At 67.8% G+C, this 57,319-nt stretch carries 55 protein-coding genes, 1 tRNA gene and 2 pseudogenes (1 of these 58 only partly in view); 37 read left to right on the top strand and 21 right to left on the bottom strand.

Annotated features, from left to right (window positions below; translation table 11 throughout):
• Both QM774_RS06645 and QM774_RS06640 read right to left on the bottom strand, forming a co-directional pair.
• Positions 1-654, bottom strand: partial view of a methyltransferase family protein gene (locus QM774_RS06645; protein ID WP_414975124.1) — the 5' portion only. It extends 633 nt beyond the left edge of the window; 654 of the gene's 1,287 nt are visible here — the first part of the coding sequence; its start codon is at positions 652-654; its stop codon lies beyond the left edge, outside the window.
• Positions 654-1,649 (bottom strand): hypothetical protein, encoded by a 996-nt coding sequence (locus tag QM774_RS06640; protein ID WP_414975123.1) that lies wholly within the window; start codon positions 1,647-1,649, stop codon positions 654-656. Before QM774_RS06640 ends, QM774_RS06645 begins: the two co-directional genes overlap by 1 nt.
• 163 nt (positions 1,650-1,812) lie before the next feature.
• On the opposite strand from QM774_RS06640, the gene QM774_RS06635 reads away from it, so the two are divergent.
• Positions 1,813-2,238, top strand: coding sequence for a hypothetical protein (locus QM774_RS06635; protein ID WP_414975122.1), 426 nt, complete (start codon positions 1,813-1,815; stop codon positions 2,236-2,238).
• Between the two features lie 72 nt (positions 2,239-2,310).
• Complete coding sequence (lepA, locus tag QM774_RS06630; RefSeq protein ID WP_414975121.1) at positions 2,311-4,188, top strand: translation elongation factor 4; 1,878 nt, start codon at positions 2,311-2,313, stop codon at positions 4,186-4,188.
• A gap of 3 nt (positions 4,189-4,191) precedes the next feature.
• Here lepA and QM774_RS06625 read toward each other — a convergent pair whose 3' ends face one another.
• Positions 4,192-5,103 (bottom strand): hypothetical protein, encoded by a 912-nt coding sequence (locus QM774_RS06625; protein ID WP_414975120.1) that lies wholly within the window; start codon positions 5,101-5,103, stop codon positions 4,192-4,194.
• Positions 5,060-5,620, bottom strand: coding sequence for a toll/interleukin-1 receptor domain-containing protein (locus tag QM774_RS06620; protein WP_414975119.1), 561 nt, complete (start codon positions 5,618-5,620; stop codon positions 5,060-5,062). The genes QM774_RS06625 and QM774_RS06620 overlap by 44 nt, the downstream gene beginning before the upstream one ends.
• Positions 5,621-5,759: 139 nt before the next feature.
• Here QM774_RS06620 and QM774_RS06615 point away from each other — a divergent pair, with 139 nt between their 5' ends.
• The 6 genes from QM774_RS06615 (at position 5,760) to QM774_RS06590 (ending at position 12,040) form a co-directional block, all read left to right on the top strand.
• On the top strand, positions 5,760-7,850 hold the full coding sequence (locus tag QM774_RS06615; RefSeq protein ID WP_414975118.1) for a M3 family metallopeptidase: 2,091 nt from the start codon (positions 5,760-5,762) through the stop codon (positions 7,848-7,850).
• A 43-nt stretch (positions 7,851-7,893) separates the two neighbouring features.
• Positions 7,894-8,094 (top strand): hypothetical protein, encoded by a 201-nt coding sequence (locus QM774_RS06610; RefSeq protein WP_414975117.1) that lies wholly within the window; start codon positions 7,894-7,896, stop codon positions 8,092-8,094.
• A gap of 168 nt (positions 8,095-8,262) precedes the next feature.
• Positions 8,263-9,330 carry a sulfate ABC transporter substrate-binding protein gene (locus QM774_RS06605; RefSeq protein ID WP_414975116.1) on the top strand — a complete coding sequence of 356 codons (1,068 nt, stop codon included), beginning with the start codon at positions 8,263-8,265 and terminating at the stop codon, positions 9,328-9,330.
• On the top strand, positions 9,327-10,166 hold the full coding sequence (gene cysT, locus QM774_RS06600; protein WP_414975115.1) for a sulfate ABC transporter permease subunit CysT: 840 nt from the start codon (positions 9,327-9,329) through the stop codon (positions 10,164-10,166). Before QM774_RS06605 ends, cysT begins: the two co-directional genes overlap by 4 nt.
• On the top strand, positions 10,163-11,041 hold the full coding sequence (gene cysW, locus QM774_RS06595; RefSeq protein WP_414975114.1) for a sulfate ABC transporter permease subunit CysW: 879 nt from the start codon (positions 10,163-10,165) through the stop codon (positions 11,039-11,041). The genes cysT and cysW overlap by 4 nt, the downstream gene beginning before the upstream one ends.
• Positions 11,042-11,044: 3 nt before the next feature.
• Positions 11,045-12,040: a sulfate/molybdate ABC transporter ATP-binding protein gene (locus QM774_RS06590; protein WP_414975113.1), complete on the top strand. Its 996-nt coding sequence runs from the start codon at positions 11,045-11,047 to the stop codon at positions 12,038-12,040.
• Positions 12,041-12,070: 30 nt separating this feature from the next.
• Here the strand turns inward: QM774_RS06590 and QM774_RS06585 are convergent, their stop codons facing one another.
• On the bottom strand, positions 12,071-12,286 hold the full coding sequence (locus QM774_RS06585; protein WP_414975112.1) for a hypothetical protein: 216 nt from the start codon (positions 12,284-12,286) through the stop codon (positions 12,071-12,073).
• Here QM774_RS06585 and QM774_RS06580 point away from each other — a divergent pair.
• From QM774_RS06580 to QM774_RS06570, 3 genes and pseudogenes are all read left to right on the top strand, one after another.
• A pseudogene (locus QM774_RS06580) lies at positions 12,281-13,105 on the top strand (isopenicillin N synthase family dioxygenase); the annotation flags it as partial. The gene QM774_RS06585 and the pseudogene QM774_RS06580 overlap by 6 nt on opposite strands.
• Before the next feature lie 44 nt (positions 13,106-13,149).
• Positions 13,150-14,145, top strand: coding sequence for an isopenicillin N synthase family dioxygenase (locus QM774_RS06575; RefSeq protein ID WP_414975111.1), 996 nt, complete (start codon positions 13,150-13,152; stop codon positions 14,143-14,145).
• Between the two features lie 27 nt (positions 14,146-14,172).
• Entirely contained in the window at positions 14,173-14,832 is a 660-nt protein-coding gene (locus QM774_RS06570; protein ID WP_414975110.1) for a GntR family transcriptional regulator, read from the top strand.
• On the opposite strand, the gene QM774_RS06565 is transcribed toward QM774_RS06570, so the two are convergent.
• The 6 genes from QM774_RS06565 to QM774_RS06540 all read right to left on the bottom strand — a co-directional run bounded on the left by QM774_RS06565 (position 14,823) and on the right by QM774_RS06540 (position 21,035).
• Positions 14,823-15,413 carry a hypothetical protein gene (locus QM774_RS06565; protein WP_414975109.1) on the bottom strand — a complete coding sequence of 197 codons (591 nt, stop codon included), beginning with the start codon at positions 15,411-15,413 and terminating at the stop codon, positions 14,823-14,825. The genes QM774_RS06570 and QM774_RS06565 overlap by 10 nt on opposite strands.
• Before the next feature lie 100 nt (positions 15,414-15,513).
• Positions 15,514-16,272, bottom strand: a complete 759-nt coding sequence (locus QM774_RS06560) for a sirohydrochlorin chelatase (RefSeq protein WP_414975108.1) — start codon at positions 16,270-16,272, stop codon at positions 15,514-15,516.
• Positions 16,272-17,582 (bottom strand): sulfate adenylyltransferase subunit 1, encoded by a 1,311-nt coding sequence (locus tag QM774_RS06555; RefSeq protein ID WP_414975107.1) that lies wholly within the window; start codon positions 17,580-17,582, stop codon positions 16,272-16,274. The genes QM774_RS06560 and QM774_RS06555 overlap by 1 nt, the downstream gene beginning before the upstream one ends.
• Positions 17,582-18,559, bottom strand: coding sequence for a sulfate adenylyltransferase subunit CysD (gene cysD, locus QM774_RS06550; RefSeq protein ID WP_414975106.1), 978 nt, complete (start codon positions 18,557-18,559; stop codon positions 17,582-17,584). Before cysD ends, QM774_RS06555 begins: the two co-directional genes overlap by 1 nt.
• Positions 18,538-19,269 (bottom strand): phosphoadenylyl-sulfate reductase, encoded by a 732-nt coding sequence (locus tag QM774_RS06545; RefSeq protein ID WP_414975105.1) that lies wholly within the window; start codon positions 19,267-19,269, stop codon positions 18,538-18,540. The genes cysD and QM774_RS06545 overlap by 22 nt, the downstream gene beginning before the upstream one ends.
• Positions 19,266-21,035: a nitrite/sulfite reductase gene (locus QM774_RS06540; RefSeq protein WP_414975104.1), complete on the bottom strand. Its 1,770-nt coding sequence runs from the start codon at positions 21,033-21,035 to the stop codon at positions 19,266-19,268. The genes QM774_RS06545 and QM774_RS06540 overlap by 4 nt, the downstream gene beginning before the upstream one ends.
• 334 nt (positions 21,036-21,369) lie before the next feature.
• Here QM774_RS06540 and hemW point away from each other — a divergent pair, with 334 nt between their 5' ends.
• Positions 21,370-22,596 (top strand): radical SAM family heme chaperone HemW, encoded by a 1,227-nt coding sequence (gene hemW / locus QM774_RS06535; RefSeq protein ID WP_414975103.1) that lies wholly within the window; start codon positions 21,370-21,372, stop codon positions 22,594-22,596.
• A gap of 16 nt (positions 22,597-22,612) precedes the next feature.
• Here hemW and QM774_RS06530 read toward each other — a convergent pair whose 3' ends face one another.
• Positions 22,613-23,119, bottom strand: a complete 507-nt coding sequence (locus QM774_RS06530) for a type II toxin-antitoxin system VapB family antitoxin (protein WP_414975102.1) — start codon at positions 23,117-23,119, stop codon at positions 22,613-22,615.
• Positions 23,120-23,213: 94 nt separating this feature from the next.
• Between QM774_RS06530 and hrcA the strand changes: the two genes are divergently transcribed.
• The 10 genes from hrcA to QM774_RS06480 all read left to right on the top strand — a co-directional run bounded on the left by hrcA (position 23,214) and on the right by QM774_RS06480 (position 33,713).
• Entirely contained in the window at positions 23,214-24,248 is a 1,035-nt protein-coding gene (gene hrcA, locus QM774_RS06525) for a heat-inducible transcriptional repressor HrcA (protein ID WP_414975101.1), read from the top strand.
• Between the two features lie 26 nt (positions 24,249-24,274).
• Positions 24,275-25,420: a molecular chaperone DnaJ gene (gene dnaJ / locus QM774_RS06520; protein WP_414975100.1), complete on the top strand. Its 1,146-nt coding sequence runs from the start codon at positions 24,275-24,277 to the stop codon at positions 25,418-25,420.
• Positions 25,417-26,169 carry a 16S rRNA (uracil(1498)-N(3))-methyltransferase gene (locus QM774_RS06515; RefSeq protein WP_414975099.1) on the top strand — a complete coding sequence of 251 codons (753 nt, stop codon included), beginning with the start codon at positions 25,417-25,419 and terminating at the stop codon, positions 26,167-26,169. Before dnaJ ends, QM774_RS06515 begins: the two co-directional genes overlap by 4 nt.
• Positions 26,157-26,939: an alpha/beta hydrolase family protein gene (locus tag QM774_RS06510; RefSeq protein ID WP_414975098.1), complete on the top strand. Its 783-nt coding sequence runs from the start codon at positions 26,157-26,159 to the stop codon at positions 26,937-26,939. Before QM774_RS06515 ends, QM774_RS06510 begins: the two co-directional genes overlap by 13 nt.
• Before the next feature lie 145 nt (positions 26,940-27,084).
• Entirely contained in the window at positions 27,085-29,229 is a 2,145-nt protein-coding gene (locus QM774_RS06505; RefSeq protein ID WP_414975097.1) for a PhoH family protein, read from the top strand.
• Positions 29,226-29,825, top strand: a complete 600-nt coding sequence (ybeY, locus tag QM774_RS06500; RefSeq protein ID WP_414975096.1) for an rRNA maturation RNase YbeY — start codon at positions 29,226-29,228, stop codon at positions 29,823-29,825. Before QM774_RS06505 ends, ybeY begins: the two co-directional genes overlap by 4 nt.
• Positions 29,826-29,828: 3 nt before the next feature.
• Complete coding sequence (locus QM774_RS06495; protein WP_414975095.1) at positions 29,829-31,184, top strand: hemolysin family protein; 1,356 nt, start codon at positions 29,829-29,831, stop codon at positions 31,182-31,184.
• Positions 31,177-32,094, top strand: a complete 918-nt coding sequence (era, locus tag QM774_RS06490) for a GTPase Era (protein ID WP_414975094.1) — start codon at positions 31,177-31,179, stop codon at positions 32,092-32,094. The genes QM774_RS06495 and era overlap by 8 nt, the downstream gene beginning before the upstream one ends.
• 75 nt (positions 32,095-32,169) lie before the next feature.
• Positions 32,170-32,919, top strand: a complete 750-nt coding sequence (recO, locus tag QM774_RS06485) for a DNA repair protein RecO (protein WP_414975093.1) — start codon at positions 32,170-32,172, stop codon at positions 32,917-32,919.
• Positions 32,919-33,713 (top strand): isoprenyl transferase, encoded by a 795-nt coding sequence (locus tag QM774_RS06480; RefSeq protein WP_414975092.1) that lies wholly within the window; start codon positions 32,919-32,921, stop codon positions 33,711-33,713. The genes recO and QM774_RS06480 overlap by 1 nt, the downstream gene beginning before the upstream one ends.
• A gap of 3 nt (positions 33,714-33,716) precedes the next feature.
• Here the strand turns inward: QM774_RS06480 and QM774_RS06475 are convergent, their stop codons facing one another.
• The gene (locus QM774_RS06475; RefSeq protein WP_414975091.1) at positions 33,717-34,154 is read right to left on the bottom strand and encodes a GNAT family N-acetyltransferase; all 438 of its coding nucleotides are present in this window, start codon (positions 34,152-34,154) and stop codon (positions 33,717-33,719) included.
• Positions 34,155-34,290: 136 nt separating this feature from the next.
• Between QM774_RS06475 and QM774_RS06470 the strand changes: the two genes are divergently transcribed.
• Entirely contained in the window at positions 34,291-35,175 is an 885-nt protein-coding gene (locus QM774_RS06470; RefSeq protein ID WP_414975090.1) for a hypothetical protein, read from the top strand.
• Positions 35,176-35,194: 19 nt separating this feature from the next.
• Here the strand turns inward: QM774_RS06470 and QM774_RS06465 are convergent, their stop codons facing one another.
• Positions 35,195-35,548, bottom strand: a complete 354-nt coding sequence (locus QM774_RS06465) for a hypothetical protein (protein ID WP_414975089.1) — start codon at positions 35,546-35,548, stop codon at positions 35,195-35,197.
• Positions 35,545-35,955, bottom strand: coding sequence for a Fur family transcriptional regulator (locus QM774_RS06460; RefSeq protein ID WP_414976608.1), 411 nt, complete (start codon positions 35,953-35,955; stop codon positions 35,545-35,547). Before QM774_RS06460 ends, QM774_RS06465 begins: the two co-directional genes overlap by 4 nt.
• 20 nt (positions 35,956-35,975) lie before the next feature.
• Here QM774_RS06460 and QM774_RS06455 point away from each other — a divergent pair, with 20 nt between their 5' ends.
• The 8 genes from QM774_RS06455 (at position 35,976) to QM774_RS06420 (ending at position 43,188) form a co-directional block, all read left to right on the top strand.
• A complete protein-coding gene (locus QM774_RS06455) occupies positions 35,976-36,101 on the top strand; it encodes a hypothetical protein (RefSeq protein WP_414976671.1) in 126 nt (41 codons plus the stop codon).
• A gap of 375 nt (positions 36,102-36,476) precedes the next feature.
• Positions 36,477-37,856 carry a glycine--tRNA ligase gene (locus QM774_RS06450; RefSeq protein WP_414975088.1) on the top strand — a complete coding sequence of 460 codons (1,380 nt, stop codon included), beginning with the start codon at positions 36,477-36,479 and terminating at the stop codon, positions 37,854-37,856.
• Positions 37,857-38,014: 158 nt separating this feature from the next.
• Positions 38,015-38,509 (top strand): cold-shock protein, encoded by a 495-nt coding sequence (locus QM774_RS06445; RefSeq protein WP_414975087.1) that lies wholly within the window; start codon positions 38,015-38,017, stop codon positions 38,507-38,509.
• A 7-nt stretch (positions 38,510-38,516) separates the two neighbouring features.
• Positions 38,517-39,797: a deoxyguanosinetriphosphate triphosphohydrolase gene (locus tag QM774_RS06440; RefSeq protein WP_414975086.1), complete on the top strand. Its 1,281-nt coding sequence runs from the start codon at positions 38,517-38,519 to the stop codon at positions 39,795-39,797.
• A 63-nt stretch (positions 39,798-39,860) separates the two neighbouring features.
• A complete protein-coding gene (locus QM774_RS06435) occupies positions 39,861-41,543 on the top strand; it encodes an AIPR family protein (protein ID WP_414975085.1) in 1,683 nt (560 codons plus the stop codon).
• A gap of 217 nt (positions 41,544-41,760) precedes the next feature.
• Entirely contained in the window at positions 41,761-42,117 is a 357-nt protein-coding gene (locus QM774_RS06430) for a hypothetical protein (RefSeq protein ID WP_414975084.1), read from the top strand.
• A complete protein-coding gene (locus tag QM774_RS06425) occupies positions 42,114-42,455 on the top strand; it encodes a gamma-glutamylcyclotransferase family protein (protein ID WP_414975083.1) in 342 nt (113 codons plus the stop codon). Before QM774_RS06430 ends, QM774_RS06425 begins: the two co-directional genes overlap by 4 nt.
• 10 nt (positions 42,456-42,465) lie before the next feature.
• The gene (locus QM774_RS06420; RefSeq protein ID WP_414975082.1) at positions 42,466-43,188 is read left to right on the top strand and encodes a hypothetical protein; all 723 of its coding nucleotides are present in this window, start codon (positions 42,466-42,468) and stop codon (positions 43,186-43,188) included.
• Here QM774_RS06420 and QM774_RS06415 read toward each other — a convergent pair.
• Positions 43,185-44,510, bottom strand: coding sequence for an MFS transporter (locus QM774_RS06415; protein ID WP_414975081.1), 1,326 nt, complete (start codon positions 44,508-44,510; stop codon positions 43,185-43,187). The genes QM774_RS06420 and QM774_RS06415 overlap by 4 nt on opposite strands.
• A 74-nt stretch (positions 44,511-44,584) precedes the next feature.
• On the opposite strand from QM774_RS06415, the gene QM774_RS06410 reads away from it, so the two are divergent.
• Positions 44,585-45,637 carry an AfsR/SARP family transcriptional regulator gene (locus QM774_RS06410; RefSeq protein WP_414975080.1) on the top strand — a complete coding sequence of 351 codons (1,053 nt, stop codon included), beginning with the start codon at positions 44,585-44,587 and terminating at the stop codon, positions 45,635-45,637.
• Positions 45,634-47,805 (top strand): ATP-binding protein, encoded by a 2,172-nt coding sequence (locus tag QM774_RS06405; RefSeq protein ID WP_414975079.1) that lies wholly within the window; start codon positions 45,634-45,636, stop codon positions 47,803-47,805. Before QM774_RS06410 ends, QM774_RS06405 begins: the two co-directional genes overlap by 4 nt.
• On the opposite strand, the gene QM774_RS06400 is transcribed toward QM774_RS06405, so the two are convergent.
• From QM774_RS06400 to hpxO, 4 genes and pseudogenes are all read right to left on the bottom strand, one after another.
• Positions 47,784-48,632 carry an ABC transporter permease gene (locus QM774_RS06400; RefSeq protein WP_414975078.1) on the bottom strand — a complete coding sequence of 283 codons (849 nt, stop codon included), beginning with the start codon at positions 48,630-48,632 and terminating at the stop codon, positions 47,784-47,786. The two genes, QM774_RS06405 and QM774_RS06400, sit on opposite strands and share 22 nt — an antisense overlap.
• 2 nt (positions 48,633-48,634) lie before the next feature.
• A pseudogene (locus tag QM774_RS06395) lies at positions 48,635-49,650 on the bottom strand (ATP-binding cassette domain-containing protein).
• 64 nt (positions 49,651-49,714) lie between these two features.
• Positions 49,715-50,167 (bottom strand): DUF4262 domain-containing protein, encoded by a 453-nt coding sequence (locus QM774_RS06390; RefSeq protein ID WP_414975077.1) that lies wholly within the window; start codon positions 50,165-50,167, stop codon positions 49,715-49,717.
• Positions 50,168-50,276: 109 nt separating this feature from the next.
• Entirely contained in the window at positions 50,277-51,467 is a 1,191-nt protein-coding gene (hpxO, locus tag QM774_RS06385) for an FAD-dependent urate hydroxylase HpxO (RefSeq protein ID WP_414975076.1), read from the bottom strand.
• A 133-nt stretch (positions 51,468-51,600) separates the two neighbouring features.
• On the opposite strand from hpxO, the gene dnaG reads away from it, so the two are divergent.
• The 4 genes from dnaG (at position 51,601) to QM774_RS06365 (ending at position 56,718) form a co-directional block, all read left to right on the top strand.
• Positions 51,601-53,514: a DNA primase gene (gene dnaG, locus QM774_RS06380; protein WP_414975075.1), complete on the top strand. Its 1,914-nt coding sequence runs from the start codon at positions 51,601-51,603 to the stop codon at positions 53,512-53,514.
• 76 nt (positions 53,515-53,590) lie between these two features.
• The gene (locus tag QM774_RS06375) at positions 53,591-55,561 is read left to right on the top strand and encodes an OPT family oligopeptide transporter (RefSeq protein ID WP_414975074.1); all 1,971 of its coding nucleotides are present in this window, start codon (positions 53,591-53,593) and stop codon (positions 55,559-55,561) included.
• Between the two features lie 40 nt (positions 55,562-55,601).
• Positions 55,602-55,675: transfer RNA gene (locus tag QM774_RS06370), tRNA-Ile, on the top strand.
• A gap of 152 nt (positions 55,676-55,827) precedes the next feature.
• Positions 55,828-56,718, top strand: coding sequence for a VOC family protein (locus QM774_RS06365; RefSeq protein WP_414975073.1), 891 nt, complete (start codon positions 55,828-55,830; stop codon positions 56,716-56,718).
• Between the two features lie 106 nt (positions 56,719-56,824).
• On the opposite strand, the gene QM774_RS06360 is transcribed toward QM774_RS06365, so the two are convergent.
• Positions 56,825-57,313, bottom strand: a complete 489-nt coding sequence (locus QM774_RS06360) for an FBP domain-containing protein (protein WP_414975072.1) — start codon at positions 57,311-57,313, stop codon at positions 56,825-56,827.
• Between the last annotated feature and the right edge of the window lie 6 nt (positions 57,314-57,319).

The following is a 57,319-nucleotide window of genomic DNA, read 5'->3' as shown; positions in this document are numbered from 1 at the left end:
TTCGATCACCGCGGCCAATGCGATGAGGGCGACGACGCCGCCGACCTGGATCGCGATCACGTCGAGTACCCCGGACACGTGGACGTCGTGTCCGGCCGTCCACGACGGTCCGTGCGCGGCGGCCGTGAACGCGATCACCGGAATCGCACCGAACAGCACGCCGGTGAACAGCACCACCTGCAACACCACCCGTATCCACAGGTGACGTCGTCGCACGGTCAGTACGGCCAGCACGATTCCGGGCAGCAGGCAGGTCATGGCGGCGACGAGCTCACCCCACCACCAGTCGCCGGCCAGATCGACCATCGGCCGCAGCCGCGTCATGCCGTAGACGTCGCACAGCAGCAGGCCGGTCACCGTGTAGCCGACCGGCACCCACCGCTCGGCGAGCACCGGAATCAGCGACCACAGCACCGCCCACGCGAGCAGGAGATCGACCGGGACACCGCACACGGCGGGAACGTCGCCCCCGAACGACCACCATCCGGCGTGCAGGGCCAACGCGTTGACCGCCGTCAGGCCGACGAGGTTCCACAACAGTGCGAGAGTGGCCGCGCTGCGGCGGCGGGTGTCGGGCACTGCCACCCACAGGCCGCCGGCGACCAGCACCGGCACCAGCACGACCAGCGGCCGCCACGCCTCGACGTCAGGCATCAGCTCGCGTGGTCGTGGGTCATGATTCCGGTGCGCGTATCGATCGAGCCGATCAGATAGTCGGCGGCGCGCGTGGTGACGACCCGCTCGATCGGGCCGAAGTACCACGACGGTGACAGCAGACGTGTGTAGTGCAACTGCCAGCGCACGCGGGTGCGGCCGGCGTCGACCGGAGACCAGTCGACGTCGATCCGGTCCCAGCGCAGCCACGTCGCCAGCGGTGTCCGGTCGCCGGCGGGGGTGAACGTGACCGAGTCCGCGGTGCGGCCGGTGACCGTCAACGTCAGGTCCGTCGGCCCGGTACCCCAGTGGTGCTGTGCGGTCGGGCCGTGCCGGTGGTGGGCGCCGGAGAACTCGATGGTGCGAGTGGAACCGACGTCCAGGCCGCCGGTGTCGGACATCGGGTCCGGGAAGCCGAGCGCGAGGATGCCGCCGGGCTTACCGAAGTCGAGGGGTCGTGCCAGTGCGTCGGCCATCTGCGTGGACGGCAGGTCGACGACGCGGGTGGCGGTCGACGTCGCTCCGCCCGGCACCGTCAGCGCCGGAATCGTGCCCTCGAGCGCCAGCACCACCAGGATCGCGGGAGCCACCAGCATCTGCGCGCCCGGCGGGCCCTTCCGGTCATCGTCCCGCACGACGTCGACGGTCTTGGCGGCGGCGAACACGATCAGATAGAAGATCGGGGCCGTGAGCAGGACGCAGATCGCGCCCTCGCCGAGCACCGGGACGGACAGGAGAAGCAGCAGCGTCGTCACCCGCAGCGCCACCCCGGTCGCTTTGCGCGGCGGAGCGGTCAGGGACAGGATCGCGGCGAGCACCAGCGGGATGCCGACGTACAGGGCCGCCGACTGACCCAGGCCCTCGTGTTTGAGGACTTTGTAGAGCACGAAACCGGCACCGAATGCGGCGATCGCGCCCACGAGCATCCACTGCCGTGACGACGGCCGGTAGCCGGCCGGCGACCGATCGGGGCCGTGGTCCTCGGGGGTGCTCATGCGACGACTCTAACGACGACGGTCCTGGTGAGAGTGTTCATGCCGATTCGACGGCCGGGCACACCGGGATGTTCCCGGTCGGGCGGATCGAGATACCGCGGAACATCGGGCGGTGCTTGCCCCGTCAGACCTTCGATGACCCCGACACCCGAGGAGACCAGCGATGACGACCGTCGAGCACGAGGCCCCCACCGCCGAACTTCCCGCGCACCCGCGGCCGGTGCCACGTGACGTTCCCCGCTACCGGCCCGGCGCCGCTGCGATGCTCGCCGGTCTGGCGGTCCTGTTCGCGGCGATGGCCTGGTTCGCGGTCGTCCTCGCGCAGACGTCCAGCACGTCGGGGGTGGTTCGTGCCACCGGCGATTTCGAGTCGCCGTCCGTGGTGGGCTACATCGTCGGCGATCACGGGTATTCGGTCCCGTCGAACGGCGTCGTCAAGAACGGTGATCGGGTGAGGGTCTTCTACGACACCGCGCACCCGGAGAAGGGGTCGACCGGTGTCGACATCTTTCTGCTGCCCGGCTGCCTGTTCGCCGCCGCGGCGTGCAGTGTGCTGTACGGAACGTGGTGCGCGACAGTGAGGCCGTGAGCCGCGAGTCGAGTGTTGAGGGTCATCCGTGACAAACTGGACGAAGACCTGCGGCCGGTCCACCGTGCCGCCATGCAAGGAGCAGTAGAGATTTCTTCGTTCGCCGACACGACGTTCACCGACCCCGAGCGCATCCGCAACTTCTGCATCATCGCGCACATCGACCACGGGAAGTCGACGCTCGCCGACCGGATGCTGCAGCTGACCGGTGTGGTCGCCGAGCGCGACATGCGCGCCCAGTACCTGGACCGGATGGACATCGAACGCGAACGCGGCATCACCATCAAGGCGCAGAACGTGCGTCTGCCGTGGAAGTCGGACGGCCCCGACGGCCCGGACACCGACTACGTCATGCATCTGATCGACACCCCCGGCCACGTCGACTTCACCTACGAGGTGTCGCGCGCGCTGGAGGCCTGTGAGGGGGCGGTGCTGCTGGTGGACGCCGCGCAGGGCATCGAGGCGCAGACCCTCGCCAACCTGTATCTGGCGATGGAGAACGACCTGGAGATCATCCCGGTCCTCAACAAGATCGATCTGCCGGCCGCCGACCCCGACCGGTACGCCGCCGAGATCGCGCACATCGTGGGCTGCGAACCCGACGACATCCTGCGTGTGTCCGGCAAGACCGGTGCGGGTGTCCCGGAACTGCTCGACCGGGTGGTGCAGAAGGTGCCGGCCCCGGTCGGCGACCCCGACGCCCCGGCCCGCGCCATGATCTTCGACTCCGTCTACGACACCTACCGCGGCGTCGTCACCTACGTCCGCGTGGTCGACGGCAAGATCGTGCCGCGCGAGAAGATCGCGATGATGTCGACCGGTGCCACCCACGAACTGCTCGAGGTCGGCATCGTCTCGCCGGAACCGAAGGCCAGCAAAGGCCTGGGCGTCGGCGAGGTCGGCTACCTGATCACCGGTGTCAAGGACGTGCGCCAGTCGAAGGTCGGCGACACGGTCACCTCCGCCAAGAACGGTGCCACGCAGGCCCTCACCGGCTACCGCGAACCGCGCCCCATGGTCTATTCGGGCATGTATCCGGTCGACGGCTCCGACTACCCGGTGCTGCGTGAAGCGCTGGAGAAGCTGCAGCTCAACGACGCCGCCCTCACCTTCGAACCGGAGACGTCGGTGGCCCTCGGCTTCGGTTTCCGGTGTGGCTTCCTCGGTCTGCTGCACATGGAGATCACCCGCGAACGCCTCGAGCGCGAGTTCGATCTGAACCTGATCTCGACCGCCCCGAACGTCGTCTACCGGGTGATCATGGACGACGGCACCGAACACGTCGTCACCAATCCGTCGGACTGGCCCGAGGGCAAGACCAAGCACATCTTCGAGCCGATCGTGAAGACGACGATCATCGCGCCGAGCGAGTTCGTCGGCGCCATCATGGAGCTCTGCCAGTCGCGTCGCGGTGAGCTCGGCGGCATGGACTACCTGTCCGAGACTCGCGTCGAACTGCGCTACACGATGCCGATGGCCGAGATCATCTTCGACTTCTTCGACGCCCTCAAGTCCCGCACCCGCGGATACGCCTCCCTCGACTACGAGGAGGCCGGCGAGGCGGAGGCCGATCTGGTGAAGGTCGACATCCTGCTGCAGGGTGAGGCCGTCGACGCGTTCAGCGCCATCGTGCACCGGGAGAGCGCCTATGCCTACGGCAACAAGATGGCGATCAAGCTCAAGGAACTGATTCCGCGCCAGCAGTTCGAGGTGCCCATCCAGGCGGCCATCGGCTCCAAGGTGATCGCCCGCGAGAACATCCGCGCCATCCGCAAGGACGTGCTCGCCAAGTGCTACGGCGGCGACATCAGCCGTAAGCGCAAGCTGCTCGAGAAGCAGAAGGAAGGCAAGAAGCGGATGAAGACGATCGGCCGCGTCGACGTCCCGCAGGAAGCCTTCGTGGCGGCGCTGTCCACCGACGCGGTGGGCGACAAGCCGAAGGGCAAGTAGCCGCTAGCGGCGGTGCTGGCCGGGAGGACCCGGCGGCACCGGCATCCGCTGCGGACCGGACGTCACCGGCGTCGACGCGGTGCTCACAGCGCGACGGGCCGCGGTGGCCTCGCGGCGCAGCAGATCGGCCTGAGCGGTGTCGGTCTGCTCGTTGGCACGAGATTCCGCCGAGTCGGCGAACGCGTTCAGGAAGCCGGTGGCCGCGGTGACGTCTGCGACGCGCGCCGGATCCATCGGCGCCTCCTGCCGGAGACGCAGCCGCAGGTTCAGTGCGTCGGTCAGCATTCGTCGGGATGCGGCGGGATCGTCGGCCTGGGTGAGGTTCGCGATCCGCACCAGGCACGACGACAGACTGCGTCGCGCCACCGGATCGTTCGACTTCACCAGCGTCTGCCACAGGGTGAGTGCGCGGCGATGCAGCATGAGCGCATCGGCGGGCGCCTCGCCGGTGATGAGCGCACCCAGCTTGTCCGAGCTGTTCGCGAGTCGGAACTGCAGCTGCGGATCGCCTTGATTCTCCAACGTCAGTTCGGTGAGGAGGGCGACCAGCTCACGCCGCATTGACACCTTGGCTCGATGGTCGGGGGTCAGGTCGGCCATGCCGGCCAGCGAGTCGGCCATGCCGACCCGGATCCCGATGTCCGGGTCCTCGGACGCCAGGGCACGGAATCCGTTGAGCGACTCACTGCACAGGGCGAAGGCCTGCGGCGGATCCTGCTGCGCCATGCCCAGGCCCCGGTTCAGCAGATCCCAGTTGCGCTGGATGTTGCGGTGCAGCAGTGCCTTGCCCATCGAGGCGCGCAGCTTGCCCAGGCCCTCGCTGGATCGTGCCGCGATGTCGGCGGCCAGTGAACTCGAGGTGGCGGCGAGTTCACGGAAGTTCGCGCCGGCCGCCGAGGGACGCGGCTGCGGCATCACCTGCATGATCCGCTGGCCGCCGTCGTTGGACGAGATGCTGCTGGGTGAGTGCCACCACGTCTTCGGGTGACGTCATCGGTGACATCTGGATGGTGGTGAGCAGGTAGCTCCACTCGGCGGTGATGTCCTTCTCGGTCTTCACCCCACCGGTGGAGAAGGGCAGCAGGATCTTGTTCTTGCTGTCGGCCAGCGTCGCCTCGCGCAAGCAGTGCTTGGAGGCGACCGCGTCGGGGGACAGCAGCACCACCATCACCTCGCACTCGTCGATCGCGCGCATGATCTCGTGCTGGTACTGCCCGCCGACGCCGATCGCGTGCGGGGAGTAGAAGCAGCCGATACCGGCCTGATTGAACGCGGCATACAGCGAATCGGCTTTGCGGCGGTCGGCCGACGAATGACTCAGAAACACCCGGATGACGGGCGGTCCGGGCGGCGGACCTCCGGGCACGCCGGCCGGGGCACCCGCCGGCACGCCGTTCACCGGGCCCGACGGCGCCCCGGCAGGGGGCTTCATCGGTGCTCCGGCAGGGGTGTCCATGGGCACCGAACTTACCCGACAAAGACGGCGGCGTCCGAAAGAGTCGGCAGGTCGTCGGTCATTCGGGTGACAGCGTCCTCGAGCGCCCGACGGGGTCGTGGCAGAGTGGACGGCGATGGCTGCTCACGATACGAATCCCGTTCTCGCCGACTCCGGACTGCCCTACGGGCTGCCGGACTTCACGACGATCACCGACGACGACTTCCTGCCCGCCTACGACGTCGCCCTGCCGGCTCACCTGGCGGAGATCGAGGCGATCGCGAACAACCCGGACGCGCCGACCTTCGAGAACACGATCGCGGCACTCGAAGCGTCCGGGCGTCTGCTGGCCCGAGCCAACGGGGTGTTCTTCAACCTCGAAGGCGCCGACAGCAACGAACGCCGCAAACAGATCGCCTCAGAACTGGCGGTGCGCCTCACCGAGTACGCCAACACCGTCACCATGAATCCGGCGCTGTTCACGCGGATCGCCGACCTGTACGAGCGCCGGAACGAACTCGGTCTCACCGAACCCCAGTGCCGGCTCACCGAACGCAAGTACCGCGACGCGGTGCGGGCCGGCGCCGCCCTCGACGCGGCCGGTCAGGCCGAGATGCGGGAGATCTCCTCCCGCCTGGCCACCTTGACCACCGACTTCGGCCAGTACCTGCTCGACGACACCAACGACTCCGCGGTGCACGTCGTCGACGTCGCCGACCTGGCGGGCCTGTCCGACGGTGAGATCGCCGCGGCACGACGACTCGCCGGCGAACGGGGTGTCGACGGATATCTGATCGCACTGGAACTGCCGACCAGCCAGTCGACCGTCGCGACCCTCGCCGACCCCGCCGCACGCGCAGCGGTCTTCGATGCGTCCATCGTCCGCTGCGCCCGCGGCAACGACCACGACACCCGGGCGATGATCCTCGAGATCGTCGCCCTCCGGGCCCGCCGCGCCCGGCTCCTGGGGTATGCGAATCACGCCGAATACGTGATCGCCGAGGAGACCGCACCCGATCCGGAAGCCGTCGACCGGCTCCTGCGCGACCTGGCCGGCGCCGCGTCGACCGCCCTGACGGCCGAGCTCGAGACGCTGACCGAGGTCTACGGCGCACCGCTGACCCCGTCGGACGTCACCTACGCGCTCGCCGAATCCGAACGCCGGTCGACCGGCTCGGGGAGCGGAAAGGTCGACAGCGGAGAGGTCGACAGCGGAGCGGTCGACATCAGCGAGTTCACCGAATACTGCGAACTCGACCGGGTTCTCGACGACGGGATCTTCGCGGCCGCCCACGCGCTCTACGGCCTCACCTTCACCGAACGTCACGACCTGCCGCGCTACCACCCGGACGTGCGAATCTGGGAGGTCTTTCTCCCTTCGACAGGCTCAGGGAGCGTGGAGGGGATCGGACTGTTCCTCGGAGACTTCTACGCCCGGCCGTCCAAGCGGGGCGGCGCGTGGATGAACACGATCGTCGACCAGTCGCGACAGCTCGGCACCGCGCCGGTGGTCGTCAACGTCGAGAATCTCACCAAGCCGGAAGAGGGGCAGCCGTGCCTGCTGTCCCTCGACCAACTCGAGACCGCGTTCCACGAGTTCGGCCACGCCATCCACGGACTGCTCTCGAACGTCGACTACGTGTCCCAGTCCGGCACCTCGGTGCCCCGCGACTTCGTGGAGTTCCCCTCCCAGGTCAACGAGATGTGGACACTGCACCCGGACGTCGTGAGCCGCTACGCCCGGCACTGGAAGACGGGCGAACCGGCCCCGCAGGCGCTGCTCGACGCCGTCCGCGCCGCCGGCGGCACCGAATCGGCGCACAGCACCTACGAGTACCTGGCGGCGGCCGCCCTCGACCTCGCCTGGCATCGGCTCGGCCCCGACGAGATTCCCGCCGACGTTCTCGCTTTCGAGGCCGAGGCGCTCGCGGCAGCCGGACTGGACCATCCGCTGGTACCGCCGCGCTACCGCAGCACCTACTTCAACCACGTCTTCGGCGGCGGCTACTCGTCGGCCTACTACTCGTACATCTGGTCGGAGATCCTCGACGCCGAGACCGAACAGTGGTTCCTTCAGGCCGGCGGCCTGGACCCGGAGCGCGGGCAGGCGTTCGCCGATGCGGTGCTCTCTCGCGGCGACAGCGTGGACCCGGTCGCCGCCCACGCACGTATGCTCGGACGTGCAGCCGAGATCGGTCCTCTGCTCACTCGCCGGGGTCTGGTTTGAATCAGGCTGAATTCAATCCGATCGCGAACGCGAGGAGGTGGCGATGAACGGGTTCCTGTCGTGGTGGGACTCCGTGGAGGAGTGGCTCACCGGCCTGCCGTTCATCCCGCAGCTCCTGGTCACCCTCGTCGTGGTGATCCCGCTCGCGACCGGCATCGCCTGGCTGGTGAACTTCCTGGTGGTGTGGGTTTTCTCGTTGCTGCGCCGACCCGAGGTCGACGACGATCACGGAGTGGGGATCTAACGCATGTTCCGGTCGAAGGTCACGTGGGCGCTCATCGCCCTGCTGGTTCTGGTCATCGTCGCCTGGCTGATCACCCGCTAGCACACCCGACGGGGCGGACCAAGCAGCCCCATCGCCCCCGGCGTTCACGCATTGAGCGGCGCGCCGCCGCGTTGTTAGCGTTCTTCCGTGCCCTCGAACCCGACTCCGCGTGCCGTCCGCAGCCTCCTCGCCCTGTGCGTGGCCGCGCTGCTGACCGCTGTGCTCGCCGCCTGCGGCGGCGGGTCCACCGACGTGCCCGGAGGCCAGGACATCTCCTCGGGTTCGCGGCGCATCAACCTGATCGCCTACGCGACGCCCAAACCCGGATTCGACCTCGTCATCCCCGGCTTCCGCTCCACCCCCGACGGCCACGACATCGGCTTCTCCCAGTCCTACGGTGCGTCCGGGGACCAGTCCCGCAAGGTGGCCCGAGGGCTGCCCACCGATGTGGTGAACCTGTCGGTCGCACCCGACATCACCCGCCTGGTCAAAGCCGGCGTGGTCGACGAGAACTGGGAAGACGAGTTCCCCAACAAGTCGGTCGCCTTCGGTTCGGTGGTGGCCCTCGTTGTCCGCGAGGGCAACCCCAAGAACATCCACACCTGGGACGATCTGCTGCGCCCCGGCATCAGCGTCGTCACGCCGAACCCGGGCAGCTCCGGCTCGGCCAAATGGAACCTTCTCGCGCCGTACGCCGCCGCCAGCAACGGTGGACAGAACCCGCAGGCCGGCCTCGACTACGTCCGCAGCCTGGTGCGCGACCACGTGCGGATCCTCCCGAAATCCGGGCGTGAAGCCACCACCGCCTTCGAGCAGGGCCAGGGCGACGTGCTGGTCACCTACGAGAACGAGGCGCTCATGCTCAAGCGGCACAACGACACCGCGCCCGCCAGCCAGCGCGTCGACTACGTGATCCCCGCCCAGACCTTCCGGATCGACAATCCGATCGCGGTCGTGAACACCACGCACGACCGGGCCGCCGCCGACTCCTTCGTGAAGTACCAGTTCACTCCGGACGCGCAGCGCCTGTGGGCGAAGGCCGGATTCCGCCCGGTCGACCCGGCGATCGCCGCCGAGACCGCCGCCGACTTCCCGGGACGGATCGACCGGCTGTGGACGGTCGACGACCTCGGCGGCTGGAAGAAGATCGACAAGGACCTGTTCGGCAAGTCCGGCGCCGTCACCGAGATCTACGACGAGGAGGCCGGCAAATGACCACCGCAGAGCATGCCGCCGTCGACGACGTGACCGGCCGCCGCTGGCGCACCGACAACCCGCTGACCATCGGTGTCGCCGGTCTGTGGCTCACCGTCATCGTGCTGCTGCCGCTGGCCGCGATCGTCGCGGGGTCGTTCGACGACGGCTGGAGCGGCTTCTGGGATGCGATCACCAGTGAAGGCGCCCGCGAGGCCCTCGGCATCACCGTTCTGATCTCGCTGGTCGTCGCGGTCATCAACGTCGTCTTCGGCACCCTGATCGCCTGGGTGCTGGTCCGCGACGACTTCTGGGGCAAGGGCTTCGTCAACGCCATCATCGACCTGCCGTTCGCGCTGCCGACCATCGTGGCGTCCCTGGTGCTTCTGTCGCTGTACGGACCGAACAGTCCGATCGGCATCCATCTGGCCGCCACCCAGCCCGGTGTCCTGGTGGCGTTGACGTTCGTCACCCTCCCGTTCGTGGTGCGGCAGGTGCAGCCGGTCCTGATGGAACTGGACCGCGACGTCGAAGAGGCGGCCGCCGTGCTCGGCGCCAACAACTCGACCATCTTCCGGCGCATCGTGCTGCCCGCCCTGATCCCGGCGATCCTGACCGGCGCCGGCCTGGCGTTCACCCGTGCCATCGGTGAGTTCGGCTCGGTGGTGCTGATCGGCGGCAACATCCCGGGCAAGACGCAGGTCGCCTCCCAGTACATCCAGCAGCAGATCGAGGTCGACGAACCCGTCGCCGCCGGCGCCGTCTCGGTGGTGCTGCTCCTGATCGCCTTCGTGGTGCTCCTCGTCCTGCGCATCGCCGGCCGCCGCCAGGCGCGACGTGAGGAGGCCTCGGCATGATCCTGTCCCGTTTCACCCGGCTCGGGTTGCGCGGCATCGCGCTGGCCTACCTGTTCGTGTTGCTGCTGGTGCCGGTCGGTCTCATCTTCTGGCGGTCGTTCCGGCCCGGCTTCGGTCAGTTCTGGGAATGGATCACCACCCCGGCGGCCATCTCGGCCCTGCAGCTCTCGCTGCTGATCGTGGTGATCGTGGTGCCGCTCAACGTGATCTTCGGCATCCTGATCGCCCTCGCACTGGCGCGCGGCAAGTTCCGCGGCAAGGGCCTGATCCAGGCCGTCGTCGACCTGCCGTTCGCCGTGTCACCGGTCGTCGCCGGTGTCGCCCTGATCGCCCTGTGGGGCGCGGGCGGCTGGTTCGGCGGCGTCGAATCCCTCGGATTCCGGGTGATCTTCGGACTACCGGGCATGGTGCTGGCGACCCTGTTCGTCACCCTGCCGTTCGTGGTCCGCGAGGTGGAGCCGGTGCTGCACGAGATCGGCACCGAGCAGGAGGAGGCCGCGGCCACCCTCGGCGCCAACGCGTGGCAGACCTTCTGGCGGATCACCCTGCCCGCCATCCGGTGGGGTCTCACCTACGGTGTGGTGCTGACCATCGCCCGCGCGCTCGGCGAGTACGGCGCGGTCACCATGGTGTCGTCGAACATGCCCGGCGTCTCGCAGACGCTGACACTGCTGGTCGGCTCCCGGTACACCGACGACTACAACGAGTACGGCGCCTACGCCGCCGCGACCCTGCTCATGCTGGTGGCGATCGTGGTGCTGGTCGTCATGACGATCATCGAACGCCGTGCCCGCGACCGTGTCGTGAGCGCGTCGGCCGCCTACACCCCGCTCAGCGACGACGCCACCGGCGCAGACAGCTCCGAGGAGGAGTAGCCCATGTCCATCTCAGTCATCGGAGCCAACAAGCGGTACGGCGACTTCGCCGCCCTCGACGACGTCTCGATCGACATCCCCGAAGGATCGCTGACCTCGCTCCTCGGTCCCTCCGGGTCGGGCAAGTCGACGCTCCTGCGTGCGATCGCCGGCCTGGACACCCTGGACTCGGGCACCGTCAAGATCAACGACCGCGACGTCACCAAACAGTCGCCGCAGCAGCGCGACATCGGCTTCGTGTTCCAGCACTACGCGGCGTTCAAACACATGACGGTGCGCGACAACATCGCCTTCGGCCTCAAGATCCGCAAGCGGCCCCAGGCCGAGATCGACAAGAAGGTCGACGAACTGCTGGAGATCGTCGGACTCGAGGTGTTCCAGAAGCGGTACCCCTCGCAGCTGTCCGGCGGACAGCGTCAGCGCATGGCACTGGCCCGCGCGCTGGCCGTCGACCCGCAGGTGCTGCTGCTCGACGAACCGTTCGGCGCCCTCGACGCCAAGGTGCGCGACGATCTGCGGCGCTGGCTGCGCAAGCTGCACGAGGAGGTCCACGTGACCACCGTGCTCGTGACCCACGACCAGCAGGAGGCGCTGGACGTCAGCGACCGGATCGCCGTCCTGAACAAGGGCCGGATCGAACAGATCGGCACCCCCGATGACCTGTACGACCGGCCGGCGAACGTCTTCGTCGCCTCGTTCCTCGGTTCGGTGTCGCGCCTCAACGGTGAACTCGTCCGCCCGCACGACATCCGGCTGGGCCGGACCCCGGAGATGACGTTCCCGACCGAGGACACCGACTTGGACACCGGGGTCGTCCGCTCGACCGTGGACCGCGTGGTCAACCTGGGTTTCGAGACCCGTGTCGAACTGACCGCGGCCACCACGGGCGAGTCGTTCCTGGCGCAGATCACCCGCGGTGACGCCAACGCCCTGAACCTGAAGCCGGGTGAGACCGTCTACGCCCGCGCCACCCGCGTCCCGCAGCTGTCGGGGGAGTGACGGCGCAGCGCTGAGCCGGACGGGGACCGCTCAGGCCAGCACCGCCAGGGCGTCCGTCAGCGCGGCGACCTCGATCCGGGTGCTGCAGCCGTCCGAGACCACCACCTCGCCGTCCACCAGCACGGTGTCGACGATCTTCGGGGTTCCGGTGGTCAGCAGCGACGCCGACGGATCGGTGACCGGCAGACACGCGAAGTCGCGGTCGAAGCGCAGCACCGTCAGATCGGCTCGTCGTCCGACCGACACCTCGCCCGGCCCGGTGAGAACCGCGGCTACGCCCCGCCCAAGTCCGAATCCCTCAGCATGAGTCTCGGCGTCGCCAACGCCAACCAGATGAACGACTTCTACGAGTCCTTCACCATCGGCACCGAGAAGTCCACCTACCCCGACGTGGACGTTCCCGCCACGAGCTACCCGGACAACACCTGGCCGGACGCGGCACCGGGATTCCAGCCGGCCGTGCAGGTCTACTGGAACGAGGTGACCGCTCTGTCGCGGGTCCTGCTGCGCGCCTGCGCGGAGGCACTCGGGCTGGCGCCGGACTACTTCGAAACACTCACCGACCACTCCATCGACGCGATGAAGCTGAACAACTACGCCCTGCCGCCCGGCGCGATCGACCTCGACGGCGAGCTCACCGGCATGGGCGCGCACACCGACTTCGGCATCATCACGCTGCTGTGGGCCGACCAGGTGGCCGGACTCGAAGTCCTCGGATCCGACGGCGTCTGGCATCCGGTCATGCCCGCCGACGGGGCACTGCTCATCAACCTCGGTGACGCGTTCGCCCGCTGGACCAGCGACCGCTGGAAGTCCACGCTCCACCGCGTCAACCCGCCCGTCGTCGACGGCCAGATCGAGCGGCGGCGTTCGGCCGCCTTCTTCTTCGACGGCAACTATGACGCGGTGATCGAACCGCTGCCCGGCACGCTCGACGACGGCGCCGAACCGTATCCGCCCATCACCATCGGCGAACACCTCGACGCCAAGATCGCCGGCATGAAGACCGGTGTGGCGCCGACCGGCGCCGACCGGGAAGCCGCCCGCGTCCTCAACGCCGGCTGACCACCACCGAACCCACCACCATCCGCACTCTCAAGGAGCCACTCATGTCCGCAGACACCTACTCGATGGAAGAACTCAATCGCGAATCCCAGATGGGCGACTACGGCGTCGAGACCGACCGGTCCGTGCCGCGCATCGACCTGACCGACCGCGAGAACCGGCGGGAGGAGATCACCGAGGAGTTGTGGAACGCCGCCACCGAGATCGGCTTCTTCCAGCTGGTCAACCACGGGATCCCGCAGGAGTCCGTCGACGCCGCGTTCCGCCGTGCGAAGGACTTCTTCGACCTGCCGGCCGAATCGAAGCAGGCGCTGCCGCTCGACAAGCCGAACAACGTCGGCTGGGAGTACTCGAGCCAGGTCCGGCCGTCGGTGGGCACCCCCGACCAGAAGGAGTCGTACCAGATCACCCGGCCCCACATGGACGGACTGTGGCCGTCGGACGACGAGCTGCCCGGATTCCGGGAGCAGATGCTCGGCTTCGAGGCCCAGTGCTGGGATGTCGCGATGTGGGTGCTGTCCTGCTTCGCCGACCGGCTCGGATTCGATCGCGACTTCTTCGCGCGGGCCCACGATCCGAGTGCCCCCGACTATCAGTCCACGCTGCGCCTCATCCACTACTACGGTCTGCCGGCGGACGAGCCCGCCGATCCGGGCATGTGGCGGGCCGGCGCCCACACCGACTTCGACTGTCTGACCCTGCTGTTCCAGCGCACCGGTCAGGGCGGGCTCCAGGTCTGCCCGGGCATGCAGGCCCAGGCGCAGGAGTGGACGTCGGTGGAGCCCGCGGACGACGTGATCACCTGCAACATCGGCGACATGCTGATGCGTTGGAGCGATGACGAGCTGTCGTCGAACTTCCACCGTGTCCGGATGCCGCAGCCCGGCGAGTACACCGGTCCGCGGTATTCGATCCCGTTCTTCGCGCAGGCCAACCGCGACGTGCTGATCGATCCGCCGCGCGGCACCTACCCGCCGATCACCGCTGCCGACTACATTCGACAGCGCGTGGCGGCGAACTACGGCAAAGCCGCGATGTAGCCGGCCGAGGACGAGAAGGGACTGGATATGACGGGAGCGACCGCGTCCGAGGCGTTGCTGGCCGACTCGGTCTATCGGGACCTCACCGAACGGATCTTCGTCGGCAGTCTCGGCCCCGGTGCACCCCTGAGTGTCCCGGCGATCGCCGCCGAACTGGAGGTCAGCCGCAGCCCGGTGCGTGACGCCGTTCAGCGGCTGGTCGCCGGCGGTCTGGCCGTGCATGTTCCGCATGCCGGAGCGAAGGTCGCCAAGATCGACGACCACGACATCGAGGACGTGTTCTCGGTGCGCCGGACTCTGGACGGTCTGGCGGCCCGCGGTGCGACCGAACGTGCGTCGACCGAGGACGTCACTGCGCTGTTCGGTCTGCTCGTCGAGCAGGAGGAACGACTGCAGGGCCCGCCGGATGCACTGACCGAGGCGCGCCTGGATCTGGAGTTCCACACGGCCGTGCGGGATCTCGCCGGGAACTCGGTGCTCAGCGACGTCCTCCACCAACTCGACATCCGCGCGCACCTGTACAACTCGGGTCTGTGGTCGGACCGTCGGGCGCGGGAGCTCGCCGTCGCCGAACATCAGCGCATCGTCGACGCGATCGAATCAGGTGACGCCAATGCCGCCGAACAGGCGGCGACCGCCCATGTGAGCGCGATCCTGGTCCGGATGCGCCGTCTGCGTCACCCCTGAGCGTCGGACTTCAGACCGCACATCCACCAGTCGCCGCCGAGGGCTGTCGGGTCGCTGCAGACCTGGCCGTACATGTCGTAGCCGGCCGGTGATCCGGATGGGCTGTACAGATAGCCGCCCGCGTCGTCGGGCGTGCCGATCCACTGCGGAAAGAATCGGGTGTCCTTTCGCCCGGACACGTGCCCGCCGACGGACAGGAACCGCAGATGAAGCGGCAGCGGTGCGCCGTAGTAGTCGTCGCCGGGATCGGTGTGCAGCGCCTGTTCGTAGAGCGCGCGATGGGTCTCGAACCACACCCTGGGCGACGCCTGCCACCACGCGCCGACCACACCGGTCAGCAGAAGAACCACGACCAGCCCGGCACCAGTGATCATCGAGCGCCGCGCCGAGAACATTGCGCCGACGGCCATCGCGGTGATCCCGCCGACGGCGAACACCCACATCAGCGGCACGACCACCACGTCCAGAACCCACAGGGAAGGACGGAAGTACGACCACACCATGGCGATCAGCCACACGGCGAGACCGATCAGGAACGCCGCCTCGGCGGCGCCCCGGGACCGTTCACCGCTGGGCTGCACGCGTCGAGTCTATGCACGCTGCCAGAAAATATGGCGGTATGGGCGGTTCCGGGGGAAAATCGCCCCCGGAAGGCCTGTATTCGCCACTGTTTTGCAGTACTCAGGCCACAGGTGCGGCGGCAGCGCTCAGGTAGAGATGGCTGATCGCGTCGATCAGGGCCGGGTGGGCGCCGATCGGACCGGCCACCGTCGAACCCGGCGCCACCTCATCCAGGACCCGTGCGGTGCGTTCGGTCAGCAATCCGGCCGACAGGAACAGGGGAGAGGCGGCGATGTGCGTCGCCCCGGCACTCCTCAGCCGGTCGACGGCGTCGCGGACGGCCTGACCGTCGGGCCCCAGCCGAGTGGCGAAGACTGTCTCCACCGGGGCGCCGAGCACCCCGGCCAGCTCCGCGCCGCGCTCGATGATCGACGCATCCGAGCCCGCATCCGAGGAACCCACCGCGTACATCAGCACCCCGACGCGCGCCGCCTCCCGCTCCTTCAGCTTGTCGAAAGGAACCGGCTCGAGCGCCTCGGCCAGGCGGTCGACGAGCGCCGGCACCGGCGAATGCCGGCCGACGACTCGGGTGACCGTCGCGTGCAGCGACGGGTTGCGCCGGTGCGCGTCGGCGACGATCGCCGGCAGATCGACCTTGCTGTGATAGCCGTCGCCGAACAGCAACGGCACCACGACCACCTCACCGCGCTCGGAGGCCAGCACGTCGCCGACCAGCGGCTCGTTCAGATCCAGATACGCCAGCTTCACCACGACGCCGGGCAGCGCGCCGGCGGCCGCATCGGCGACCCGGCGCGCGGTGGCCGCGAACCGGACGTCGCGGCTGCCGTGCGCGACCAGGAGCAGGGTGGGAGCCGACATCAGACGAGCGCGGCCTCGGACAGGTGGAGGCCTTCGAGGGCGTCGCCGATCAGGCCCGCGCCCAGCGTGTTGCCGCCCTGCGGATCGATCAGCAGGAAGCTGCCGGTCTCGCGGTTCACCTGATAGTCGTCGGCGGTCAGCGGCTCCGCCGTCATCAGCGAGATCCGGCCGATCTGATTCAGCTCGATCTCCTCGGGGGCATCCGACAGCGCCAGCTTCTGCTCATCGAACAAGGTCTGCAGGTCACCGATGATCGCCTGGGTGGTCTTGGTGCCGTGCTTGAGAAGCAGGCGAGCACCCTGACGCAGCGGCTTGTCACCCAGCCAGCAGACGGTCGCGGTGAACTGCTGCTGCGGCTCGGGGGCGTCGGCCACCGAGGAGATCAGATCGCCGCGCGAGATATCGATGTCGTCGGTGAGCAGCAGCGTGACGCTGCGACCGGTGTGGGCCGCCGCCAGCTCGCCGTCCGGAGTGTCGATCTTCGCGATCCGCGACCGCAGACCGGACGGCTGCACGACGATCTCGTCGCCGACGTGCACGGTGCCGGCCGCCACCTGACCAGCGTAGCCGCGGTAGTCCGGGTAGTCGGCGGTGCGCGGCCGGATCACGTACTGCACCGGGAACCGCAGCCCCACCTCGGCGCGATCCGGCTCGTTCGGCACCGTCTCGAGATGCTCGATCAGGGTGGGGCCGTCGTACCACGGCGTGTTGTCGGAGCGGAGCGCCACGTTGTCGCCGTTCAGCGCGGACACCGGGATCTCGGTGACCTGATCGGCCGTGTAGCCCAGCGACCGGGTGATCGTGTTGAACTCCTGCGAGATCTCGCCGAAGACCTTCTCGGCATCGTCCACCAGATCGATCTTGTTGACCGCCAGCACCAGCTGCGGAACGCCGAGCAGCGCCATCACCGCGGCGTGACGCCGCGTCTGGGCGACCACGCCGTTGCGCGCGTCCACCAGCAGGATCACCAGCTGGGCGGTCGAAGCGCCGGACACGGTGTTGCGGGTGTACTGCACGTGACCGGGGGTGTCGGCCAGCACGAACGAGCGCGTCGGTGTCGCGAAGTAGCGGTAGGCGACGTCGATGGTGATGCCCTGCTCACGCTCGGCGCGCAGGCCGTCGACCAGCAGCGACAGGTCGGGGGTGTCCATGCCGCGGTCCACCGACGCCTTGGTGACGGCGTCGATCTGGTCGGCCAGAACCGACTTGGTGTCGAACAGCAGACGGCCCACCAGGGTGGACTTGCCGTCGTCGACGCTGCCGGCGGTCGCGATGCGCAGCAGGTCGGGGGCGGGCTGGGGGGTGCTCATCAGAAGTATCCTTCGCGCTTGCGGTCTTCCATCGCGGCCTCGGAGACGCGGTCGTCGCCACGGGTGGCGCCGCGCTCGGTCAGCCGGGACGCGGCGACCTCGGCCAGGACGGCCTCGTTGTCGGTGGCCTCGGACAGGACGGCGCCGGTGGTCGAACCGTCGCCGACGGTGCGGTAGCGCACCATCCGGTTCTCGACGGTCTCGTCCTCACGCGGACCACCCCACGGGCCGGACGTCATCCACATGCCGTCGCGCTGGTACACCTCGCGCTCGTGCGCGTAGTACAGCGGCGCCAACAGCACCTGTTCGCGGGCGATGTAGCGCCACACGTCCAGTTCGGTCCAGTTGCTCAGCGGGAACACGCGGACGTGCTCGCCCGGCGCGTGCCGGCCGTTGTACAGGTTCCACAGCTCGGGACGCTGACGCTTCGGATCCCACTGACCGAACGCGTTGCGCAGCGAGAAGATGCGCTCCTTGGCGCGGGCGCGCTCCTCGTCGCGGCGGGCGCCGCCGAAGACCGCGTCGAAACGGTTCTCGTTGATGGCGTCGAGCAGCGGAATGGTCTGCAGCGGATTGCGGATCCCGTCGGGACGCTCGGTCAGCCGGCCGTCGGCCAGGTAGTCCTCCACCTTCGCCACATGCAGGCGCAGGTTGTGCCGCTCGACGATCTCGTCGCGGAACTCGATGATCTCCGGCAGGTTGTGACCGGTGTCGACGTGCAGCAGCGAGAACGGCAGCGGCGCCGGCCAGAAGGCTTTGAGCGCCAAATGCAGCAGCAGGGTGGAGTCCTTGCCGCCGGAGAACAGGATCACCGGGCGTTCGAACTCGCCGGCGACCTCACGGAAGATGTGGATGGCCTCCGACTCGAGGGCATCCAGCGTGGTGAACCCGTCGGCGGACGGTTCCCGGGCTCCGTCGACGGGCTCGACGAGCTGGTCGGTGTTTTCGGTGATGCTCATGAGACGTGCAACCCACATTCTGTCTTGGCTGAGCCGGCCCAACGGCCGGAGCGCGGATCGGATCCCGGTGCCGGCTTCTTGGTGCACGGTGCGCACCCGATCGACGGGTAACCGTCGTCCACCAGCGGATTGACCAGGACGCCGTTGGCGTCGATGTACTTCTGGAACTCCTCGTCGCTCCACGCGGCGAGCGGATTGATCTTGACCAGACCGAAGCCCTCGTCGAACGAGATGAGCGGCGCGTTGGCCCGGGTCGGGGCCTCGACGCGACGGATACCGGTGACCCAGGCGCGGTACGGCGCCAGCGCCGCCTTCAGCGGAACCACCTTGCGCAGCCGGCAGCACTCGCCGGGATCGCGGGCGAACAGATCCTTGCCGAGCAGCTCGTCCTGCTCCTCGACGGTGTGCTCGGGGGTCACGTTCACCAGATCCAGGTCGTACACCTGGGTGACGGCGTCACGCGTGCCGATCGTCTCCACGAAGTGATAGCCGGTGTCCAGGAACAGCACCTTCAGCTTCTGCCCGCCGCGCAGCGACTCGTCGATCGCCTTGTCGGCGACATCGATCAGCACGGCGTCCTGCATGTTGGCGGCGATGATGAAGTCGTTGCCGAACGTCGACGCCGTCCACTGCAGCAGCTCGTCGGCGGTCGCGTCGGGGCCGAGCTGCTGTGCGCCCTGCTCGGCCAGCTCGCGCAGATGCTTGGTGTTCAAGGTGCTCGAGGTCATCGCAGCCACTCCTCGTCGGCGCGGACCGCCCACTGGGCGAAACGTTCACCGTCCTCGCGATGCTCGACGAAGTTGCGGACCACCCGGTCGATGTAGTCGCCCAGCTCGCCGGTGGATACCTTGTGCTGGCGCAGCTTGCGGCCGAACGCCGAATCCAGGCCGAGGCTGCCGCCCAGATGGACCTGGAAGCCCTCCGACGGGTTGCCGTCCTCGTCCTCGATCAACTGACCCTTGAAACCGATGTCGGCGACCTGCGAACGGGCGCACGAGTTGGGGCAGCCGTTGATGTTGACGGTGATCGGCACGTCGAGACGGTCGTTGATGTCGGCCAGTCGCCGCTCCAGCTCGGGAACCAGATCCTGCGACCGCTTCCGGGTCTCGGTGAACGACAGCTTGCAGTACTCGATGCCGCTGCACGCCATCAGATTCCGGCGCCAGTTGGACGGGCGGCCCTCCAGACCGAGCTTGGTGAGCTCGGCGATCAGGCCGTCGACATGGCTGTCGGGCACGTCGAGCACGATCAGCTTCTGGTAGGGGGTGAACCGGATCCGGTCGGAGCCGACCAGCTCGGCGGCGTCGGCCACCTTCTGCAGGATGGTGCCCGAGACGCGGCCGGCGATGGGGGAGAAGCCGACGGCGTTGAGCCCGTTCTTCTGCTTGGTGACGCCGACGTGATCGATCGGATGCTTCAGTGGCTCGGGGGCGGGACCGTCGATCAGCTTGCGGCCCAGGTACTCGTCCTCGAGGACCTGCCGGAACTTCTCGATGCCCCAGTCCTTGATCAGGAACTTCAGGCGCGCCTTCGAACGCAGACGGCGGTACCCGTAGTCGCGGAACACCGAGACGACGGCCTCCCACACGTCGGGGACCTCGTCGAGCGGTACCCAGGCGCCGACCCGCTGAGCCAGCATCGGGTTGGTCGACAGTCCGCCACCGACCCACAGGTCCAGCCCCGGACCGTGCTCGGGGTGGTTCACGCCGATGAAGGCGACGTCGTTGATCTCGTGCGCGACGTCCTGCAGACCGGAGATGGCGGTCTTGAACTTGCGCGGAAGGTTCGAGTACTGCGGGTCGCCGATGTAGCGACGGACGATCTCGTCGATCGCCGGCGTCGGATCGAGGACCTCGTCGACGGCCTCCCCGGCGAGCGGCGAACCCAGAACCACGCGCGGGCAGTCGCCGCACGCCTCGGTGGTCTTGAGGCCGACCTCGTCGATGCGCTGCCAGATGGTGGGGACGTCCTCGACGCGGATCCAGTGGTACTGGACGTTCTCGCGGTCGGACAGGTCGGCGGTGTCGCGGGCGAACTCGGTGGACAGTTCACCGAGGGTCCGCAGCTGCTTCGCCGACAGGGCGCCGGCGTCGCAGCGGATCCGCATCATGAAGTGGTTGTCTTCGAGCAGGTCGATGTTCTCGTCGCCGGTGAACGTGCCGTCGTAGCCCTGGGCGCGCTGGGTGTACAGGCCCCACCAGCGGAAGCGGCCGCGCAGGTCGGCCTTGTCGATGCCGTCGAAACCGGTCTTCGAGTAGATGTTGATGATCCGGTCGCGGACGTTGAGCGGGTTGTCGTCCTTCTTGGACTGCTCGTTCGGGTTCAGCGGCTCGCGGTAGCCGAGCGCCCACTGGCCCTCGGCGCGGCGCTTGACCGGCCGGGTGCGCTTACGGGGGGCGTCACCGTCGGCGGCGTCGCGCGGGGTCCGGGCGGGACGGCCGGTCTTCGACGGACCGGACTCGTCGTCCACGGACTCGGGGGTGGTGAGCGTCATCGGTTCTCCTCGCGCACCGCGGAGCGGCACGGCATGGGGCTGTCTTGCAGGGGGTCACGACGATGTGACGTCTTCGATCGGCGTCCGTCTCGATCAGGGCTGGATCGAGGTGGACCACTCGCGGCCGAACTCGGCTAGTGCGTCAGACACGAAGCGCTGTCGCAGCGCTTGAGGTCGATGTGCCGTCGCTGGGACAGCCGCACTCCTGGGGTGGTCACGGGATCAATGGTGCCACGAAACCGTCTGCGGAGCGAACCGCAGGTCTTCTACCTGCGCAGAATAAAAACCATCCTGAGATTAATAAGTGCGTCGGGGCGTGCGGCATCATGGAGTGATGACCACGCGCACAGCCCCCGTGCCGCTGGATTCGGCTCAGCGTGATCGACTGCGCGACGCCGACTCCACGCGGCCCTTCGGGCTGTATCTGCACGTGCCGTTCTGCGCGACCCGCTGCGGCTACTGCGACTTCAACACCTATACGGCCGGGGAGCTCGGCTCGTCCACCTCGCCGGCGGCGTGGGCCGAGGCGGTGCGCCGGGAACTCGAATCGGCGGCGGCCCTTCTGGCGCCGGTCCGCCCGGTGTCGACGATCTTCGTCGGCGGCGGTACGCCGTCGCTGCTCGGCGCCGACGGTCTGACCGGTCTGCTGGACGCGGTGCGCGACTCGTTCGATCTGGCGCCCGGCGCCGAGGTCACCACCGAGTCGAATCCGGAATCGACCTCTCCCGAGTTCTTCGACGGTCTGAAGGCGGCCGGATTCACCCGCATCTCTCTCGGCATGCAGTCGGCCGCACCGCACGTCTTGGCCACTCTGGAACGCCGGCACACCCCGGGGCGCGCACTGGCCGCGGCCCGGGAGGCGGCGGGTGCCGGCTTCGAGCACGTCAACCTCGACCTGATCTACGGCACACCGGGGGAGACCGACGACGACCTGGCGGCTTCGCTGGACGCGGTGTTGTCGGTGCCCGTCGACCACGTGTCCGCCTATGCGCTGATCGTCGAAGACGGCACCGCGTTCGCGCGCAAAGTGCGTCGCGGTGAGGTGCCGATGCCCGACGACGACGTGCTCGCCGCCCGCTACGAGCAGATCGACGCACGACTGTCGGCTGCGGGAATGGCCTGGTACGAGGTGTCGAACTGGGCTCGGGCCGACAATGCGGGGTCGCCGCTCGCCGACTCCGTCTGCCGGCACAACGAGGCGTACTGGCGCAGCGACGACTGGTGGGGGGTCGGCCCGGGCGCGCACTCGCACGTCAACGGTGTGCGCTGGTGGAACCAGAAGCATCCGGCCACCTATGCGGCGTCCCTCGACGCCGGCGAGCTGCCGGTCGGAGGTTCGGAGATCCTGTCCGACGACGACGTGCACACCGAGTCGGTGATGCTGCGCCTCCGCATGCGTGACGGCCTCCCCGCGAGTGAACTGGCCTCCGAGGAGCGCGCCCGCGCCGACCGCGCCGTCGCCTACGGCCTGCTGGCACTGATCCCCAATGCGTCGTACGTCCTGACCGACCGGGGGCGCCTTCTGGCCGACGGCGTCATCCGGGACATCCTCGTCGACTGACGCGGGGACAACGGGGTCAGGCGCGGTGAGCGCCGCCGCCGCTGGAACGTCGACCCGTGCGGCGAGGATTGACCGGCCGGGCGGCCGGCGCGGGGGCCGCCGATGCGGGGGCGGCCGGGGCGCCGGGCTGAACCGGCCCGGTGGCCGGTCCGGCCGCATCGCGGATCGCCTGCGCGGGGGAGACCGGCGACTGACCGGTGTCGCCCGGCTTGATGCCGGTCGCCAGATACTCGTCGAGGTTCAGCACCCGCGCATGGATGATGTTCTTGCCGCGCAACGCCGAACGGACCGCGCGATGCAGTCCGTCCTCCAGATACAGGTCGCCGTGGAACTGGACGGCGTGAGCGAACAGGTCGCCGTAGAACGTCGAATCCTCGCTCAGCAACTTATCCAATGCCAGGACCGAGGTGACCGTGATCAGCTCGTCCAGACGGATCTGCCGCGGTGGGATCTTGGCCCAGTCGCGCGGCGCGAAGCCGTGGTCGGCATACGGCTTGCCGTCCTGGACTCCCTTGAAGATCATCTGCCGGTCTCTCCGTCGGTCAGGCGAGGGTGCGATTCGCCTAGAATGGTCTGAACCGAGAACCACTGTAGGCGTTGCCCGGAGGGAGGTGTCCGTGTCGAGTACAGAAGACCGCCGATTCGAGGTCCTGCGCGCGATCGTCACCGACTTCGTCGCCACCCAGGAGCCGATCGGATCCAAGGCGCTCGTCGAGAAGCATCACCTCGGCGTCTCCAGCGCGACGGTCCGCAACGACATGGCCGCACTCGAGGCCGAGGGCTACATCGCCCAGCCGCACACCAGCTCCGGCCGTGTGCCCACCGACAAGGGGTACCGCCTGTTCGTGGACCGGATCAGCGAGGTCAAACCCCTGTCGAAGGCCGAGCGCACCGCGATCCTGCGATTCCTCGACACCGCCGTCGACCTCGACGACGTCCTGCGACGCTCCACCAAACTGCTCGCCCAGCTGACCCGGCAGGTCGCGGTCATCCAGTACCCGGTGCTGTCGACGGCCCGCGTGCGGCACCTCGAAGTGGTGGCGCTGACGCCGAGCCGTCTGCTGCTGGTGGTCATCACCGACACCGGCCGGGTGGAGCAGCGCATGGTCAGCCTCCGCGAACCGCTCGACGACGACCACCTCGCCCAGATCCGCACCGTGTTCGGTGCGGCGCTGGACGGGAAGCGGCTGGAGGACGCCTCGGTGGCGGTCTCCGACCTGGCCAACAACGCACCGGCGGATCTGCAGGGCCCGATTCTGGAGATCGCCACCGTGCTCATCGAGACCCTCGTCGAACGCGGCGAGGACCGGCTGATCCTCGGCGGCACGTCGAACCTGGCCCGTTCGGCCGCCGACTTCGCGGTCGACGGCGGCGGTATGGACGACGTCCTGGAGGCACTGGAAGAACAGGTCGTGGTGCTGCGTCTGCTGGCGCACGCACAGCAGACGGACCAGGTGACGGTGCAGATCGGCGAGGAGACGCGGGACGACAACCTGCGGAGCACCTCGGTGGTGTCGACCGGGTACGGTGCTTCGGGCACCGTGTTCGGCGGCCTGGGCGTGGTCGGACCCACCCGGATGGACTATCCGGGCACCATCGCCTCGGTGGCCGCCGTCGCGAGATATGTCGGCGAAGTGCTCGCCGAACGCTGAAGAGTCAACGAAGGACGCAACGCACCGTGGCTACGGATTACTACGGCATCCTGGGCGTGAGCCGGGGCGCCACCGACCAGGAGATCAAACGCGCCTATCGCAAGCTGGCGCGGGAACTCCACCCCGACGTCAACCCTGACGAGGAAGACCACTTCAAGCAGGTCACGACCGCGTACGAGGTTCTCTCCGACCCCGACAAGCGACGGATCGTCGACGCCGGCGGCGACCCGCTCGGCGGGCCGTCCGGCGGTTTCGGTGACCCGTTCGCCGGCGGCGGCCTCGGCGACATCTTCAGCACCTTCTTCGGTGGCGGAGGCGGCGGCTTCGGCGGGAGCCGCGGCCCGCGCGGCCGCGTCCGGCCGGGTGAGCCGGCGCTGGTCGGCTTGACGCTGGACCTCGACGAGATCGCCGAAGGCGCCGCCAAGGAGATCACCGTCGACACCGCGATCCTGTGCGACGTGTGCCAGGGCGCGGGCACCCGCGACGACTCCACGCCCGTCACCTGCAAGACCTGCAAGGGCGCCGGTGAGATCCAGACGGTGCAGCGGTCGTTCCTCGGCCAGGTGATGTCGGTGCGCGAATGCCCCGAATGCCATGGGGTCGGCGAGACCATCCCGGACCCCTGCCTCAAGTGCGGCGGCGACGGCCGTGTCCGGTCCCGCCGCACCCTGACCGTCAAGATTCCGGCCGGCGTCGAGGACGGCATGCGCGTCCGGCTGGCCGGACAGGGCGAGGTCGGCCCGGGCGGCGGTCCGGCCGGCGACCTGTATGTGGAGATCAGTGAAGCGCAGCACGACGTCTTCGTCCGTGACCGCGACGACCTGCACTGCACGCTGCGCGTCCCGATGGCCGACGCCGCGCTCGGCGGTTCCCTGGACGTGCCGACGGTCCTGGACGGCACGGCACAGGTGACGGTGGAGCCGGGCACCCAGTCGGGCACCGTCGTGAAGATCAAGGGGCAGGGCCTGCCGCACCTGAACTCGGGCACCCGCGGCGACCTGCACGCGCACCTCGAGGTCGTCACCCCGTCGAACGTCGACGGCGAGCAAGCCGATCTGCTGCGCCGGTTGAAGGAGGCGTCGGGCGAGGAGATCGAACTCGTCAGCGCCTCGAACAAGGCCGCCAGCGGGGGACTGTTCTCCCGCCTCCGCAACGCGTTCGCGGGCCGATGACCCCGCCGGTCTTCTGGGTCGACGAGGTCCCGCGCGCCGGTGAGGATGCGCAGGTCACCGGCTCGGAGGGCCGTCATGCGGTGACCGTGACCCGGTTGCGGGCCGGGCAGCCGGTGATCCTCGGCGACGGAAAGGGCAACCGGGCCGAGTGCACCGTCACCGGAACGTCCGCCAGGGACCGGCTCGACGTCCGGGCAGGCCGTGTCGAGTTCATCGCACGACCGGCCCCGCTGGTCACCGTCGTGCAGGCGCTGCCGAAGTCCGAGCGGGCCGAACTGGCCGTCGACCTGATGACCGAGGCGGGTGTCGACGTGATCGTGCCGTGGCAGGCGGCGCGGTCCATCGCCCGCTGGTCGGGCAGCAAAGCCGCCAAGGGCGTGGACAAGTGGCGCACTGCGGCCGCGACCGCCGCGAAACAGGCGCGCCGGGCCTGGATCCCGGAGGTGCACGACCTCTCGACCACCATCGAGGTCCGGGACGTGTGCGCCCGCGTGCACGCCGGCGGCGGCGTGGTCGCGCTCCTTCACGAGGACGGGGCGGTCCCGTTCCGCTCACTCGATTTCACCGGCGCCGACGAGGTCGTGTTCGTGATCGGCCCGGAGGGCGGACTGACCGACGAGGAGATCGCCGACCTGACCGCGCTGGGCGGACAGACCGTCGTTCTCGGACCCGAAGTGCTGCGCACCGCGGCGGCCGGAGCCGTCGCGCTGGGCGCTCTCGGCGCGGTCACCGACCGGTGGACCATGTAGTGGCGCTGCCCCGCCGCCACAAGATCCCGTACGGCCCGGCCCCGTCCCAGTACGGGCACCTCTACCTGCCGCAGCCGTCCGCGCAGCGCGCCCCGCTGGTGGTGCTGGTGCACGGAGGATCGTGGTCGACGAAGTATGCGTTGGTCGTCTACTCGGCGGTCGCCCGCGACCTCGCCTCCCGGGGCGCGGTCGTCTGGAACCTCGAATACCGCCGTCTGGAAGAAGGCGGTGGCTGGCCGGTGTCGTGTGACGACGTCGTCGCCGGGATCGAGGCGATCGACGGTCCGGTCGCCGAGAAGCTCGCGGTCCTGGGCCAGCGGGTGGACCGCGCCGCGGTGACCGTCATCGGACATTCGGCCGGCGGACACCTGGCGGTGTGGGCGGTCGCGCGACTGGGTGCGGCCACCGATGCGTCGACGGTCACCACCGTCGTCTCGCAGTCCGGGGTCCTGGACCTGACGGTTCCCGGCGCCCGCGACAAGGAATCGGTCGTCACCCTGATGGGGGTGCCGTACGAGCAGGACCCGCAGCGGTATGTGGCCGCCTCGCCGACCCACGCGCCGGTCGTCGACGCGCTGGTCGTCGCCCAGCACACGCTCGACGACGAGTCGGTGCCGATCCGGGTGAGCCGCGACTACGTCGCCGGCGCCGGCGCCCGCGGTCAGCGGGCCGAGCTCGTCGAGCTTCCCGGCGACCATGCCGCCTTCCTGGACATCAGCAGTCCGGCGCACCACGACACCGTGCGCATCCTGGGACTGGGCGCATCCTGAGACTGGGCGCATCCTGAGACTGGGCGCATCCTGGGACTCGAGACCGGCTGACCCCGGCGAAGGGACGGGAATCTGAGGGGCGGACGGCGCGTTGTGCGGGATAGACTCAATCGACCATTCGCGATATTTCAGGAGTGACCTTTAGTTGAGTGACGAAAACCCCGTCGGTGGAACCGCGACGTCGAGCGTCGAGATTCCACCCGAGCTGGTGGTCGGGCTGCTGGGAGCAGCCGACGTCAATCTGCGGACCCTGGAATCGCAACTGCCCGCCGACATCCATGTGCGCGGCAACAAGATCACCCTGACCGGGCAGTCGGCCGACGTGGCCGCCTCCGAGCGGGTCATCGCCGAACTCGTCGCCCTCGTCCGCACCGGCACCCCGCTCAGCCCGGACCTGGTGCGCGAATCGATGTCGATCCTGTCCGACGCCGCCGAATCCGAGTCGCCGGCCGCGGTGCTGAGCCTGGACATCCTGTCGCGCCGCGGCAAGGTGATCCGGCCGAAGACCCTCAACCAGAAGCACTACGTCGACGCGATCGACAAGAACACCATCGTGTTCGGGCTGGGACCCGCCGGTACCGGCAAGACGTACCTGGCGATGGCCAAGGCGGTCCAGGCACTGCAGCGCAAGGATGTCGAACGGATCATCCTGACCCGTCCGGCCGTCGAAGCCGGGGAGCGTCTCGGCTTTCTGCCCGGATCGCTGAGCGAGAAGATCGACCCCTACCTACGCCCGCTGTACGACGCGCTGCACGACATGCTGGATCCGGAGGCCATTCCGAAGCTGATGGAGGCCGGGGTCATCGAGGTCGCACCCCTGGCGTACATGCGGGGGCGAGCACAGCCGCTCTCGACGAATGTGCTGACGCCGGCGGGCTTCCGCAAGATCGGCGATCTCGAAGTCGGCGACGAGGTGATCGGATCGGACGGCAAACCGACCGAGGTTCTCGGGGTGTATCCGCAGGGCTATAAGGGCATCGTGCGAGTCACCGCTCAGGACGGGGCGACGACGCTCTGCTCTGAGGACCACCTGTGGGCGGTCTATACCCGCGGCGATCGGCGGAGAAACAAGGGCCCTCGTGTGTTGATGGCGAAGGAGATGATCGGTAACCTTCGGGCCGCTCACTATCACCGGTATGAGCTTCCGATGCTCTCGGCGCCCGTCCAATTCAGTCGGCACGACGTTCCGTTGGACCCGTACGCGCTCGGCCTCATCCTCGGAGACGGGTGCGTCTCGGGGCGGACCTCCCCGTCGTTCTCCACGACCGATCCGGAGTTGGCTACGGCATTGGAAGCGGCAGTGCCGGGGGTGGTTCTGCGCCGCAAGTCCGATATCGACTACGTCATCACGCGAGCAGCTGGCGCCGGGCGCGATAAGAACCCGTTGAGCGAGATCATGCGTGGGCTCGGCTTGTGGGGAACGAAGTCGGCGACGAAGTTCATCCCGAACCGTTATCTGATCAATTCGTCCGATGTTCGGCTTGCCGTCCTGCAGGGGCTGCTCGACACGGACGGTGGCCCGGTGGTTCAGGCTGGACGGACCAGCCGTGTCCAGTACTCGACCACTTCCGCTGAACTCAGGGACGACGTGATCTTCCTCGTTCAGTCGCTGGGCGGTGTCGCGTATTGGCGTACTCGCTCGGCCGAGGGGCGGAGGCCTGGGTTGGCGAAAGGTCGCCCGGTTCCGTACAACGCGAATGCGTACGTCATCGACATTCGTCTGCCAGAGAACGTCATGCCGTTCCGCCTCACCCGAAAGGCAGAGCGGTACGAGGCATCGGCGGTGAAGACTCCTAAGCGCTACGTCGAGAGCATCGACTATGTAGGGACCGAGGAAGCCGTCTGCATCAAGGTGGCTGCGGACGATTCGCTGTACGTCACCGAGGACTTCCTGCTGACCCACAACACGCTCAACAACGCGTTCATCATCCTCGACGAAGCCCAGAACACCACCGGCGAGCAGATGAAGATGTTCCTGACCCGCCTCGGCTTCAACTCGAAGATCGTGGTGACCGGTGACATCACCCAGATCGACCTGCCCGGTGGCGCCCAGAGCGGCCTGCGGGCCGCCGCACGGATCCTGCAGGGGATCGACGACATCCACTTCTCGGAACTGACCAGTGCCGACGTCGTGCGGCACCGGCTGGTCGCCGACATCGTCGACGCCTACGGGCGCGCCGAAGAGAACGGGCAGCTGACCGGCAACCGTGCGGAGCGTCGCGCGTCCACGCACCCCGCGCCGGGAGCGCAGCGAGCGGGCGGCATCAACACCGGTGGACGTCGCCGATGACGATCGAACTGTTCAACGAGTCGGGCGTCGACGCCCCGAACGACGAGATCATCGAGGTCGCCCGGTTCGCGATGGCACGCATGGACGTGCATCCGGCCGCCGAACTGTCGATCCAGCTGGTCGACAACGACACCATGGCCGACCTGCACATGCAGTGGATGGATCTGCCCGGACCGACCGACGTGATGAGCTTCCCGATGGACGAGCTCACCCCCGGCGGGCGTCCCGACGCGTCCGAGCCCGGTCCCGCCATGCTCGGCGACATCGTGCTGTGCCCCGAGTTCGCCGCCGACCAGGCCAAGAAGCAGAACCACAGCTACGAGCACGAACTGGCCGTCCTTACCGTGCACGGCGTGCTGCACCTCCTCGGCTTCGATCACGCCGAACCGGAGGAGAAGAAGGAGATGTTCGGGCTGCAGAACCAGATACTCCAGGACTGGTACGACGCCCGCGCCGACCGCACCGCCGCCCGGATGCAGGAGGAGAAGGACGCCCGCCTGCTCCGCAACGTCGGCCTGCACTCGGACACCGACACCACCGACACCGATACCGATCCCGGCCCCGGCGCCGCGGGTTCACCGACCGCAGGGAGCTGATCGATGTCCCGCGACATCGTGTTCCTCGTCGTCGCCGTACTTCTGACCGTCCTGGCCGGCCTGTTCGCCGCCGTCGACAGTGCCCTGGCCACCGTGTCCGCGGCCCGCGTCGACGACCTGGTCAAGGACGAGCGGGGTGGCGCCCGCCGGCTGGCGACCGTCATCGCCCAGCGCCCCGTCTACCTGGCGCTCACCGTTCTGCTGCGCGTCGCCTGCGAGACCGCCGCGACCGTGCTGGTCGCGATCGTCGCCGTCGACGCGCTCGGCACGGGATGGGGCATCACGGTCGCCGTCCTGGCGATGACGGTGGTGTCGTTCGTCGCCGTCGGTGTCGGGCCGCGCACCGTCGGCCGTCAGCACGCCTACTCGATCGCCCTGGTCGCCGCACCGTTCCTGTCCGCGGTCGGGGTGCTGTTGCGTCCGGTGACCCGCCTGCTGATCCTGTTCGGCAACGCCATGACGCCGGGCAAGGGATTCCGCAACGGACCCTTCGCCACCGAGGTGGAGGTCCGCGAGATCGTCGACCTCGCCCAGTCGCAGGGCGTGGTGGACGACGACGAACGTCGCATGATCCAGTCCGTCTTCGAACTCGATGAGACCAACGCCCGCGAGGTGATGGTGCCGCGGCCGGAGATGATCTGGATCGAAGACGACAAGTCCGCCACGCAGGCGCTGAACCTGGCCGTTCGGTCAGGGCACTCGCGCATCCCGGTGATCGGGGAGAACCCGGACGACGTGCGCGGCGTGGTCTATCTCAAAGACCTCGTCGAACGCATGCTGCCGTACCTGCAGAACCGGCCCGACCTGACCGTCGAGGACGTGATGCGCGACGCCTGGTTCGTTCCCGACTCCAAACGCCTCGACGACGTCCTCGAAGAGATGCAGGCCGACCACAACCACATGGCGATGCTGGTTGACGAGTACGGCGGCATCGCCGGACTGGTCACCATCGAGGACATCCTCGAGGAGATCGTCGGCGAGATCACCGACGAATACGACACCGACGAGGTGGCGCCGGTCGAAGAACTGGGCGCCGACGAGTACCGGGTGTCGTCCCGTCTGCCCGTCGAAGACCTCGGCGAGCTGTACGACATCGAGATCGACGATGACGAGGTCGAGACCGTCGGCGGTCTGCTCGCCCTCAAACTGGGGCGGGTTCCGCTGCCCGGCACCCGGGTGAAGACGCACGGACTGGTGATGACCGCCGAAGGCGGCCCGAACCGGGTCGGCCGTCAACGCATCACCTCGGTGGTCGTGCGCCGGGAGACCGACGACGAGGCGGCCGCCGCCGAAGCCAAGAAGAAGAAACGTGCCGAGGAACCGGCCGACGCCACCGTGGGAGAGAGCACCGATGACTGACCCGAACGGCGGCGAGTTCCGCTCCGGATTCATCTGTTTCGTGGGCCGGCCGAACACCGGCAAATCGACGCTGACCAATGCGCTCGTCGGCGACAAGATCGCCATCACGTCCAACCGTCCGCAGACCACACGGCACGCGATCCGCGGCATCGTCACCCGGCCCGACGCGCAGCTCGTCCTGGTCGACACCCCGGGACTGCACCGCCCCCGCACCCTGCTGGGCAAACGGCTCAATGAGCTGGTGGCCGAGACCTATTCCGAAGTGGACATCATCTGTCTGTGCATCCCCGCCGATGAGGCCATCGGCCCCGGCGACAAGTGGATCATCGAGCAGATCAAGCCCCTCGCCAAGCGCACCACCATCGTCGGGATCGTCACCAAGATCGACAAGGTGAGCCACGATCAGGTTCTCGCGCAGCTGCTGGAGCTGTCGCAGCTCCTCGGCGACGACGCCGAAGTGGTGCCCTGTTCGGCCAAGTCCGGTCAGCAGCTGAACGTCCTCACCGACCTGCTGGTCTCGCTCTGCGAGCCGGGCCCCGCGTTCTACCCGGACGGGGAACTGACCGACGAGCCCGAACAGGTTCTGATGGCCGAATTCATCCGGGAAGCCGCCCTCGAAGGGGTGCGCGACGAGTTGCCGCATTCGCTGGCCGTCGTCATCGAAGAGGTCATCCCGCGGGAGGGCTCCGAGCCGCCGATGGTCGACGTCCACGCCAACCTGTTCGTCGAACGCGACAGCCAGAAAGGCATCGTGATCGGCAAGAAGGGTGCCCGCCTGAAAGAGGTCGGCACGGTCGCGCGCGGACAGATCGAACGGCTCCTCGGCTGCAAGGTGTATCTCGACCTGCACGTGAAGGTGGCGAAGGACTGGCAGCGCGACCCCAAACAGCTGGGCCGCCTCGGGTTCTGACTCGCCCCGCTCCTTGAGCGTGACGATAGGCGCGTCGGAACCGGCCGTACGGCGGGGTGGTGCGAGAATGGTTCGGTGAGGAACTATCAGGACGAGGCGGTGGTGGTCCGTCAGCACAAGCTGGGCGAGGCCGACCGCATCATCACGTTCCTCACCGCACAGCACGGCCTGGTGCGGGCCGTCGCGAAGGGGATCCGCCGGACGAGGTCCAAGTTCGGTGCCCGCCTGGAACCGTTCGCGCACGTCGACGTCAACTTCTATCCGGGCCGCAACCTCGACATCGTGACGCAGGTGCACACGCTGCACCCGTTCAGTGAGGCGATGTCGCAGGACTACGGCCGCTACACCACCGCGTGCGCGGTGCTGGAGACCGCCGAACGCCTGGCCGGTGAGGAACGGGCCCCCGACCTTCAGCTGTACCGGCTGACCGTCGGCGCACTGACCGCGCTCGCCGAGGACCGCCGCGACCGACAGCTCATTCTCAATGCTTTTCTGCTGCGCGCCATGGGTGCTGCCGGCTGGATGCCGGCCCTGGACGTGTGTGCCCGGTGCGCCGGCCCCGGACCGCACCGCGCGTTCCATGTCGCCGCCGGCGGCGCGGTGTGCGTGTACTGCCGTCCGGCCGGTGCGGCGACACCGTCGGTCGGGGTGCTGGAGCTGATGGATGCGCTCGCCCACGGCCAATGGGACGTCGTCGCCCAGTCGTCGGATTCGCAGCGCCGCCAGGCGACCGGTCTGATCGCCGCCCACCTGCAGTGGCATCTGGAACGGCAGTTGCGGACGCTCCCGCTGATCGAGCGCAGCGCGCCGCATAAGGTGAGCTGATGGCACGAATGAGCCGCGGCCGGCCGGCCGCCAGCAGGACTGTGCGCCCGCCGGATCCACATCCGTCCGGTGCGACGCCGCCGGCCATCCCGCCGGAGTTCGTGCCGAATCACGTCGCCCTCGTCATGGATGGCAACGGCCGGTGGGCGCAGGAGCGAGGCCTGCCGCGCACGGAGGGACACAAGCGGGGCGAGGAGGTCCTGATGGACGCGGTCTGCGGGTCCATCGAGATCGGCGTCAAGTGGCTGTCGGCGTACGCCTTCTCCACCGAGAACTGGTCCCGCAGTCCCGAAGAGGTCAAGTTCTTGATGGGCTTCAACCGGGACGTCATCCGACGGCGCCGCGACGAGATGAACGAGATGGGTGTGCGCGTCCGATGGGCGGGCCGTCGTCCCCGGCTGTGGCGCAGCGTCATCAAGGAACTCGAGGTCGCCGAGGAGCTGACCAAGGACAACGACGTGCTGACGCTGACGATGTGCGTCAACTACGGCGGTCGCGCCGAGATCGCCGACGCCGCCCGCGAACTCGCCCTGCGGGCTGCGCGCGGTGAGATCAATCCGGACCGGATTACCGAGAGCACGTTCGCCAAGTACCTCGACGAGCCGGACATGCCCGACGTGGACCTGTTCCTGCGCCCGTCCGGTGAACAGCGGATCTCCAACTTCCTGCTCTGGCAGTCCGCCTACGCCGAGTTCGTGTTTCAGGAGAAGCTGTTCCCCGACTTCGACCGCCTAGACCTCTGGGATGCGTGCCTGGAGTACGCGAAACGCGACCGCCGCTTCGGCAGCGCCTGACGCTCAGCGGTTCGCCGGGCGGCGCATCGGGACGTGGTCGATGCCGGCCTCGACGAACGGTTCCCCGCACACCTCGAAGCCGAACGAGGCGTACCAGTTCTCGAGGTAGGCCTGCGCGCCCATCCGCAGTTCTTCATCGCCGTAACGGCTGATCACTTCGCGGAGCAGCGCGCCGGAGAGACCTTGGCCGCGCACCTCTTTGAGCGTTGCGACCCGGCCGATCTTGCGGACGCCGCCGGCGACGAAGGTGCGCAAGTACGACTGGATCCGGCCGTCGTCGCCGGCGAACCACAGGTGGGTGCAGTCGGGGCGCAGGTCGACGCCGTCGACGTCCGGCTCGTCGCACTGCTGCTCGACGGCGAACACCACATCCCGGATCCGCCAGATCTCGTAGACGTCGGCGGCGGTCAGTTCGTCGCCGGTGCGGGTCGTGATCTCCATATCGTCATGCTGTCAAAGAATGGCGGTGGCGGCTTGTCCGGGGGCGATCTGCCCTCGGAGACCGTCAGGCTGCCACTGATTGGCGAGATCCCGGCGCGCCAGGGAACCCGACACGTCTGCTGTGCGTCCAAGAGAAGTGAATCGAGAGTCGGGGGTCTTCGCCCGCCGCCAGCTGCTGGCCCTGGGACATTCTGCGAACGACATCCGGCGGGCATTGGAAGCCGGCGACTTGACCCGGCTGCGCAACGGATGGTTCGCCATCGGGTCCGCGGATCAAGACGTCGCGGCGGCGGTCCGATCCAGTGGCGCGTTGTCGTGCGTGTCGGTCCTGCGCTGGCACGGATTGTGGGTCTCCCCGGGATACGACAGCCTGCACGTACGTCGCGTGCGTACGGCCGACGGCAATCGCCCGTCCTGCGCGCCCGACGGACGACGACTGCCGGTCACACAGGCCGTGGACCCGGTGCCCGTGGCGTTGGCGTGCGCGACCCGGTGCATGAAGGCCGAGGACTGGATCGCCGCCTGTGACTCGTACTTCAATGCGACGGGCACCGGGATCGCAGACCTCGAGGAGGCCCTCGGTGTCCTTTCCCCGCGCATGCGGCGTCTCCTGGACAAGACGGACCGCCGGTCCCAGTCGGGTACGGAGAGTGTGGTGCGGGTACGGCTGCGTGCGCGCGGATTCCACGTCGAGGTCCAGCCACGCATCGCCGGCGTCGGGCGGGTCGACCTGCGCGTCGGCAGGCTTCTGATCGAATGCGATGGCGAGCAGTACCACTCGGATCGCGACGCCTACCGGAACGATCGGCGCCGAGACAGGAGGGCGACCATCGACGGCTGGATCCCGATGCGCCTCACCTACGGCGACGTGATGTTCGGGTGGGCCGCGTCCGAAGCGGACATCGACGCGATCACCTCGGCCGACCGGCACCGGATCCGGAGCAGACGAGCCATCGCGGCGCTGCACAGATCTGGCGGATATGGCTCGTCCGGGGGCGATCTGCCCCCGGAGTGGCCCTGACCGCCACTTTCTCGCGGTGTCAGTACCTGGCGATCACGGCGGCCTGAGCCCGGAGCTCGGCAGCCGCGTCGTCGCGCCCGAGCGCCTCGTACTGTTCGGCCTGCTGCTGGAGGTCGAGGACCTGGGTGCGCAGGATCCCGGCGACGTCGTCGGCCGACAGCTGCTTGCGGTCGGCCTCCGCCGAACCGGCGCCGAGGCTTGCGCCGGCCACATGTGCGCTGGTGGTGGCCGATTCGCCGGCGTCGACGCTCTCGGCGTTGTCGATGGCTGCCAGGGCGGTACGCAGTGCCGAGACCGTGGACTTGTCCTTGGCCTTCATCGCGGTCCTCAGGTCGGCACGCATGGCCGTGCGGACCTCGTCGGGGCTGGTCACTTCTGTGCGCAGTCGCCGCAGGTGCCGAAGATCTCGAGGGTGTGGGAGATGTCGCTGAAGCCGTTCTCGGCGGCGATCGAATCCGCCCAGCGTTCCACCGGCTCGGCCTGCACCTCCACGGTGGTGCCGCAGTCCCGGCACACCAGGTGATGGTGGTGGCCGTCCGAGCAATGGCGGTAGCGGGTCTCGCCGCTGCCGTCCCAGATCGCGTCCACCTGACCGGCGTCGGTGAGCGCCTGCAGATTCCGGTACACGGTGGTCAGGCCGATGGACTCTCCGCGGGCCACCAACTGGTCGTGCAGTTGCTGGGCAGACAGGAAGTCGTCGGAGTGCGTCAGAACGTCGGCGATCACCAGACGCTGACGTGTGGTGCGCTGACCGGTGACAGGGGTGGAGCGAGTGGTCATCAGGGACGTCCTTCCGTCGCATGGGCGAGAGCATCGGTGACGATGTGGGCGAGGTGGTCGTCGACCAGCGCGTACTCGACCTCGCGGCCGCGGCGGTGGCCCTCCACGACGCCGGAGGTCTTCAGGACCTTCAGAATGCTGACTGACCTGCGGCTGATTGAGATGCAGTGCGTCGACCAGCTCGTGAACGCACATCGCGCGCTCGTTCAGGGTCAGCACGATCGCGACGCGCGCCGGCGCGGCCAGGGCGCGCAGCAGATCACTCGCGGCGCGGGTGTCGGCGTCGGACGGGCGGGTGGATACGGCGTCGGCGTGCGTCACCGGGGCTCCCTTCATCGGTCCCGTCCATCTTATTAGTACTGGTTCTCATTTGGCGAATGACGCATGGATTTCGTGCGTGGCGTCACGTCTGCTGATGCCGTGCTCGGGCCGGTGCCGGTCAGGCGATACCCTGTAGCGGAGTCCGCACCGATCGGTGCGGCCGATATGTCGTTTCCTCGAAAAGTGGAGAACAGTAAGCCGTGGCCGTGCAGTCCAAAGTCGAAGCCGTCGTCAACCTCGCCAAGCGGCGCGGTCTGGTGTTCCCGTGCGGTGAGATCTACGGCGGTACGCGCTCCGCATGGGACTACGGGCCGCTCGGCGTCGAGCTGAAGAACAACATCAAGGACCAGTGGTGGCGGGCGATGGTCACCTCGCGTGACGACGTGGTCGGTCTCGACTCGTCCGTCATCCTGCCCCGCCAGGTCTGGGAGGCGTCCGGCCATGTCGAGGTCTTCAGCGACCCGCTGGTCGAATCCCTGTACACCCACAAGCGGTACCGTGCCGACCACCTGATCGAGGCCTACGAAGCCAAGCACGGCCACCCGCCGGAGAACGGCCTCGCCGACATCAAGGACCCCGAGACCGGCCAGCCCGGCAACTGGACCGAGCCGCGCGAGTTCTCCGGCCTGATGAAGACCTTCCTGGGCCCGGTCGCCGACGAGGAAGGCCTGCACTACCTGCGTCCGGAGACCGCCCAGGGCATCTTCGTCAACTTCAAGAACGTGATGACCACCGCGCGCAAGAAGCCGCCGTTCGGTATCGCGCAGATCGGCAAGAGCTTCCGCAACGAGATCACGCCGGGCAACTTCATCTTCCGCACCCGCGAGTTCGAGCAGATGGAGATGGAGTTCTTCGTCAAGCCGGGCGACGACGAGAAGTGGCACGAGTACTGGATCAACAACCGCCACGACTGGTACGTCGACCTGGGTATCGATCCGGAGAACCTGCGCCTGTTCGTGCACCCGAAGGAGAAGCTGTCCCACTACTCCAAGGGCACCACCGACGTGGAGTACAAGTTCGGTTTCGCCGGCAACCCGTGGGGTGAGCTGGAAGGCATCGCGAACCGCACCGACTACGACCTGTCGACCCACTCGAAGCATTCGGGCGAGGACCTCAGCTACTTCGATCAGGCGACCGGCGAACGCTACGTCCCGTACGTGATCGAGCCGGCCGCCGGCCTCGGCCGTTCGATGATGGCGTTCCTGTGTGACGCCTACACCGAGGAAGAGGTGCCGAACGCCAAGGGCGGCACCGACGCCCGCACCGTCCTCAAACTGGACCGCCGCCTCGCGCCGATCAAGGCGGCCGTGCTTCCGCTGTCCAAGAAGGAAGAGCTCGCGCCCACCGCGCAGGCTCTGGCCGACGACCTGCGCAAGCGCTGGACCATCGACTACGACGACACCCAGAGCATCGGCAAGCGTTACCGCCGCCAGGACGAGATCGGCACCCCGTTCTGCATCACCGTCGACTTCGACACCCTCGACGACAAGGCGGTCACCATCCGTGAGCGCGACACCATGACCCAGGAGCGCGTCGCCCTGGACAAGGTCGTCGAATACCTGGCCGGCAAGCTCATCTGATCGGGGTGTGCGGCGCGACCCGTCGGGGTCGCGCTCGTCACTCGCAGTGCTGGAAAAGCGCTGTTCGGGGCGCCGATAGGGCATAGTGGACTGCAGCGTTCACGCCGAACGGGCAAGGGGCCCGAAGTGAGTACGGCGGCGCGGAGAGAGAGTTTGTGGTGGCTGTCAGCGGCAAGGTCGTTCATTACGATGCCAATCGAGGGTTCGGTTTCCTTTCGCCCAGTGAGGGTGGAGACGACGTCTTCCTGCACATCAACGACATCGACATCGACGAGAACCTTCTGCGCCCGGGCGCCGAGGTCGAGTTCGACGTCGAGGACACCGAGCGCGGCGCCAAGGCGACCAACCTCAAGGTGACCTCGGAGGCCCCGGAGGGCGAGTCGCCGGCCGCCGAGCGCGCACAGCGCCGCGACGACAATCGCGGCCGCTTCGGCGATCGTGACCGCGGTGATCGTCGTGACCGGGGTGATCGCCACGACCGTCGTGACCGCGACGATCGCGGACCGCGTCGTCGTCCGACCGGTGGCCCGCTGCTCACCGAGTTCACCGAGCTGCTGCTCGACTCCGCTCCGGACCTGACCGCCCGCCAGATCACCTCGATCCGCGGCCGTCTGATGGATCTGGCGTCCCAGCGCGGCTGGACCAACGACTGACTGCTCGTTGAGCACGTCGAAGCGAGCCGTCTACGACGCGCACGATGTGGAGCGTGCCGTTCCGGAGGCGGTGAAAGAGGTCGAGCGGGTCAATCCGTCGACCGACTACCGGAGTTCTTTCGCCCGTGACCGGGCCCGCGTTCTGCACAGTGCCGCGCTGCGGCGGCTGGCCGACAAGACGCAGGTCGTGGGGCCGCGTGAAGGCGACACCCCGCGGACGCGTCTGACGCATTCGCTGGAGGTCGGCCAGATCGGGCGCGGCATCGCCGAGGGACTGGGCTGCGATCCGGACCTCGTCGAGCTCGCCGGCCTGGCGCACGACATCGGCCACCCGCCCTACGGGCACAACGGTGAACGCGCACTCGAGGAGCTGGCCCGCGACTACGGCGGATTCGAGGGCAACGCCCAGAATCTGCGGATCCTGACGTCGCTGGAGCCCAAGATCGTCGGCCCGGACGGCCAGAGTGCCGGCCTGAACCTGACGCGCGCGTCGCTCGACGCCACCATCAAGTACCCGTGGAGCCGCAAGGCGCCCGGCACCAAGTACGGCGCCTACACCGAGGACGCGTCGGCGCTGACCTGGGTGCGCGACGGTGCGCCGGGGGAGCGACGGTGCCTGGAAGCCCAGGTGATGGACTGGTCCGACGACGTCGCCTATTCGGTCCACGACCTGGAGGACGGGGTGATCAGCGGCCGCATCGATCTGCGGCAACTGGGTGTGCACGAGGACCAGGAGTCGCTGGCGCAGCTGGCGACCGAATACTTCGACGGCCTCGACCCGGCGTCGGTGGTCGACGCATCGCAGCGCCTGTCGGAGATGGAGATCTTCCGGTCGCTGGGGCAGTACGACGGTTCGCTGGACGCGTCCGTCGCACTCAAGCGCCTCACCTCGGAGTTGATCGGCCGTTTCGCGTCGGCCGCGATCACCGCGACCCGCGCGAAGGAGGGCGACCGTCCGCTCAAGCGCTACGACGCCGACCTGTCGGTGCCGGCCGATGTCGCCGCCGAGGTCGCGACCCTGAAGACGGTCGCGCTGCGCTACATCTTCTCCAACAAGAGTCACCGCACCAAGCAGGACCGCCAGCGCGAACGCATCCACCGTGTCGGAACCCTGCTGCTCAACACCGCACCCGGTGATCTCGACCCGTTCTTCGTGCCCCGGTGGGAAACGGCCGACACCGACGCGCAGCGCATGCGGGTGGTCGTCGATCAGATCGCCTCGATGACCGAAGGCCGCCTGGAACGCATGGACAAGGCCAGCGCCGAGGTTCAGGCGCACTTAGGCTAGCCTTGGCACAGAGCCGAGCGCCTAGGGGGAACTGCGCCGGTGCCGTAGCGAAGGGGAGTTTCAATGCTCATTCAGGAAAAGCAGGTCCGAAGCCGATTGGCCGAGGATTTCGAACCACACATTGACATGTCGGATGCGATTGCTGCCAACCATCCCGAGGAAACTATCGCGCAGATGCGGACGTCTCGTGCGCTAGCTGCCCTGTGTATCGCGGCAAAGGCAAAGATGTCGGCAGCAGAGGCAGCGCAGTGCGTGGTCGATGAATCGGGAGACAGAGGCATAGATGCTGTTGGTGTCTCACTGTCGCAGGAAACTGTCTTCATCGTTCAGGCTAAGACCTCAGGCGGCAGTCCAAGTTTGACTGATGTCCAGAAGTTCATTAGTGGCATAGGGCTAGTTCTGGATTCTAATTGGAGTGCTGTTGGACCCAAGCTCCGGGCGATGAAGGACGACATCGAGAAATCGTTGGACTATCGAAATGCCAGAGTTGTTGTGGTTTATACCCACTTAGGTGAAGGCCGACCAGAGCATCCTGTGCTCGAAGAATCGGACAACTTCAAAGCTGATGTCAATGCGGCTGGCGATATTCTGAGCTTTGAGTACATGGATCTTCGCGAAAACTTCGAGAACCGCAATGTTGCTCAAGGTGAGAGTGCTCTTGATCACGCTCTAGAATTCAAGACATGGAGTACGCTCGGCGAGTATCGGTCCGAGGTGCTGGGATTTGTTTCAGCTATTGAAATAGCGGATCTTGTCGACAATTTTGGTGATCGCCTGTACGACAGAAATATCCGCAAGGTCCTGTCTGAATCCTCAGTAAACGAGGTGTTGGAACAGACGATGTCGAATGAGCCGGATCTATTTTGGTATTTCAATAACGGAATCACTATCGTGGCTAACCGTATCTCGGTCGATCGCTTGCGGCCAAAGAATGCAAATCAGATTTTTGATCTTTCCGGACTTAACGTCGTTAATGGGGCGCAAACGTGCGGCGCAATTTATAGGTCACATACTAGGGGAACTGACCTTGAAGACGTATATGTGACAGTTCGTGTGATCTCAACAGAGGATCGACCTGAGAGCTTTGAGAGTCGAGTTACTCGCTACACGAATACCCAGAATCAGGTCGGCGGTCGAGAGTTCGTCTCTTTGGATCCGTGGCAGCAAGAGCTCCGAGACACACTGCATGCGGAACGGATTCAATACCGATTTAAGACGGGAGATAGGGTAGATACGGATGTATTTACGGACTCCTTCGACCTCGAAGAGGCTACACGCGCTCTTTCCTGCATGATTGGTGTCGGGGAAGCGACCCGTACGAAGAGAGAGATCGGGCGCGCTTGGTCCGATATAAATTCGGATCCGTACCAACGTCTCTTCGATCGAGAGAATGACGCTGCGACGGTTTACAACTGTGTCCGGTTCTGGAGGAATCTGAACAACTCTGCAGAGCTAAAAGCCGAGGAAGTGGACGCGAGAACTGCGAAGATCGTTCGACATTCGACCTACATGGCGACGTCGTTGCTGCTTCAGCTCGCAAAGAATCAGAAGTTCGGTTTTTCCGATATTGATGCAGATGTAAATGCTTGGTTCGAAAATAATAGAGATAAAGTAGACAAGCTGTTCGACGCGATAATTGAGAACCATGAAGAGGTAAATGGAAACGGGTATCCGCAATCCTTCTTCAAGAACGCGACGAAGGTTGAGGATCTTGAGAATGGTGTCAGGGCAGTACTATTCGCTTAGTTGGCTGCGGAACTGCGGTCGAGAGCGATCGTCCGTGACGAGCTCGTCCGAGTCGGCTTTGGAGGACGTCGACACACGGACGCACTTTCCAGTCAGGTGATGACCGTGAAGTGCGGTGTCGTTTGTAGTCACCAGATGACTGGAAAGGACACCGATACGGCGGCACCGAGGTCCAGGTGCACCCTGACCGGCCACGCCGACTCGGTACGGTGGCTGCATGACGAATCCGACCGACGACGTGTCGACCGAGTCACCCGCGCAGGTCACCGGGGAACAGCCGGCGGCGGCACCGGCTCCGCTGCCGTGGCGCAAAGGCCTCACCGTCACCGTGGCGGCGCTGGCCCTGTTCGCGGCGTTCGCTCTCGGTGCGGCGCTGTCCGGCGAACCTCCGCAGAAGCAGGACCCGATCACCGTCACCAGCACCATCTACCGCACCGAGACGTCCACGACCACGCTGCAGCCGTCCCGCAGCCGCCGGTACACGCCGAGCCGGTCGGCGTCGCCGACCTCGGACACCAGCCCGGAGCGGACTCGTCCACGCCCCACCGACGACGAGATCCCCGAGACGCCGTGACCCATCGCCTGTTCTCGTACGGAACACTGCGGCAGCCCGAGGTGCAGGCCGCGCTGTTCGGGCGGTCGGTGCCGACCGTCGACGACGCGCTACCCGGCTACCGGATCGAATGGCTGACGATCACCGATCCCGAGGTCATCGCCACCAGCGGATCGGATCGGCATCCCATCCTGCGTGAGGGTTCACCCGACGACGCCGCGCCCGGCGCGTATCTCGAACTCGACGACGCCGAGCTGAAGGCCGCCGACGACTACGAGGTGGACGACTACGTCCGCACCGCCGTCACCCTCGCTTCCGGCGTCGACGCATGGGCCTACCTGGCCGCCGACGAGAGCTAGAGTCGACGCCATGACGACCCGGACGCTGATCGCGAGCCTGATCGTCGCGGTGTCCGTCCCGGTCCTGGCGGCGTGCGCGACCGCCGGTGGCCCCAAGATCGGCTCGGCACCCCAGGTGGAGGGGCAGAAGCAGTTCGACGGCAACGCCCAGGCCGCTGGTGCCACGCAGGTCGTGAACCTGATCGCGGTCGGCAAGGACGGCGAGGCGGCCTCCGGCTGGACCGTCGATCCGGCTGCTTCCGAACGCGTCTACTGCGATCCGATCACCCCGAGCCGGTCGGCCGTGACACCCGGACTCTACGAATGCAGCCCGAACGCGGCCGGCGCCAACACGTGCTGGGCGTCGTCGACCACCCCGTACGGTCTCCTCTGCGGCATGTCCCCGTGGACGAAGGAACTGCGCCGCTTCACCTCCAACAACGTGCTGACCGCCGTCGGCAAGATCGACGATCCGCAACCGTGGGGTCTGGAACTCGTCGACGGCACCCGCTGCGAACTCCGGCACGGCGGGGCATGGGGTGGACGCTCCGACGATCTTGTCGGCGCCTACAGCTGCGACAAAGACCACGTCTACGTCCTCACCGCGGACGAGCACGCCGTCGACAAGTCGCAGCCCACATGGACGGTCAAGACCGGCGACCTCGGCCGGCCCGACCAGCAGTTCCCGGCCGCGACAGTCGTCGGGGTCCGCACCGCGGTGTTCGCCGCGGCCGCCGACGGATCCGCGGCCTAAGCCGCCGGAGCCTCGTCCAGCGGAACCTCGTCTTCGACGATCCCCAGCGGATGCTCGATCTCGTCCCGCCACAGCTTGGCCGCGAAATAGAAGATCACCGCCAACGGAACCGGCAGCAGGCCGGCGACGATGAACGTCGGCCCGAAACCGATCCAGTGACTGATCGGGGCGGCCAACGCCATCGACACCGGCATCAGCGCCGCCGAGACGAAGAAGTCGAGCGCCGAGATCCGGCCCAGCAGATGTTTCGGGGTGCGGCGCTGCAGCAGCGTGCCCCACAGGACGGCGGGGCCGTCGATCAGCACGCCGATCATGAACGCCGCCACCACGAACCAGACGACGTGATGGGCCCGCCCCATGATGATCAACGGCAGCGACCCGACCGACCACATCGCGAACATCACCGTCAGATAGCGCTTCGGCATGGGGAACGCGCCGAACGCGGCGGCCGCGAGCGCGGCGCCGATACCGAATGCGGCCAGCACCATCGCATGGTCGGAGGCATCGCCGCCGACCCGCTCACGCAGCGCGAACGGCACCAGCACCTCGATCGGACCCATGATCGCCAGCAACTGCAGGGAGTAGAAGAACAGCGACGACCACAGCCACGGCGTGCGCCACATGTAGGCGAAACCTTCACCCAGGTCGCGGACCACGCTCGGCTTCTCGCCGGCGGCGGCTTCGACGGCCTTCGCCTCGGCGTGGTCGGACTCGTCGACGGGCCCCATCACCAGATAGCAGAGGCCGGCCAACGACGACGCGACCGCGCCGACCAGGATCGCGATACCTGGGGAGGAGATGCCGATGATCGCGCCGGCGATCATCGGTCCGGCCGCCTGATAGAGCACCGGCCGCATGAAGCCTTCGACGCCGTTGGCGGCGAGCAGTTGGTCGGCGTGCACGATCCGTGGCAGCAGCGCCGAGTACGCCGGGTAGTACATGCCGGTGGTGATGCCGCCGAGGATCGCGGCGACCAGCAGATGCGGGAAGCTCAGGACGTGCAGCAGGGAGGCGACCGCGACCGACCCGAACGCCAGCAGCTTCACCGCTTCGAGCCCGAACACGATGGTGCGCTGGGAGATCCGGTCGGCGAGCACGCCGCCGAACAGGGTGGCGGCGATCATCGCGACTGCGGTGACGCCGGAGACCAGGGACACTCGTCCCGGTCCGCCGCCGATACCGATGACCTGCCAGACCACGGCGATCAGCCAGATCCCGTCACCGAACAGCGCGAGCGCCAGACCGCCCGCGAGCCAGCGGTACTGGCGCAGCGCGAACGGCGCGAGCGCGCGCGGCAGGCGGGAGGTCGAATCGGTGGTCACCAGGAGATTCTGCCGGAATCGGACGAACAGATGCCAACGGATTTCGGGCGGTGTCAGCGACTAGGCTGAGTCGCGTGTCAGACGGTGCGGACGATCAGCGTTCGACGGTGATCGGGCTGCTCGGGCCGGTGACCGTCGACGGCCTCGCCGTCCCCGGAGTCCGGGCGCGGCGGCTCCTGGCCTCGCTGGCCCTGGCCGACGGCCGGGTGCGGTCGGCCGAGCATCTCATCGACGACGTGTGGGGCGACGACCCGCCCAAGTCGCCCAGCGCGGCCCTGCACACTCAGATCTCCCGGCTCCGCCAGCACCTCGGAGGTGCCGAGATCAGCGGTGTCGCCGGCGGCTACCGCCTCGACGGCGCCACTACCGACCTCGACCTCGCCGAACGTCTCGCGGCCAGTGGTGTCTCCGGCTGGACCGACGACGCCGAAGCCCTGTGGCACGGCACCCCCGGTGACGATCTCGGCGACGACGATCCGGCGCTCGCCGACGAGATCACCGGACGGGCGCGAGCGTTGCGCGCCCGGATCGACCAGCAGCGCGCACACGACGCGCTGGCCGCCGGCGACCATGCCACGGTGCGGGAGCTCGCCGAGCGGCGATGCGCGGCCGACCCGCTCGACGAGGACGCCCATCTCCTGCTGATGAAGGCGCTCGCCGCCCAGGGACAGCGGGCCGAAGCCCTCACCGTGTTCGCCACGCTGCGCCGACGCCTCGCCCACGACCTGGGCATCGACCCCGGACCTGAGATCACCGCCCTGCACACGGCACTGCTCACCGACACACCCGCGGCCGCCGCGCCGCCGCCCCGTACCCGGCCGGTGCCCTCCGGTCTGCGCGCCGAGTCCACGCCGCTGATCGGCCGCGACGACGATCTGGCGGCCCTCGTCGAACTGCTGTCGCAGCACCGGGTGGTGACCGTCCTCGGTCCCGGCGGCATTGGCAAGACCCGGATCGCCAACGCGGTCGGGCTGACGGCCGGCGCCCCTGCAACGGCCGTCCACTTCGTCCCGCTCGCCTCGGTGCGCAACGACGACGACGTCGCTGCCGCACTGGCCGGCGCGTTGGGCGTCGGCGAGGCCGACGTCTCCCCCTCACTCTCCTGCGCACCACCATCAGTGAGGTGACCGCCCTGCTGGCCGAGGCGGTCGCCGGCCGGCCGACCCTGATCATCCTGGACAACTGCGAGCAGGTGATCGACGGTGTCGCCGGCGTCGTCGACGAGCTGGTCGCCGCCGCGTCCGAACTCACGGTGCTCGTCACCAGCCGTGCGCCCCTGCAGATCGCCGCCGAACAGACCTATCAGCTGCCGGTCCTCGCCACCGATGGTGCCGCCCCCGCCGTCGAGCTGTTTCTGCAACGGGCTCGCGCGGTCCGCCCTTCGGCGACCCTCGACCGTGCACGGGTCGCCGAACTGTGCGAGTACCTCGACGGCCTGCCGTTGGCGATCGAACTGGCGGCGGCGCGCGTCCGGACCATGAGCGTCGACGAGATCACCCAGCGCCTGGCCGAACGCTTCACCCTGCTCCGATCGACGGACCGGAGCACCCCCGACCGGCACCGCACCCTGCACGCGGTGATCGAGTGGAGCTGGGAACTACTCACCCCCGACGCGCAACGACTTCTCACGCGGCTCTGCCGATTCCCGGGCGGCTTCGACGCGCAGGCCGCCGCCCGCGTCGGCGGCCTCGACGGAGAAGCCCTCGACGACGCCCTCACCGCGCTCGTCAACCAGTCACTCCTGCAGGTGATCGACGACGGCGACCACGTCCGCTACCGGATGATGGAGATGGTCCGCGAGTTCGGGGAGGAATCCCTCACGTCCGGCGAGGCCGAGACGGTGGACGCCGCGATGGCCGCATGGGCGCGGGACCTGACCGCCGATCTGCGCCGCCGGTTCGATGAAGCGGTGGATCGGGGGATGGTCGAATCGGTCGCCGCCGATGTCGAGAACCTGGTTTGGGTGCTGCGGCGGGCGATGGACGGCGACCCGGTGGACGTCGACACCGTGGTGCACGTCTTCCCGATCCTGTCGGCGTTCTGGTCGGTGCGCGGACTGCACGCCGAGATCGGTGCCTGGGGCGAACGGATCCTCGGCGTGCTGGGTGTTCCGCCGGCCGGCCTCGACGAGGACGCGCGGGAACGGTGGCAGCTGACGGTGATCGCCGCCGGTGCGCCGCTGCTCGCTCAACGATCATCGCGCGGTCTGGCGAAGGCCCGTGGGATCCTGCGCCGTCTGCACCGCCGCGACCTCACGATGTCGCGCCCGGGCGACTTCATCAGTGCTCTCGCCGTGGCCCGGTCCGGGGTGGAGCGGATCCGAATCCTGGAGCTGGCGCCCGACCGTGCCGCCCCCGACGTCCGCGATCTCGCCCTCGGTCTGCGGACCAACGTGCGCGAGAACAGCGGCAATCTGACCGGCGCCATGCGCGACAGCGCCCGCCTGGCCGCCGGCGGTGTCTGGGACCCCTGGGTCGGCGCCATGAACGCGTTGAGCACCGCCAGCCTGCTCGGGCAGCAGGGCCGCTGGGGCGAAGCCGTCGAACACTACCGTGTCGCCGTCGACGGGCTCGACCGGATGGGTGCCACCGACGACGCCGTCCAGGCCCGCTACTTCCTGGCGGTCATGCTCATCACCACCGGTGGTCTCGACGAAGCCGAACAGATCCTGACCTCGGCGTCGGAGATCGACCCCGACCAGCCGCTGCCCGACCAAGGCGACCCGGAGGCCGTCGCCGCCCAGGCCATGTGCTGGGCGGCGTTGCGCACGGCCCGCGGCGGCGACGGCACGGAGCTCTACGCCGGGGCCGCCCGCACCCTGCTGCGTGATCTCGTTCCCGCTCGCGTCGACCCGGGATCGAGCGTCATCCTGGCCAGCGCCGTCTGCGGAGTCGTCCTGGGTGGCCGCACCGAGATCGCGGTGCCCTGGACGGACGCCGTCGCAGGAGCATTGCTCGCTGCACTGACCAATCCGATGTGGCGGGACATCCCGCAACTGGGGTCGTCGGCGCTGGCCGTCGGACTGCTGCTGTCGAGCGACCCGGCATCGGACGTCGACGCCCGCACCGACGGAGCGACACTGATCGCCATCGCCGCGCGACTCGGAGTCCGACAGGACTATCCGGCCGTGCACGATGCGTTGCAGCGCCGCTACGAGTTCGTGGGTGTCGACGACACCGTCTGGACAGACATCGCGCGGCGAACGGAACTGTCGTCCCGTCGCCGCGCGATGGATGAGGCGGTCGGGATCCTCACCCGACGCTTCGGTTCAGATCAGCGCGCCTCGCGGATGTAGGCGGTGACGGCCAGCGGGGCGAAGATCGCGACGATCACCGCGGCACCGACCAGTGACCAGACCACGTCCACTCCGGGATGGCCGGTGTTGCACAGCTCGCGCACCGCAGACACCAGGTGGCTGACCGGGTTGACCTTCACGAAGGCCTGCAGCCAGCCGGGCATGGTGTCGACCGGCACGAAGGCGTTCGACATGAACGTGAGCGGGAACAGGATGAGCATCGAGATGCCCTGCACGGCAGACGCCTTCTTGATCAGGCAGCCCATCAGGGCGAAGATCCACGACACCGCGAAGGCGCAGACGCCGACCAGCAGGATGCTGGCGATCGCGCCGACCGGATTCGGTCGCCATCCGATCGCGAGGCCGACACCGAACGTGATCACCGACGCCACCAGGTAGCGGACGACATCGGCGAGCAGGGCGCCGGCGAGCGGACTGATCCGGGCGATCGGCAGCGACCGGAACCGGTCGAAGACGCCCTTGTCCATGTCCTCACGCAACTGGGTGCCGGTCACCATGGACGTCGTGATGACCGACTGCACCAGGATGCCGGGGATGATCACCGGCAGGTAGCTGTGGACGTTGCCGCTGATCGCTCCACCGAAGATGTAGGTGAACATCAGGGTGAAGATGATCGGCTGGAACACGACGTCGATCAGCTGTTCCGGGTTGTGCCGGATCTTCAGCAGTCCGCGGTAGCCCATGCTTAGGGATTGACGGACGGTGGTGCCCAGGCCGATGGATCCGGTCGCCTCGGTGCGGACGTCGGCGACGGACACCGACGATCGGGGGGTGGGGTTGCGGGGTGTGTCGACGGCGGTGGTCATCGTCAGACCTCCTCTCGGGTGTCGTCGGACTCGTCGGAGTCCTCGGAGGGTGGTTCGTTGCCGGTGATGGTGAGGAAGACCTCGTCGAGCGTCGGCTTCTGCACGTTGAACTCGACGAGCGTGATGCCCTTCTCGCGGAGGGCGATCAGGACGTCGGGCACCAGATCGGAATGGTGGAGCGCGACGGTGACGCGGCCGGCCTCGGGGGAGGGGACCGCGGTGTCGCCGAGCACCTGCTCGGCGATGCGGGCGGTCTCCGGGACGTCCGCGCGATCACTGGGAGTGAGCTGCAGGGTGCTCGCTCCGACCGACTGCTTGAGGTCGTCGGAGGTGCCCTCGGCGATCACCACGCCGCGGTCGATCACCGCGATCCGGTCCGCCAACTGGTCGGCCTCGTCGAGATACTGCGTGGTCAGCAGCACCGTCGAGCCGCCGTCGACCAGCTTGCGGATGGTCGACCACATCTGGGCGCGGGTCCGCGGATCCAGACCGGTCGTCGGCTCGTCGAGGAACAGCAGCGGCGGGGTGTCGACGAGGCTCGCGGCCAGGTCGAGCCGGCGTCGCATGCCGCCGGAGAACTCCTTGAGCGGCCGGTTGGCGGCCTCCTCGAGTGCGAAATCGGTGAGCAGCTCCTCGCCGCGGGCCTTGGCCTTCGCCCGGGAGAAGCCGAGCAGGCGGCCGAACAGCTGCAGGTTCTCCATGGCCGTCAGATCCTCGTCGACGGAGGCGTACTGGCCGGTCACGCCGATCAGTGATCGGACGGCGACGGCGTCGCGGACGACGTCGTAGCCGAAGACCGACGCTTGACCGGCGTCCGGGCGCAGCAGCGTCGCGAGCATGCTGATGGTGGTGGTCTTACCGGCACCGTTGGGTCCGAGGACGCCGTAGACGCTGCCGGCCGGAACCGACAGGCCTTGGTGGCACCGAAATGCTTCACCAGACCGCGGGCGTCGATCGCGAGCTCCGTCGTTGTCGTGTCTCCCCGGCCGTCGAGGCCGAGGGTGGTTGTCTCTGTCATGGAAGCCATCGTGCACCGGTGCGCTGTCGTGGGCCTGTCGTCGTCTTACATCCGCTGTCGCCGGTCAGGCGGCGTGCGGGAGCGGGATGCCGAGGAGGGGCTGCCGGCGGTCGGCGGGATAGGCCCGATCCCAGGGATAGGCCATCGACGCGTCCGGCCACGCCAGCTGCACGGCCGCGAACGCCGGCCCGTACAGCAACCGCGTCACCCGCAGGTCGGAAGAGTCGATGACCTCGACGGGGATGTACGGGAACGCGCTCGACGAGGCGAGATGATCGGCGTCGCCGATCAGCCGGCCGGCGACCTCGTTGAGCTCGACGCAGGCCTTGAGCAGGTCCATGCCGGTGATCACCAGTTCCGGGCGGTCGAACTCGATGAGACCCGTCGTATAGGCGAACGGCGCGTGCTCGTCGTCGCCGTACACCGCGGTCACGCTCCAGTGGCCGGACGCGATCTGGGTCAGGGCGTTCCCGACGAGGTCGCCTCCGCAGTCACAGCGCGGGTCGAAGTCACACATGGCCGGTCTCCTTCACGACAGCAGATCGTCATTCGATCATATGTTCGATCTGCTGGGAAGCGTACGCGCCGGCTACGACACCAAGCTCTGTGCGAGCGCCGACATCGCGTCAGGCGGGGATGCCCCCGCCCAGATTGACCGGGCTGTCGACGATGTTGCCCACGATGCCCTTGATGATTCCGGTGCCGTCGGTGCCCTTCAGGCTCTCGTACCAGGCGTTGGTGGCCTCCGCGTCGTACATGTGCGTCTCGTCGCCGCGGGCGCGGGCGCGCAGCACCAGGTCGCCGGCCCGTTCCGCGCGGATCGCCTCGTACCGCTTGAGCGTGTCGTCGACGCTCAGCGTGTTGGTGGCGACGGCGATCCCCAAGGCGAAACTGTCCTCGAGTGCCGAACAGGCGCCCTGACCGATGTCGGGGGCGGTGTTGTGGGCGGCGTCGCCGAGGATCGCCACACGGCCCTTGGTCCAGTGCGTGAACGGGCTGATGTCCCAGATCTCCACCCTGTTCAGGGACACGTCCGGATCGATGGTGTCGATGAGGGTCTGTACGCCCGGCGCCCACCCGGCGAACTCCGACACCAGGAGGTCCTTGGCGGCGTCGCGCTCGACCACCTTCCCGGACGGCTCGGGGACGTCGAACCAGAAATAGAAGCGGTCGCCCGCCACCGGCATCACGCAGGCGCGCTTGCCGTCGGCGACATAGCTGGTCCACTGGTCCTTCGGGCCGATCGCCTCATCGACCGGGATGAGACCGTTGAAGTTGGTGTAGCCCGAATGCTCGCGTTCGGGAGGAGTCTGTCCGTCCGGGGTCACGTAGTCGCGGGTGATCGAGCGCGCCCCGTCGGCGCCGAGCAGCATGTCGGCGGTGTCGGTGGAGCCGTCGGCGAACGAGACGGTCACGGCGTCGCCGTCGTCGACGATCTTCTCCATCCGCATGCCCAGCCGGATCCGGTCCATGCCGAAGGTCTCCATCAGCAGTGCCTGCAGATCGGCGCGGGCGACCGGATACGGCTTCTGACCGGACTGCTCGGTGACCGGGGCGAGGGAGAATCGGCACAGCTGCTCACCGCTCTTGCCGTCCCGATACGACATGTAATCCATGGCGCCGCCGAGGGCCGCGACCTCCTCGCCCAAGCCGAGCCAGTTGAGAACCTTGACGCCGTTCGACCACAACGACAGAGCGGCGCCGACCGGCTTGTTCTCCCGCATCTGGTCGTAGATGACCACCTCGTGGCCGAGTCGTGCCAGCGCGATTCCCGCACTGGTGCCGCCGATTCCTGCTCCGATGATGATGATCTTCATGAACCGCAAGGTAGGAGCGGTTCGGCCCGGTTTCCGGTCGGGTGACTACAGAATCGGGCGCCGGGTGACGCGGCGCGGTTGGAGGATTCTCCAGGACACCGGTTCGGTCCGACCGTCCGTCTAGACTGGTCGCGTGCCAGGCAGAATCCCCGATCGCGACATCACGGCCATCCGTGAGCAGACGCGGATCGAGGAGGTCATCGGCGAATACGTCGCGCTGCGCCGTGCCGGCGCCGACTCGATGAAGGGCCTGTGCCCGTTCCACGACGAGAAGTCGCCGTCGTTCCACGTCCGCCCCAACCACGGGCACTTCCACTGCTTCGGTTGCGGTGAGGGCGGCGACGTCTACACGTTCCTGCAGAAGCAGGAGCACATCTCGTTCGTCGAGGCCGTCGAGCAGCTCGCCGACCGGATCGGCTACCGCATCAACTACGAGGGCGGCGGCACCGCCATCACCCGCGACCGCGGTACCCGCGCACGTCTCGTCGCCGCCAACGCCGCAGCCCAGCGGTACTACGCCGAACAACTGCGCACCCCCGACGCCCAGGTGGCCCGCGAGTTTCTGAAGGACCGCGGCTTCGACGGGGCGACCGCCGAGAAGTTCGGCTGCGGCTACGCCCCGGCCGGCTGGGACACCATGACCAAGGTGCTGCTGTCGCAGGGCTTCACCTTCGACGAGCTCGAGGCCGCAGGCCTGTCCAAGCAGGGCAAGATGGGCCCGATCGACCGATTCCACCGTCGCCTGCTGTGGCCGATCCGGAACCTGGGCGGCGACGTCATCGGGTTCGGTGCCCGCAAGCTGTTCGACGACGACAACCTCGGCAAGTACATGAACACGCCCGAGACCATGCTCTACAAGAAGTCGCAGGTGCTGTTCGGTCTGGACCTGGCCAAGCGTGACATCGCCAAAGGGCACCAGGTGGTGATCGTCGAGGGCTACACCGACGTGATGGCCATGCACTGCGCCGGCGTCACCACCGCCGTCGCCTCCTGCGGCACGGCCTTCGGTGAGGATCATCTCGCACTGATCCGCCGGCTGATGATGGACGACTCGTACTTCCGCGGCGAAGTCATCTACACCTTCGACGGCGACGCGGCGGGCAAGGCCGCCGCTCTCAAAGCGTTCGAGGGGGAGCAGTCGATCTCCGGGCAGACCTTCGTCGCCGTCGCCCCCGACGGCATGGATCCGTGCGAGCTGCGACAGAGGTCGGGCGACGCCGCCGTCCGCGACCTGATCGCCCGCCGCGTTCCGATGTTCGAGTTCGCCATCAAGGCGATCCTCGGCAACCACGACCTGGACACCGCGGAAGGCCGGGTCGCCGCCCTCCGCGAGACGGTGCCGGTGGTCGCCCGCATCCGGGACGTCGCCCTGCGTGACGAGTACGCCCGCCAGCTGGCGGGCTGGGTCGGCTGGGAGGACGTCGCACAGGTCCTCAGCCGTGTCCGGCAGGAGGCCAAGCGAGGCCGTGGCCCGCAGCGTGGACCGGACCGGTCCCGGCGTCCCGGCCGGGCCGCGACACCCGAGGCCGCGACTCCCGTGCAGACCATCCGTCCACTCGCCAACGACCCGCGGCTCTGGCCGCAGCGTGAAGCACTGAAATCGGCTCTGCAGTACCCGGCGCTGGCCGGCACCGTCTTCGATTCGCTGCCCGTGGAATGCTTCACCGAACCCGCCTATGCCCTCATCCGGCAGGCGGTCGCCGACGCCGGTGGCACCGCGGCCGGCCTGACCGGTGCCGCCTGGGTCGACGCCGTCAACCAGGCCGTCGACAATCCGGCCCTCTCGCCGCTGGTCACGGAGCTGGCCGTCGAAGACATGCCGGTCGAAGAGGACGGCCTTCCCCGGTACATCACCAGCGTGCTGGCACGCTCGCAGGAGGTGTGGGTCGGCGCCCAGATCGCCGACCTCAAGTCCAAGCTGCGCCGCATGTCGCCGAGCACCGACCCGGACGGCTACAACGCGCTGTTCGGCGACCTCGTCGCCCTCGAGTCGTACCGTCGTTCCCTGCTCGAGCAGGCCTTCGACGACGGAGCCGACACCGCCTGAGCTGCCGGCGTCGCCCGACGCTCCGTGAGCTCGTCGAAAGGCCGCGTGTCCGGCCTCGCCGCTTTAGAGTGAGCGGATGACCAGCACCCCCACGACCGTGCGTGAGCTGACCATCCGGGGCATCGTCCTCGGCGGCCTCATCACCCTCGTCTTCACCGCTGCCAACGTCTACCTGGGCCTGAAGGTCGGACTGACGTTCGCGACCGCCATTCCCGCCGCCGTCATCTCGATGGCGGTGCTGCGGTATTTCGCGAACCACTCCATCCAGGAGAACAACATCGTGCAGACGATCGCCTCGGCGGCGGGCACGCTGTCGGCGATCATCTTCGTGCTGCCCGGCCTGATCATGATCGGCTGGTGGCAGGGGTTCCCGTACTGGCAGACCGTCGCGGTGTGCGGCATCGGCGGTGTGCTCGGCGTCATGTACTCGATTCCGCTGCGTCGTGCGCTCGTCACCGGATCGGATCTGCCGTATCCGGAGGGTGTGGCGGCCGCCGAGGTGCTGAAGGTCGGCGACACCGCCGGCGGCGCCGAGGAGAGCCGCGGCGGCATGAAGATGATCATCATGGGCGGCCTGACCGCGGCGTTCTTCTCGCTGCTGGCGTCGCTGAAGGTGCTCAGCAACTCGGTGGCCGGCGCCATCAAGATCGGCAGCGGCGCCACCATGTACGGCGCGAGCCTGTCGATGGCCCTGATCGGTGTCGGTCACCTGGTCGGCGTCTCGGTCGGCATCGCCATGCTCGTCGGCCTGGTCATCTCTTACTTCGTGCTGCTGCCGACGCTGTCGTGGCACAACCTCACCGGCGACGGTGAACTCCTCGACAAGGTGCAGTCGATCTTCTCCAGCGACGTCCGCTACGTCGGTGCCGGCGCCATCGCCGTCGCCGCCGTCTGGACGCTCGTGACCCTAATCGTCCCGATCATCAAGGGCATCGCCGAGTCGGCACGCAGCGCCCGCTCCCGCAAGGGCGGCGACCTGGTCGACATCACCGAACGCGACATCCCCATCCAGTGGGTGGCCGGCGTGACGCTGGTGTCGATGATCCCGATCGGCTACTTGCTGTGGGACTTCCTGCGCGGCACGGTGATCGCCGATCACTCCGGGAAGATGCTCGCGGTGTCGATCATCTTCGTGCTGTTGATCGGCCTCGTGGTCGGCGCGGTGTGCGGCTACATGGCCGGGCTCATCGGATCGTCGAACAGCCCGATCTCGGGTGTCGGCATCCTGGTGGTGCTGATGGCGGCCCTGCTGCTCAAGATGGTGCACCACGGCAGCGGCTCGCAGGATGCTCTCGCGATGACCGCCTACACCCTGTTCACGGCGGCGGTCGTGTTCGGTGTCGCGACCATTTCGAACGACAATCTGCAGGACCTGAAGACCGGCCAGCTGGTCGGCGCCACCCCGTGGAAGCAGCAGGTGGCGCTCATCATCGGCGTCGTGTTCGGTGCGATCGTCATCCCGCCGGTCCTCGAGCTGATGAACAACGCCTTCGGCTTCCAGGGTGCGCCGGGCGCCGGCTCCGACGCGTTGGCCGCTCCGCAGGCGGCCTTGATGTCGTCGCTCGCGCAGGGCGTCTTCGGCGGCGACCTCCCGTGGAACCGCCTGATCACCGGTTTCATCATCGGCGCGGTGATCATCGCGATCGACGAGTTGCTCAAGCGCACCACCAAGTTCCGGCTGCCTCCGCTCGCGGTCGGCATGGGCATGTACCTGCCGATGGCACTGACCCTGATCATCCCGATCGGTGCGTTCATCGGCCGCGCCTACGACAGCTGGGCCGAGCGCACCGGCGGCGACGTGGAACGCAAGAAGCGCATGGGCGTCCTGATGGCGACCGGCCTGATCGTCGGCGAGAGCCTCTTCGGCGTGATCTCGGCCGGCATCATCGCCGGCACCGGCAAGGAAGAGCCCCTCGCCATCGTCGGCGACCAGATGGGTACCGTCCTGCCGCAGATCCTGGGCGTCGAGGTCTTCGTCTGCCTGCTGATCTGGCTGTATGTGACCACCCGGCGCTCGGCGAGCACGTCGCCGTCGAAGACCGACTGACCGCCGGTAGGCTTCGACTCGGCCCGGAACTCCCGGGTGCGGGGCGATAGCTCAGTTGGTTAGAGCCGCGGACTCATAATCCGCTGGTCCCGGGTTCGAGCCCCGGTCGCCCCACCGTGACATCCCTGCCGGCCTCCGGCCGGTGTGGGCCTGCGGCATTCGAGCAAGACCGTCGAAGGCCCACAGAGCCGACAGAACAGAACACGGGATGTCGCTGAGTGTCCAGATTCCCGTGTTCTGTCGTCTCCGGTGGTTCCATGGAGCTCATGCAGAAGATCGTTCCGAACATCTGGTTCGACGGGAACGCGGAGGAAGGTGCCGAGTTCTACGCGTCGGTGCTGCCGAAGACGACTGGATCGGTGATCGCGAGATATCCCACCGACGGGCTGCTCGACTTCCAGAAACCGCTCGCGGGCAAGCCGCTGACCGCAGCGGTCGACATCGACGGCTATCGGATCATCCTGATCAACGCCGGCGACGAGTTCACACCCAACGAATCCATCAGCTTCATGCTGAACTTCGATCCGTCGGTCGACCCCGACGCCCGAGGCACCATCGACCGGGTGTGGGACGGCCTTGCCGACGGCGGACAGGTGGTGAAGGAACTCGGCGAGTATCCGTTCAGCCCCCGCTACGGATGGGTGCGCGACCGGTTCGGCGTCACCTGGCAGTTGATCCTGACCAACCCGGACGGCGATCCACGCCCGTTCGTCATGCCGTCGCTCCTGTTCTGCGGCGACGCCCAGAACCAGGCGAAGCCGTTCATCCGGCAGTACACCTCCCTGTTCGACGACTCCCGGATCGGCATGGTGGTCGACTACACGACCGCGGCCGGCCCGGTTCGCGCCGACTCGGTGATGTTCGGCGACTTCACACTCGCCGGGCAGTGGTTCACCGCGATGGACTCGCTCGACGAGAAGGACTTCACCTTCTCGTGCGGCGTCTCACTCCAGGTGAACTGTGCCGACCAGGCCGAGATCGACCGGTTGTGGGACGCCATCTCCGCGGTCCCCGACGCCGAACGCTGCGGGTGGTGTGCCGACCGGTTCGGGATGAGCTGGCAGATCGTGCCCGCTGACCTGGGCGCGCACATGACGGGACCGGACTCGTACGCCGCGCTGATGGGGATGAAGAAGATCGTCATCGCCGACCTGTGAAGGCGTGCGGGGGCTCGCTTCGACAGGCTCAACGAGCGTTCAGGGGGCTCGCTTCGACAGGCTCAACGAGCGTTGGGGAGGCTCGCTTCGACAGGCTCAACGAGCGTTAGGGGTTCAGCGCCTCCGAGACGAACGAATCCACCCGATGCTTGAGGCCGTCGATCTGGGTGCGCCGGATCGCCTCCAGGTCGGTGCCGCCGTGGAACGCCGGCGGCAGTTTGCGGACGTGCGCGTTGCACGCGAAGTCCTGGCAGACCATCGCGCCGATCGTGTTGCCGCGCCGTCCACGCTCACCGGCTCGCCGCGCCACGTACAGCACGACGTCGTCGTCCAGCTCGAGATCACGGCACCACGCGCACATCGTTCGACGCAGGGGAGTGCGCTCGGCGCGGGTGAGGACCAGCGCCACCGGTACCCCGTCGAACTCGGTCACCACGTAGGCGCGGCGCGGGATCTTCCGGTCGCGCCAACCCAGGAACTCGAGCCGCGAGAAGTCGAGGTCGTTGAAGTCCAGAGGGAAGCTGACGCGATCGATCTCACTGCGCGTCGCACCGCGGAAGGAGGCGAGGATCTGTTCCCGAGTGAGCTGCTGCATGGGTCC

Origin of the sequence: Gordonia sp. (in: high G+C Gram-positive bacteria) (assembly GCF_047600565.1) — a bacterium.
GTDB lineage: Bacteria > Actinomycetota > Actinomycetes > Mycobacteriales > Mycobacteriaceae > Gordonia.
The sequence above is the reverse complement of the archived record's forward strand: the minus strand, read 5'-3'. Positions and strand labels throughout refer to the sequence as shown.

Excerpts from the sequence above, each read along its gene's own strand:
- QM774_RS06640 (WP_414975123.1), bottom strand. The coding sequence starts at position 1,649 with ATGAGCACCCCCGAGGACCACGGCCCCGATCGGTCGCCGGCCGGCTAC.
- QM774_RS06635 (WP_414975122.1), top strand. The coding sequence starts at position 1,813 with ATGACGACCGTCGAGCACGAGGCCCCCACCGCCGAACTTCCCGCGCAC.
- lepA (WP_414975121.1), top strand. The coding sequence starts at position 2,311 with ATGCAAGGAGCAGTAGAGATTTCTTCGTTCGCCGACACGACGTTCACC.
- QM774_RS06625 (WP_414975120.1), bottom strand. The coding sequence starts at position 5,103 with ATGCCGCAGCCGCGTCCCTCGGCGGCCGGCGCGAACTTCCGTGAACTC.
- QM774_RS06620 (WP_414975119.1), bottom strand. The coding sequence starts at position 5,620 with ATGAAGCCCCCTGCCGGGGCGCCGTCGGGCCCGGTGAACGGCGTGCCG.
- QM774_RS06615 (WP_414975118.1), top strand. The coding sequence starts at position 5,760 with ATGGCTGCTCACGATACGAATCCCGTTCTCGCCGACTCCGGACTGCCC.
- QM774_RS06610 (WP_414975117.1), top strand. The coding sequence starts at position 7,894 with ATGAACGGGTTCCTGTCGTGGTGGGACTCCGTGGAGGAGTGGCTCACC.
- cysT (WP_414975115.1), top strand. The coding sequence starts at position 9,327 with ATGACCACCGCAGAGCATGCCGCCGTCGACGACGTGACCGGCCGCCGC.
- cysW (WP_414975114.1), top strand. The coding sequence starts at position 10,163 with ATGATCCTGTCCCGTTTCACCCGGCTCGGGTTGCGCGGCATCGCGCTG.
- QM774_RS06590 (WP_414975113.1), top strand. The coding sequence starts at position 11,045 with ATGTCCATCTCAGTCATCGGAGCCAACAAGCGGTACGGCGACTTCGCC.
- QM774_RS06575 (WP_414975111.1), top strand. The coding sequence starts at position 13,150 with ATGTCCGCAGACACCTACTCGATGGAAGAACTCAATCGCGAATCCCAG.
- QM774_RS06570 (WP_414975110.1), top strand. The coding sequence starts at position 14,173 with ATGACGGGAGCGACCGCGTCCGAGGCGTTGCTGGCCGACTCGGTCTAT.
- QM774_RS06560 (WP_414975108.1), bottom strand. The coding sequence starts at position 16,272 with ATGTCGGCTCCCACCCTGCTCCTGGTCGCGCACGGCAGCCGCGACGTC.
- QM774_RS06555 (WP_414975107.1), bottom strand. The coding sequence starts at position 17,582 with ATGAGCACCCCCCAGCCCGCCCCCGACCTGCTGCGCATCGCGACCGCC.
- cysD (WP_414975106.1), bottom strand. The coding sequence starts at position 18,559 with ATGTGGGTTGCACGTCTCATGAGCATCACCGAAAACACCGACCAGCTC.
- QM774_RS06545 (WP_414975105.1), bottom strand. The coding sequence starts at position 19,269 with ATGACCTCGAGCACCTTGAACACCAAGCATCTGCGCGAGCTGGCCGAG.
- QM774_RS06540 (WP_414975104.1), bottom strand. The coding sequence starts at position 21,035 with ATGACGCTCACCACCCCCGAGTCCGTGGACGACGAGTCCGGTCCGTCG.
- hemW (WP_414975103.1), top strand. The coding sequence starts at position 21,370 with ATGACCACGCGCACAGCCCCCGTGCCGCTGGATTCGGCTCAGCGTGAT.
- QM774_RS06530 (WP_414975102.1), bottom strand. The coding sequence starts at position 23,119 with ATGATCTTCAAGGGAGTCCAGGACGGCAAGCCGTATGCCGACCACGGC.
- QM774_RS06515 (WP_414975099.1), top strand. The coding sequence starts at position 25,417 with ATGACCCCGCCGGTCTTCTGGGTCGACGAGGTCCCGCGCGCCGGTGAG.
- ybeY (WP_414975096.1), top strand. The coding sequence starts at position 29,226 with ATGACGATCGAACTGTTCAACGAGTCGGGCGTCGACGCCCCGAACGAC.
- QM774_RS06495 (WP_414975095.1), top strand. The coding sequence starts at position 29,829 with ATGTCCCGCGACATCGTGTTCCTCGTCGTCGCCGTACTTCTGACCGTC.
- era (WP_414975094.1), top strand. The coding sequence starts at position 31,177 with ATGACTGACCCGAACGGCGGCGAGTTCCGCTCCGGATTCATCTGTTTC.
- QM774_RS06480 (WP_414975092.1), top strand. The coding sequence starts at position 32,919 with ATGGCACGAATGAGCCGCGGCCGGCCGGCCGCCAGCAGGACTGTGCGC.
- QM774_RS06475 (WP_414975091.1), bottom strand. The coding sequence starts at position 34,154 with ATGGAGATCACGACCCGCACCGGCGACGAACTGACCGCCGCCGACGTC.
- QM774_RS06460 (WP_414976608.1), bottom strand. The coding sequence starts at position 35,955 with ATGACCACTCGCTCCACCCCTGTCACCGGTCAGCGCACCACACGTCAG.
- QM774_RS06455 (WP_414976671.1), top strand. The coding sequence starts at position 35,976 with ATGGGCGAGAGCATCGGTGACGATGTGGGCGAGGTGGTCGTCGACCAG.
- QM774_RS06435 (WP_414975085.1), top strand. The coding sequence starts at position 39,861 with ATGCTCATTCAGGAAAAGCAGGTCCGAAGCCGATTGGCCGAGGATTTC.
- QM774_RS06430 (WP_414975084.1), top strand. The coding sequence starts at position 41,761 with ATGACGAATCCGACCGACGACGTGTCGACCGAGTCACCCGCGCAGGTC.
- QM774_RS06420 (WP_414975082.1), top strand. The coding sequence starts at position 42,466 with ATGACGACCCGGACGCTGATCGCGAGCCTGATCGTCGCGGTGTCCGTC.
- QM774_RS06400 (WP_414975078.1), bottom strand. The coding sequence starts at position 48,632 with ATGACCACCGCCGTCGACACACCCCGCAACCCCACCCCCCGATCGTCG.
- QM774_RS06390 (WP_414975077.1), bottom strand. The coding sequence starts at position 50,167 with ATGTGTGACTTCGACCCGCGCTGTGACTGCGGAGGCGACCTCGTCGGG.
- hpxO (WP_414975076.1), bottom strand. The coding sequence starts at position 51,467 with ATGAAGATCATCATCATCGGAGCAGGAATCGGCGGCACCAGTGCGGGA.
- QM774_RS06375 (WP_414975074.1), top strand. The coding sequence starts at position 53,591 with ATGACCAGCACCCCCACGACCGTGCGTGAGCTGACCATCCGGGGCATC.
- QM774_RS06365 (WP_414975073.1), top strand. The coding sequence starts at position 55,828 with ATGCAGAAGATCGTTCCGAACATCTGGTTCGACGGGAACGCGGAGGAA.
- QM774_RS06360 (WP_414975072.1), bottom strand. The coding sequence starts at position 57,313 with ATGCAGCAGCTCACTCGGGAACAGATCCTCGCCTCCTTCCGCGGTGCG.